Here is a 56,391-nt window from a genome sequence, read left to right as displayed (position 1 = left end):
TAGGCCAGCTTCTCGGCCGGTACGCCAACCTGACGGCCTCGGCGGTCGGTCAGCCATAGCGTGGAGCCATCGGCGAGGGCCTGCTCGACCTGCTTCTTGAGAGCGCCGGCATCGGCGTCGTCGTCCAACTGCACCTCAAGCTCTTTCGGGGTCTGGGTCAGGCCGATGCGGACGTCCACATAATCTCCTCGGTAGGGGCGGGGGTCAATCTACCGGTCATTGGCTCGACTCCGTGCCGCCTTGTCCCTCGGCCCCAACTTCGGCCGCCCACCGGGGGTGATGCCGCACCACCACGGCCCGAGGAACAGTGCCGCGGCGCATGGCCCGCAGAGCCACCGGATCGGACAGCGCCTTGAGGATGTGCACGGTGATGACCGCGACAAGGGCAATGGCCAACCAGTCGTGCACAAAGGTCGCCCCGGTTCGCCACGCCAGTGGGAAGGGGTTGAACCACTTCATGATGGAACCGGTGACGAACAGCAGCGGGATACACCCCGCCACAAAAATGGCGTTGAGCTTTTGACCCGCGTTGAACTTGCCCATGGTGGCGTGGCCGCGTCGCCCCCCGCTGGTGAGCCAGCGGCGATCTTCCACCGACCAGCGGGAGAGTCGCCGCACATCCCGGCGCAGACCACCCCGCCACGAACCCGCATAGGCCGCCAGCAGAGGTAGCGGCAACAGGAGACCACTAATCACGTGAATGTCTTTCAGAAGCACCCGCCGTCCCACCAGGCTCGACAGCGCCGGGATGTAGAGCGTCATGCCCGTGGCCAACAAAACGAGAAAGAGACTCGCGTTACTCCAGTGCAACCAACGCTCGACCCGGTCGAAGCGCACCACCTCGTTGGCGTCCTGCGCCGCAGTTTTCATGCGGTGGGGGCGTCGCTCAGCCCGTTGGACTCCCCCACCCAGGCATCCGTGTCGTACCCAAGATTTTCCCAGTACCCCGGATCCGTAGGGGCATCGAGCGCCCGAACCACCTCGATGCGATCCAGCCATTTCAGCGACTTGTAGCCATACATCGGAGCCACATAGAGACGCACCGGACCACCGTGGGGCTGCGTCACGGGTCCGCCGAGCATCTCGTGGGCGACGAGCACATCATCACGCTGGGCCTGCTCGAGGGTGAGCGTCTCGGTGTAGACCCCGTCGAACGAATAGAACCTCACGTGGGTGGCATCCGGCGCCACCCCGACGGCGGCCAGCAGATCGGCCAACTTCACCCCCCGCCAGGGCACGTCGGCCACCCGCCAACCCGTGACACATTGAAAATCGCGGGTGAGGTTGGTCTGGGGGAGGCGATCGCGTAAGTCGGCTAGGTCGAGTTCCAATGGCTGATCCACCGCCCCATCAACCACGAGACGGTACTGCGCATCCGTGCGGGAGGGCATCGAGTCGGTGACCGAGTAGATGCGGAAGCGATCGCTAGAGGGCAGCAACGACGTCAGGCCCGTTCGGTCATTCCGTGTGAGTGGACTCAGAAAGGCACCCATACCGGACTGCACCTTGGCTCCAAACAAGACTCCGAGACCCCCCAGACCGAGCATCCCCAGCACTACCCGTCGCCCCACCGGACGATCCTCCACGGGGAACACAGGTGGGTCGGGCACGATCGGCTCCATAGCCCCAAGGTTACGCCCCACCCGCGGGAATCAAACGCTCGCGCCCGTTCGGGGCCTTGGGTTCGCCCTAGAGCAGTTTCAACTCCCGGTGGTAGCGCCGGGTAGGAGCGAGATCGAGCTCCACGCGCTCCGCAACGAGGGTAAACGCCTGGGCCGCATCGCTGGCCGGATCGGTCAGCACGATCGGGTGCCCAGAGTCGCCGCCGGCCCGCAGCTCGGTGACCAAGGGAATCTGCCCGAGCAGCGGCACGGCGAGCCGGTCGGCCAACTCGTCGCCTCCCCCCGCTCCAAACAGTTCATAACGCTTGCCATCATCGCCGGTGAACCAACTCATGTTCTCGATCACACCCTTGATTTCGAGGTTCACCTTCTGGGCCATAAAACCGGCCCGCTGGGCCACCCGCTGGGCGGCCGGCTGCGGTGTGGTCACGACATAGACCTCGGCGCGCGGCAGGAACTGGGCCAGCGAAAGTGAGATATCGCCGGTGCCGGGGGGCAGATCCACCAGGAGATAGTCGGGTTCATCCCAGAACACATCGGTGAGAAACTGCTCCAGGGCCTTGTGGAGCATCGGGCCCCGCCAGATGACCGGCTGGTCTTCCTTGGCGAAGAACCCCATCGAGATACAGCGCACTCCACCCGCCCCGGTGGGCGGTACGAGCATCGAATCGATGACCGCGGGAGGATGCTCTACCCCCAACATGCGCGGGATGGAGAAGCCCCACACGTCGGCATCGATCACCGCCACGCTCTTGCCTCGCTGCGCCAGGGCCACCGACAGGTTGGTGGTAACGGTGGACTTGCCCACCCCGCCCTTTCCCGATGCGATGAGCATCACGCGGGTGGTGCTCGAGGGATCGGCGAAGGGGATGGCGCGGCCTTCGGCGTGGCCATGGGAAGGCTGGCTGCCCGCCGACGCCGCGGGGTCACCCTGCAACTTCTCGCGCACCGCCGCGCGCTGCTCGTCGGTCATCACACCGAACTCGAGCGTCACGGTGACCACCCCGATGCCCTCGAGGGCCGCGGTGACGCGGCTCTGAATCTCGTTACGCAGCGGACACCCGGCGATCGTGAGAGTGACCTCCAAGGCCACCGAATCGCCATCCACTTCCACATTGCGGACCATGTCGAGATCAACGATCGAACGATGTAGTTCGGGGTCCTCGACGGGACGAAGGGCGGCGATAACAGCATCGACGGTGATGGACATAAGGCAATCGCTCCAAGTTCAGGGGAAATCCACTTCAGCCTTCGGTACAATACTGGGCGATGTCCGTAGTCCCCCAACCGCTCACTCCGAGAGAGTTCTCCTCGGCCGTTACGGCCATCACCTCAGCCTTTGGCGACCCCACTCGCCGAGAAATTTACCTGTTCGTGCATGAGCGCAGCGAAGTCGCCGAGGGCCACACCGACCCGGTCGGCGTCACCACCGCCGCCGTGGCCGAACGGTTCGAACTCCACCCCAACGTCGCCCGCCATCACCTCGACAAACTGGCCGGCGGCGGCTACATCGACGTTTCCATCGGGCGCAGCGGCGCCGGTGCCGGTCGTCCCTCAAAGCACTACCGGGTGTCGTCTCCCGAGATGACCCTCGAACTCCCCGTGCGCCACGACGACCTCCTCGTCACCCTGCTCGGCAACGCCCTCTCCCTGCTGCCCGACGGCACCGCCGAGGCGATGGCTGAGGAGGTAGGGGTGAAATACGGACAGGCGATGGCCGAGGCCATGGGCGGGCCGGGTGCGGCGGCTCTGGCTGATGCGGCCTCCACCGGAGCAGCCCAGAAATCGTTCCGCACCGCCCTTCACGCGGTAGCCGACGCCCTCACCGCCCACGGGTTCGCCGCCCATGCCGAACGTCACGGCGACGGGCTACGCATCGTGTCGGACCACTGTCCCTTCGGGGATGCTGCCATTGAGCACCCGGTGATCTGCGCGGTAGACCGGGGCCTGGTGCGCGGCATGCTCGGCGCCCTCTACGGCCAAGCCGACACCGCCACGACCCAAAGCCGTCCCATGGGCGACGATCGCTGCATCACGTCCATCATCGGCTGAGCGACCCGTAATGCGGCACTACCTCGACCACGCGTCGACCTCGCCCTTGCGCCCCGAGGCGCTCGCCTTGATGACCAAGTGGTTGGGCCAGGCGGGCGACCCCGGACGCATCTATGCCGAAGGCCTTGAAGCCCGGGTGACGGTAGAAACCGCCCGTGAGCAGGTAGCCGACCTCCTCGGCACCCGCCCCCGTTCGATTGTGTTCACCAGTGGGGCTACCGAGGCAATCGCGGCGGCCTGCTGGGGGGCAGCCGAGCGGGGTAGTCACCAGGTGCTGGCGGCCGTGGAGCACTCCGCAGTACGACTCGGGGCGGCGGCCAACGGCGAGGTGACACTGGTGGGCACCGATCACCACGGTCGCATCGATCCCGACGAAGTGCTCAACGCCCTTCGCCCGGACACCGCCGTGGTGCATGTCCAGTGGGGAAACCACGAGGTTGGCACCACGCAGCCAGTGGCTGAAGTCGTGGCCCGATGCCAATCTCGGGGTGTCCTCGTGCACGTTGATGCGGCCCAAGCCATCGGCCACGACACCATCACCTTCGACGACCTCGGCGCCGATCTGCTGTCCGTGTCGGCCCACAAGTTCGGTGGGCCCGCCGGGGTGGGCGCCCTGCTGGTGCGCCGCGGCCTGCGAGTGCGACCCCTCCTCCTCGGTGGCGAGCAGGAACGGGCCCGGCGCGCCGGACTCGAGTCGGTGTCGTCCATCGCCGGGTTCGGGGCCGCCGCCGCCGCCGTGAACACCGACACCGAGAGCGCCGAGCAACGCCGCCTCACCGAGCGCATCGCGGCGGCCGCCGACACCATGATCGGCGTGCATCGCTATGGAGATCCCATCAATCGGCTCCCCCACCTCGTGTGTCTTGGCATCGACGGCATCGAGCCACAGGCGGTCATTCTTGGCCTCGATCGCGCCGGGGTGGCCGCCCACTCCGGCAGCGCCTGCTCTTCGGAGGCTCTCGAGCCCTCCCCGGTACTGGAAGCCATGGGGCTAGACGCGCACCGCAGCCTCCGGCTATCGGTGGGATGGAACACCACCGAGGCCGACGTCACCGCCGCCATCGATGCCCTCCCGCCCATCCTGGAGGCCCTGCGCAGCTTGCGTTGAGCTTGCCGAGTCGATCAGGCACGCGACTATCCTCCCGGCGGAATGGGCAAGCTCTACCTGATACGCCATGCCGACGCTGGTCATCGCCGCGATCACGACGGAGCCGACGAGCAGCGACCGCTGTCCCCCCGAGGACAGCGCCAGGCCACTGCTCTGGCCAGGCAGTTCGCCCACAGTGGCATCACCGTTTTGCTCGCCAGTCCCTTTCTCCGCTGCGAGCGAACCCTCGAGCCCCTAGCCCAACGCCTCGATCTGCCGGTGCGGAGCGAGGCTTGCCTCACCGAAGGGGCGGGAGCGGCGGGAGCCTTAGCGGCGGCGAACGGCCTGCGAAATACGAACGCGGCCTTCTGCAGCCACGGTGACGTGATCCCCGATGTCCTCGATGCCCTCCTGGTGCAGGGTCTGAAACTCAAAGACGACCTCCGGTGGCAAAAAGCGTCCACCTGGGTCCTGGCCTGGGATGCCAACCGAATCACCAAGGGTCACTACCTACCCCCGCCCGCCTAAGGGTGATTCAGCCGCCACCGGCGACAGTGGTGGTACTCGACGCGGCGGCTTCGAGCCGGTCGCGCAAGGGGGCAACGATGTCGCGAATGTACGCCGGAGCGTCGAGTCCGTCGAGCAAACGGAGTTCCTGCAGTGCCTCCGCACTCAGCCCATTCCGGTCGAACACCACCGCCAGGAAGGCGTGCACGTCGGGGTAGTCGCCCTGCGCGGTAGCCACTTCCAACAGTTGGGTCAGACCCTCGGCGCGCTCCCCCGACAAGAAGAGGAACCAGCCCCGGTAGGTAAGAGCTTCGCGATTATCGGGGTCGGCCACGAGTACCTCGTCGTAGAGGGCGATCCCGCCCGGGTAGTCCCCCTCGCTGCCCCGCCGACCCGCCTCGTTGAGTTTCTCCGTACTGGACTGGCGGATACCCCCGGTCAGCGTGTCGCCGGCATCGCGACGACCCGAACCCTGCGCCACCAAGACCGCCGCCAGCAGAGCGAAAAGCACCACTCCCCCCACCGCCACCCACGACCGGCGGCGCCGCGCTGATACCGGTGCCCGCACCCCACCCTGCTCGATCGCCCGCAAGACCGCTGCCGCCCGGGCGGTGTAGTCGTCCTTGAGCACGCCGTAGTCCTGCTCTTCGATGTCGCCGGCGTCATGTTCGCGTTCGAGATCCTCCAACGAGCGCAACAGGAACTCCCGCTGGTCCTCCAAGTCGCTCATCGCTTGTCCAAGGCTTTGTGCACCAGAGCCCGATCGGCTTCGGTCGCGTGCCGCGTGGTGGCGCTCTGCCAGCGCGCCACCCCGGTGGCGACACCGGCGAGAGCTAGCACGAGGACGAACACTGGGAGGATCCACACCAACCCCTCGAACCCACTCGCCGGGGGGATCAGTTGCACATCGTCGTAGGTGGCTGAGATGGCCCGGCGGATTTCATCGCCCGACTCCCCCGCCTCCACCCGTTGGGTGATCTCGTTGCGGATCGCTTTGGCTGCGGCAGCATCCGAGCCCGCCACCGACTGGCTGCGACAGGTGGGGCACTTAAGGGTGGCGCCGATGACCCGGACCTGTTCCGCCGTGGTGCGGGGCGGACCAGCCTCCAGCGTGGCGCGCCCCAACGAAACGAGCATCAGGGCGGCAATGACGATCCACCCCCACCGTCGAAAGCGTGGATGCCGAACCAGTGCAGTCACTCCGGAGCCCCCTCGTACTGGGCGATGAGGTCGTCGACTTCGGCGGCGGTAACCCCGCCTACGAGGCGCTGAGCCACGATGCCGTTGGGCGCCACCAGGAACGATTCGGGTACGCGGGCCACGCCGTAGTCCACCCCTACCGCGCCCGCCTCATCGACCACCACCGGCCAGTCACCGCCGTTCTCGGTAAAAAACACCTGCGCCTCATCGGCGGTGTTGTCGAACAAGACACTCACCAAGGCGGCGTCGCCGGTGCTGGCATGACGGGCCTGGAACTTGGCCAGTTCCGGGTGCTCCTGCACGCAGGGAATGCACCAGGTGGCGAAGAAGTTCACCACCACCCAGCGGCCCCGGTACGCAGCCAGATCGAAGCCGTCCCCGGCCAGGGTGGTGCCCACAATGGCTGGGGCGGGCCGACCCAGGAGCGGACTCTGCCGACTGCGTTCCCCACTGGGGGAACGAGTGGCCAGCACGGCAATCAACAACGCCACCACCACGGCCAACACCACCGCCACGATCACCATCGGCCGCCCGTCCCGAACCGAGCCAGGGAGATCATCGGAACGATCAGGCTCAGCGCCCGCGACGCTCACTCCGTCCCTCGCCCCGGGGCCACCGAAACCGGACCGTCGAGAGGAATCAGCGCCGACACCGGATCGGTTGGTCGCCGACGACGGCCTGGCCACGCCGCCAAGATCGTGCCCAACAGCATTACCCCGCCGCCAATCCAAAGCCAGAGGGCCATCGGTTGAATAATCACCCGGAGCACCACGGGACCGTCGGCACCCTCAGGAAGTCGGGTCACGGTGATGTACACGTCTTCGCGCAGGCCCGTCTTCACCGACGGCGTGCCGATCAGGGAACCAAACCCGGGGTAACGCGAAAGGGCCGGCTCGTAGATCTGGTCGCCATCGATCTGCACGCTCACCTTGGTGGCCGTTCGGTTGCGTTCCTCCACCACGACGGTGCGTAGGTAGGTGATCTCATGACCCCCCACCGTCAGCGTCTGCCCCGGCTCGAAAGAAGTCTCGACCTCGCGCAGGAAGTGACCGTTGGTGGCGATCGCCACGGCGATAATCACCACCCCAAGGTGCACGATCATCCCCCCGTTGGCGCGACCTACGAAGCCCCGCCAACCTTGCCGGCGAGTAGCGAGAACCACCTGCCGGAGCGCGGCCCCACCGGCAAACGCACCCAACGCGAAAGTGGCCACCGTGCCAAAACCTCGGGTGCCCAGGGCCACGGCTACCACCGCGGTGATGGCCGCCGCCCAGGCCGGGAAGAACAATCGCTTGGAGAGCAACTCGGTGGAGGCCTTCCGCCACGGCAGCACCGGGGCGACGGCCATCATGAATAGCAAGGCCAGACCGATCGGTACGGTCATCCTATTGAAGTACGGCGGTCCGACCGCCACCCCGCGCCCGTTGACCGCCTCGGCAATCAACGGGAACACCGTGCCCAGCAGTACTACAAAGGCGAAGGCGGCAAACAACACGTTGTTGACGAGAAAGGCACTCTCGCGCGAGAGGGGAGAATCGATCTGCCCGGGCGAGCGCAACTGGTCGCCCCGCCAGCCGATGAGGCCGAGGGTGACCGCCACGGTGAGGGCGAAGAACGACAGGAGCCAGACCCCAATGTCGCTGTCGCTAAAGGCATGCACCGACTCGAGTACCCCGGAACGGGTGAGGAACGTGCCAAGGATCGTGAGGCTGAAGGTGGCGCAGAGCAGGGAAAGGTTCCAGACCCGCAGCATGCCGCGACGTTCCTGCACCAGCACCGAATGCAGATAGGCGGTACCGGTGAGCCACGGCAGCAACGAGGCGTTCTCCACCGGGTCCCAGCCCCAATAGCCACCCCAACCAAGGACTTCGTAACTCCACCACGCACCGAGAATGATCCCGATGGTGAGAAACCCCCAGGCGGTGAGAGTGGCCCGCCTGGTTTCCAACAGCCAACCTTCACCGAGACGACCCGTGGCCAGTGCCGCGATGGCAAAGGCAAACGGCACCGTGAACCCCACGTATCCCAGGTAGAGCATCGGCGGATGAATCGCCATCAGGATGTGCTCCTGCAGCAGCGGATTCGGACCCGGACCATCGAAACCGGGTAAGGCCGACACCGTGGTGAAGGGGTTGGCGGGCCCGAGGATTAGAAGAAAAAAGAAAGCACAGACCACCAGCATCACCAGCAGGGCCATCCCCACCAGTGGGTCGGTCAGACGGGCCCGAAACTTCCGCGCCACATGCACGGTGTACCCGGTGAGGATCGCCACCCACAGGAGAATCGAACCCTCGAGCGCCGACCACATCGTGGCCACGTTGAACAGGGCCGGCGTGCGAGACGAACCGTGGTCGTGGACGAACCCCATGGAGAAATCGCGGGTGATGAGAGCCCGTTGCATCGCTACGACGGCGACAATGGCGCCCAGTAACGCCAAGAGGCTGTAAGTCCAGCCGGTTTCGAGAAGCCGCGGTCGCTTCTGCCGCAGGCCAACGGCCAGCGTCACCACGCCGAGGCAGGATGCCGCGAACCCCAACACGATGCCGGCAGTGCCGAGCGCCGCGTTCACGGAATGCGGGGGCTAGGGCGGACGTCGCCGCTCTGGCCGTCATCGGCGTCGGCGAGGCGCTCACCGTTATCGGCCACGTATTGCTCCGAGTGCTTCACCCTGATCACATCGCTATCGAACTCTCCGCCCGCCGCCGCCCAGCGGCCTTCGAGCACCACGGGGATGCCGGGTTGAAAAAGTTCGGGGGGAGCGCCCTGGTGCCGGACACGAACATCAACCCCGTTGTAGGCCACCGTGAACGTGACGCCATCGCCAGTGGTGGCGACGGTTCCCTCCTGCACAGTGCCCTGTAACCGGAATCGCCGACCACTGAGGTCCTGGCGCTGTTCCACCGCTTCATCAGCGTTGTAAAAGTAGAGCGAGGCGCTGTTCAGACCCTGGTACACGACCACGCCCAAACCCACGGCCACCAGCATCAGCACGCCGTACACCCAGGGCTTGCGGCGGCGCGTCCCCCCGGGTGCCCCCGGCGTTGTCGACGGGCGTGGACTCAGCTCCACCGACGCTCCTCGGCTGGCACCAGGGCCGCCCGAGCCCGCCCGCGGCGCACCGTGATCCAGGCGTACCCGCCCAACACGGCCAGCGAGATGCCCCAACCCGCCGCCAGGTACCCAGCGTAGGTGAAGGCCAGCATTAGCTCTTCCCTTCGGGAGTGGGCGGGTGCGCTTCGGCTCGACGGGCCCGGATGGCATCGTCGAGGCCCAACGCCCCGACGCGCTCGTCCAACCAAGCCAAGCGGAAGCGGTGCATCAAGAGCCAGACAAAGAACATCGAAAACACCACGATACCGAGCATCAAGGTAAAGAGCATCGCGCCCTCGATGGTGGGGTCGAGCCGGGTGATGGTGGCGGTCTGGTGCAACGAACGCCACCAATCAACCGAGAAGTGCACGATCAACACGTTCGGAAACAACAACAGCCCCACCACCGCGCTGCGCCCGCCGCGCTGTGCCGCATCTCCGGACTCACCATCGATGCGGCGCAATGCCAAATAGCCCACCAAAAGGATGAACAGCATGGTGGTGGAGGTGATGCGAGGGTCCCAATCCCAGTACGTGCCCCAGGTAATGCGCCCCCAGATCGCGCCGGTGAGAAGGCAGACGGCGGTGAACACCAAGGCCACCTCCGCGGACGCCAGCCCGAGCAGCCACCATCCCTCGCTCTTGCGACGCAACCACATGGCCGATGCCACCGTCGTGATCAAACACCCCGTGAAGGCCACGATGGCGGTGGGCACGTGCACATACAACAGCCGGACAGCATCCTTCTGGGCCACATCGGGTGGGCTCCACCAAAAGGCACACCACACCAACAGGCCCATGCCGGCCAGCGTGAGGATTCCTAACAGGCGGGTGGCGCGTGAGCCGGTGGTGGCGCGCAGGGCAGAAGCATCCGACGGGGTGGTCATGACTCCTCCAACAGGGTGCCGAAGGCAAGGGTGCCGAAGATCAAATAGAGCAGCGCGAACATGGCCAGCAATCCACACCACGGCCAGCCCTCGACCGCCACGCCCCCCAGCGCCGCCTCAAAGGCCCGAGTGGCGGCGATAAGCACCGGTGCCAAGACCGGGAGGAGCAGAATCGGGAGCAACGTTTCGCGGACGCGAAGACCAGCAGCCAGCACGCCGTACAGCGTGCCAGCCGCCGCCAGTCCCGCGGTGGCGGCCAGACACGTGGCCAACAGGAGCGGGAACCCCGTGATCCGGGCACCATAAATGATCACGACCCCAATGGCGAGAACGATTTCCAGCGCAATGAGTTGCACGGCGATCGCCGCTGCCTTGCCCAAGAACACGCCGGCCGGATCGAGACCCGATAACCGCAGCGCGTCCCGGCCCCCGTCGGCGGCCTCAATGGTGAAGGCGCGCTGGATGGCTAGCAGCGAGCAGAACAACACGGCGATCCAGAACAGGCCCGAACTGGCCCGGGCCAAGATCCCCCGGTCGGGGTCGAGGGCCATCCCGAACAACAAGATGACCAGCACGGCGAACGGCAGGATCTGCTGGGTGGTGACACGGGAGCGCCACTCGATTCGGAGATCTTTTCCCGCCATCAGCGCGGCGTCACGGAACAAGGAAGGACTCCTCTCCTGCGACTACCGAGACGTCGGTGGTGCCGGCAACAATCGTCACTACCCGGTCGGCCAACGCCTCCGCCCGCTCCAATTCGTGGGACGACAAGACCACAGTGGCCCCTGAGGCCGCGGCGGTGCCGACCAGACCATCAAAGAGGTCGCGACCGTCCTGATCCAGCCCGGCGTGGGGTTCATCGAGCAACCACAGTTCCGGGCGCCGACTCACCAGACAGGCCAGCGCGGTGCGCCGCCGTTGCCCAGCCGACAAACGGGCCACCGGTCGATCAGCGAGAGCCCCGACGAGCCCACACGCCACTAGTGCGGCATCGATGTCCCCCGCCGCCGCGCCCGCCGCCCGGCCCCAGAAACGCACGTTGTCCGCCACGGTCAGCTCGTCGTAGAGGCCGGTGGCATGACCGAGTAGACCCACCCGGCGGTGCAGGTCCCGGCCCCCCCGGCGGTCCGCTAGATCGTGACCGAGCACGATGGCCTCACCTCGAGTGACCGGCAACAACCCGGCGCAGAGACGCAGCACGGTAGTCTTGCCGGCCCCATTCGAGCCGCGCAGCAACACGATTTCTCCAGCCGCAACCTCCAGGTCGATCCCGGCCAGAGCGGGGAAGCGGCCCAGGACCGTCACGGCGCCACGCAGGTGGATGACGGATTCCATCGGGATCCCTCAACCCTACGGACGGCTCAAGGGCGCCACCAATACAGCCAGGGTTACCACTAGATTCCGGTCCATGCGATTGGCCAAGTTTCTCGGTGCCTTCGGGCGGATTTGCATCAGCGCCGGGGTCCTCATCCTGCTGTTCGTGACCTACCAACTCTGGGGCACGGGTATCCAAACGGCGCAGGCGCAGGACGAACTGCAACAAGACTTCAACACCATCCTCGAGACCGCCGCCAGCACCACCACTGTCCCTTCCGACCCGGCTTCCCCCACGACGGTTCCACCGACCAAACGAGCTGCTTCCGGCGAACCGACCGCCCAGATCGAGATCCCAAAGATTGGGGTGGATAACATCGTGGTTGAGGGGGTGTCGCTCTCCGACCTCAAAAAGGGCCCGGGCCTCTATCCCGCGTCACCCCTGCCGGGCCAGACGGGCAACTCTGCCATTGCGGGACACCGCACCACCTACGGGGCGCCCTTCAATCGCATCGACGAACTCGCCCCCGGCGACGAGATCCTGATCACGACGCCGCAGGGGAAATTCCGCTACCTCGTGAGCGACGAAGAGGGCGATGGGAACGGCAACCAGATCGTCTCGCCCTCACAGGTAGAGGTGCTCCGAGACTTCGGCGACAACCGCCTCACCCTCACCGCGTGCCATCCAAAATACAGCGCCCGCCAACGCATCGTGGTGGTGGCCAAACTCGCCCCCGAGGTCACCGCTCTTCCTCCCCGCTTCGATCTTGACGCCACCGCAATGCCAGCCGACCTGGACAGCATCGACGGCGAAGGCGGGCCGGTCCTACCCGCGGTCCTGCTCGGCCTGATGGCCTTGGACATCTGGTTGGTGGCCTGGATCCTGGCCCGTCACTGGCGGCCCTGGATCGCCTACGGGATCGGACTGCCGTTCTTCTTGATCGCACTCTTCTTCTTCTTCGAGGAGTTCAGCCGGCTGTTGCCGTCGAACTTCTAACCCTCAGCGACCGCGGAACACCGGCGGGCGTTTCTCTCGGAAGGCGGCGATCCCCTCCTGTAGATCGCGACTACCCCACGCCGCGGACCAGGCTGCCTCAGTGGCCGGATCCTCGAGGTGGCCAACCGGCATCTCAAGGCGATTCAGACCCAACTTCATCGCCGCCAATGTGAGGGGGGCCAGCGTCGCCAATTCGTGGGCCCACCGCAGAGCGTCGTCTAGTGATCCCATGCGCTGCACCAGTCCCAGTTGCAACGCTTCTTGCCCACCGTAGGTGTCGGCCCCAAGAAGCATGGCGCGAGCCGGACCGGCGCCCGCCAACAACGCCAGCCGCTGAATCGTCCACTGGTCGACCATCAGCCCGAGTTTGGCGGCGGGGACACCAAAGTGAGCCGCTGTCGTAGCCACCCGAAGATCGCAGGCAATGGCTAACTGGGCACCGGCCCCGAGGGCGGCGCCGTCTACCGCCGCCACCACCGGACGCGGATCATCCCGGAACGCCGCGAGCACCTCCCGCAACAACGCCCTGAAGGTGTCATCCTCCACCGCCTGCAGATCCGCCCCGGCGCAGAAGTGGCCTCCGGCCCCGGTGAGCACGAGCACCCGGGCGTTGCCACTGCGGCGTTGAGCATCGCGGAGTTGCTCCAAGGCCGCATGATCGAGGGCGTTACGGCGCTCGACGCGGTCGATGGTGAGCAACGCAACCAAGCCGCCATCATCAAGGTGGATCACCCCGAGAATCTATCTCCTCGCGCCGCCGGGTCGGGCTGAGTCCCCACTAGCCGCCCACATTCGGGGCTACAGTCTGACATTGTCAACACCTAACCCAAGGCGGTCTTCCATGTCCCGGTTCTCCCTGATAAATACTGCCGTAGCAGGCTCCCTCCTCTTCACTCTGGCGGCCTGTGGAGGAGGTAGCGACGAACCGAGCGAGGCGGCGGTGCAAGAGGAACTGTCGGCTGGCATTCAAGAAACTGGGGCTACCAAGGAGCAAGGCGATTGTTTCGCCAAGATCCTGATCGACGAGGTAGGACTCGAGGAGATGCAAGACGTCGACCTGACTGCCGATGAGCCCCCGCCCGGGATGGAAGAAGATCTGAAGGCCGCCACCGACCGCGCTATCGAAGAATGCCTCGATGCTGAAACGTCTCCCTCATCAAGCACCGACAGCGGCAGCGACATGGACAGCGACGACGACACCAACTAGCCGTCAGGAAGCCGATCCCCCGATCAACGGAGGCAGCATGAGCGAACAAACCCCAGCAGGCTGGCAGCCCGACCCCACCGGTCGTCACGAGCACCGATATTGGGACGGCATCGCTTGGAGCGACAATGTTTCCGATGCCGGGTTGGTGGCCACCGATCCCTTCACCGAGGCAGCCCCCTCGACGCCGGAACCAACGGCCGATCAACCGAGCGGAGGGAAAAAGAACAAGGGCATCCTCATCGGCAGCATCCTCGCCCTCATTGTGGTGGCGGTCGTCGTGGCCCTAGTGGCGACCAACGTAAACGGGGGCGACGACGAAGCCATCACCACCACCACCATGGCGCCAGATGAATCGGTCAGGGACCGACTCGGTGGAGTTATCGATGAGTCCATCGATGAGTCGATCGATGAGTTGATCGATGAGGCAGTCCCCGAAGATTTTCGCCGTCAATTCGCGGAGACCCTCGCGCAGAACTTCGACATCTCGCCCCGGGAGGCGAATTGCCTCAGCGACAAGCTCTTCGAGGCGTTCGACCCTAGAGGTGACAGCTCGACCTCACCCTTCAACATCCAACAGGCCACCGAGTACTTCGAGAGTTGCGGAATCTCCATCGAGAATCTCATTCCCAACCCCTAGTGCGGATCATGAAGGCCGCCGCCGTAGCGGCAGCCGCGCTGGTGCTGCTTGCCGCAACCGGCGGCGGGGCCTTCTTGCTGATCCATGACGCCGCTCCAGGCACCACCACAACCACCACAACCACCACAACCATCACTGTCGACGATGTAGCGATTGCCATTGCGAAGCGGCTAGCTACCGGGCTCAAGACGCCGCTCAGCGAGCTTCAGGCCGAATGTGTGGCCCGGAGCTTTCTGGCCGTGGTGGGACGCCCCGCCCTGGCCGGCCTCGCAGCAAGCCCCAGCCCTCTTGGCCAGATCGATCTCCGCCAGAGGGACGCCATCACCCGCGGCATCGTGGTCTGCGTCCCCCCCGAGACAGCCGCGCTCCTCCTCGCTCCCAAACCGCTGACCCCGCCTCCCTGAAGGACTGCCCGCCCCATCGCTCGGTGATGGTCCGCCACCCCCCACCAGGGCGTAGGTACCTTGAACGTGTGCTGGTTCTGATCGCCGCCGTCGCGTTAGGGGGTGTCATCGGTGTGTGCCGCGCCCCGGCCGGGGTGCACACTGCCCGACCCAGGTTGCACCACATCTGGGTATTCGGCATCGGCGGCATCTTCTATGCCCTCTCGCTCCTACTAAACAGCGACCTGGCCCCCCTGGCGCTGGCCGCCTCCTTCGCGGCGTTCATTGCTGCGGCAATGGCCAACCGGCACCTCACCGGCGCGGTACTCGTGGGGCTCGGTCTGCTGCTCAACCTGACCGCTCTGGTTCTGAACAACGGCGTAGCCGTGCGCCAAAGCGCTCTGGAACAGGCCACCGGAACCACGGCGGGCCAAGAGGCCGACCTCGCCGGTGCCCAGCACCTCGAGTCGCGACGCGACACCTTCGGCGCCCTCGGCGCCGTTGTTCCCATCCGCCCCACGCAGAACGTTTTGTCCTTCGGCGACCTCATCGTCATCCTCGGCGCCGCCGAAGCTACCCGCGAGTTGACCCGGCGCCGTCGCCGCCGCTGGTCCCAGGCTGAACGGGATACCTACCGTGATTGCATCAACATGATCAGAACCGTCCAGGACTGGGGCACGGCCCCCAAGGCCTTGCCGCTGTCGGGCTCCCAGTACTCCGCAAAACCCGATGCAACCGCTCCTGTTGTCATCGATCTCACCAACGATCGAGACACGTCAGACCGCCCCCCGCTCGTGGCGGCCAGCCACAGCAGATAACCCAGGTGTGGCCACGCCGGGCCACGCCAATAACAATCCGCCGCGAAGCTCGACTCACTTCGGTGCACTCCCGTGGGACCGCAAGCGGCTCCGAATGCCCGCGGATCGACCAGCTGATCGAAGGCACTGGGGCGCGGGCACACCAGCAGCGGCAGTAGCGCATCCAGGGTGCGCACTCGACCCGAGCCGGTGGCCGTCGGACCGTCGTCAACCCAAGTGCTCTGCGTCGGATCCCAACGGCCATCCACCGCCGCCACCAGACGCTCAGCCTCGGCCCGTAACGACGCATCTCCCGTCAAGGACGCCAACTCCAGCGCATTCCAAGCCACCAAGGCCGAGAACCCCACCGACCCCACCGCAAACTCCGGGTTATACACCGGCGCCCCCCCGGCGAGGCGCTCAATCGTGCCCACCAGTTCGCCCTTACGGTCGAACCAGCGCTCGGAGGTCCACTCCCCCTCCAAGGCATCGTCCCAGCGGGGACTGTCGTCGCATCCCGACTCCCAGGGATGACACAGTTCCACCAAGCCAGCCGGGCTGCGCCGCCGCCGATGAAGCAAGAACTCCAACCCGAGGCCCGCCCGACGAAGCACGTCGCTCGGTACCGCGAAGCCGCGAGCACTCAGCAGCCGTGCCGCATGGCCGTACATCGGGGGCTGGGTGATCGACGACACGTTTCGCCCCCCCCAGATCTCGGCATGAGGGTTGGCCTCCGTTCCGTACTGCAGGTGCGGAACGAAGCCGTCGTCATCCTGACACGCCAGCACGCTGCTCAACTCGGCCACGGCCCGTGGATCGCCAAGATGCGCCCAGGCCACGGCATGAAAACAACTGTCCCAGAGCCATTGCCACGGGTAGGTCTGCGGGTTGGGAACGCAATACCCGCCTCCGGCGCCGTCGTCACGCCAGGCGGCGTCGAGAATGCTCCGGGCGGTGGCGGTCAGCGCCACCGCGCTCGGTAGCGTGCCCTCGTGCCTCTTGTCGCCGTGGTGAGTTTCCGACTCGGTCGTCATGATGGTGTCTCCGTGGTGGCCGAGACCTGGATGGCGGCACTGGGCCAACTCGGTTGGACCGTGACCACCGTGGCCGGCGACGGCCCGGTGGACCACCTTGTACCCGGCCTGGAGTTGGGAGCAACAGCCCAGCCCGATGCGAGACGACTCGCCGCCGCCCTGGCCGACGCCGACCTCGTGGTGGTGGAAAACCTCTGCACCATTCCGCTCAACTTACCGGCCGCCCGCCTCGTGGCCACCCAGCGACGAGGAAAAGCCACCCTCTTGCACCACCATGATCCGCCCTGGCAGCGCAACGAGTTCCGACACATCACGGAACTACCCCCCACCGACCCCGCATGGCGTCACGTCACCATCAACCATCGCACCCAGGAGGAGATGGCTCAGCGAGGCATCGCCGCTACCACCATCTATAACGGCTTCGATGTAGACGAAACCCCCGGCGATCGAGCGGCTACCCGCGCGGCCCTCGGGGTAGGGAAACACGAGCGCCTGGTATTGCATCCGGTGCGAGCCATCGAGCGCAAAAACGTGCCCGCCGCCCTGCGGCTCACCGAGGCCCTCGACGCCACCTACTGGTTGCTAGGCCCCGCCGAGGACGGCTACGACAACGCCCTGCGCCACGCCTTACAATCGGCGCGGTGTCGCGTGATCCATCAGCCCTCGCCCGGGTCGATGGCCGACGCCTACGCCGCCAGCGATGTGGTGGCCTTCCCATCCACCTGGGAAGGATTCGGCAACCCTCCCATCGAGGCCGCCATCCATCATCGCCTCGTGGCGGTGGGCTCGTATCCGGTGGCCGAGGAACTCCGGGCCTTGGGATTCCGCTGGTTCTCCGTCGATGATCCAGCCCGCCTCGACCACCTTCTGCGCCATTCCGACGAGGCCCTCCACACCCACAACCACGACCTTGCTCGGGCCCACTTCGGTCTCGACCGTCTCCGCGAGGCCATCGGTGCCGTGCTTGATGAGGCAGGCTGGTCGGCATGACCGATGCCCCCGGGGACCCCACGCTGATCAAACGGGCCCAGATCGCTCACCTCGTGTCGGTAGGCCGGCGGCTGGGCTATTCCCTCTTCGGCATCGCCATCGTGGCGTTCGGGATGGGCTTCGTAGTGGGCTTCGACGGTGCCGTGCGCACCATCGTGGTGGCCACCATCGTGGTGGGCTCGATCGTGCTCGCCCCCGCCATCGTATTTGGCTACGGCATCAAAGCTGCCGAGCGGGACGACCGCGCCCGCGGCCTGTAACCGCCGAGGCCGGTTTGCCCGCCTCCGAGCGGAGTGGCACGCTCGGACCCTGAACTACTCATACCCAGGGGGACTGATCATGATTACCGCAGCCGTGCTGAAAGCGGTCGACGACGACCTCGTAGTCCACCATGACATTGAAATCGCCGCCCCCGGACCGGGCGAGGCCAAGGTGAAAATCGTGGCCTCCGGGGTCTGCCACTCGGACATGTCGGTCCAGAACGGCACGATGCCCCTCCCCACGCCGATCGTGCTGGGCCACGAGGGCGCTGGCATCATCGAGGAAGTAGGGGAAGGCGTCACGAGTCTGAAGCCCGGCGACCACGTCGTGCTGTCCTTCATCCCCTCCTGCGGTGCCTGCTACTGCTGCGAACGCGGACAGTCCTACCTGTGCGAGAAGAGCGCCATGATCGCGGCGGGCGGAATGCTCGACGGCACCACCCGGCTGAGCCTCGCCGGTGAGCCCCTGCGCCAGATGACCATGTGCGGAACGTTCGGCAACTACGCCATCGTCCCGGAGATCTCCCTCGTGAAAATCGATGACGACATCGACCTGCGCTTCGCTGCCCTTATCGGCTGCGGGGTACTCACCGGGGTGGGAGCTGCCCTCAATACGGCCTCCATTCGCCCGGGCGACAGCGTCGCGATAGTGGGCTGCGGCGGCGTCGGCCTCAACGTGATCCAGGGTGCCAAAATCGCCGGGGCCACCCGAATCATTGCCATCGACATGTTCGAGTCGAAACTCAAAATGGCCGAGCAGTTCGGCGCCACTGATCTCATCCACGCCGGCGAGGGCGATCCCGTTGGCGCGGTGATGGCCCTCACCGAAGGCCGCGGCGCCGATGTGTCCTTCGAGGTCATCGGACTCGGCCCCACCATCGAACAAGCCATCAACATGACACGCTCCGGCGGCGAGGCCATTCTCGTGGGCGTGCCCCGCATGGACGTGATGCTCAACCTGAACGCTGCCTTCACGTTCCTGTACCTCTCCAAGACCGTAAAGGGCTGCTGGTACGGCTCCTCCAACGTGCGAGAAGACGTGCCCAAGCTCATTGGGCTCTACCGAGAGGGCAAACTCATGCTGGAGGAGTTGATCTCCAAGGAGATCGGCGTCGACGGCGTGAACCAGGCCTTCCTCGACATGCAAGGCGGCGAGGTTGCCCGCAGCCTCATCACCCACACCCACTGAGGCCAGCACCCCCTGACCCGAAGCAGTGACGGGCAAGGCCTACGCTTCCTGGCGTGACACCCCCCACCCGCGAGCGCCCTGTGACCGAGCGTCTCCCGGCCGCCCGCCGGCGCCAGCAACTCCTCGATGTGGCCCTCACCGTGTTCGGGGAGCAGGGCTTGCACCCCGCGTCCATGAACGACGTGGCCGAAGCGGCCGGCGTCACCAAACCCGTGCTCTATCAGCACTTTCGGTCCAAGCGCGACCTCTACCGCGAGGTACTGACCGACGTCGGAGCCCACTTGCTCGAGGCCATCACCACCGCCACCACCACCGCCCAGTCGCCACATGAACAGGTGGAACTCGGCTTCATCGCCTACTTCGAATGGGTGGAAGGGAACCAGGCCGCCTTCCAAGTGCTCTTTGGTGGCGGTACCCGCCGAGACGACGAGTTCGCCGACCAGGTAGCCAAGGTGGAAGGAGCCATCGCCGAGGCCATCGCCACCCTCATCGATGTACCGGGTCTCACGCCGCCCCAACGACGACAACTCGCCCACGGCCTCGTCGGGCTCGCCGAGGGGACTAGCCGACTCTGGATACGCGAGGGCTCCGAAGAAGCCGCCGACGACCTCGCCCGATTGGTGGCGGACATGGCCTGGCGCGGCCTGCGGGGCGTCCGAGGTGCCTGATGCCCATCGCCGATAGTGCCCGGTGGTCCCCCCGGCACTATCGGCGCCCATCGCTAGGCTGACGAAATGGCCGTGATTGAGCTATCCGGTCGAGAATGCGGTGCCTTCCTCGCCGCCCGGAGTGAAGGCGGCCTCGGCGACGTCATCGTGGTGAAGGGGATACCCCCGCACGGAACTCCCGCTCTCGATGTCCAGCCCTGCATCGTGGTGGGTCAGGAACCCGGCGCCTGGGCCGATGTCGTCGCCTATCGCGACGAGGACATCCTCGCCATCATCGCCACCGCGGAACGAGCCCCGCTAGCCAGCACGGCCCTCGCCATTCTCTTGCGGGGGGCCGAAGGGAGATCCACCCACGAGGGCCTTCTCGCCGAATCAGCCACCTACTCGGCGTTGCAGGGCGGGCCGGAGTTCTTGCACTGGCGGGCCACCACCCCGAGGCGAAACCGTGCACCCGTCGCCACTGCGGCCGTGCGAGTGGAACGCCAGGGAGATGTGTTGACCATCGAACTCCATCGCCCGGAGCGACACAATGCCCTCGGAGTTGAGATGCGCGACGGGTTACTCGACGCGCTGGCCATCGCCACCGCGGATCCTGCGGTGAGGGTGACACTGCGGGGGGCGGGAGCATCGTTCTGCTCCGGCGGTGACCTCGACGAGTTCGGCACCACCCCCGATCCCACCAGCGGCCACCTCATCCGCCTGGCCCTGAGCATCGGTGCGGTACTCGACCCCCTGGCCCATCGCACCACCGTGCACCTCCACGGCTCCTGCATCGGCAGCGGAATCGAACTGGCCGCCTTTGGCGGGCAAGTGGTGGCCCGCGCGTCCACCACCATCGCCCTGCCCGAGCTGGGCCTGGGCCTCATACCCGGAGCGGGTGGCACCGTGAGCCTGCCCCGTCGAATCGGACGTCACCGAACCGCCCTGCTCGCCCTCACGCGCCACCCCATCTCGGCCTTCACCGCCCTGGCGTGGGGACTGGTGGACCACGTCGTGGACTGAACACGCCGGTCCCCGCCCCGCCGGGTAGCCGCGTCTCCTAGTGTCGGACCCCTAGGTCACCTCGGGTGACGCCGCGTGTGGAACCGAGAGGGAGACCAATGACCGAGTACCAATACCTGCAGTACGAGACCCACGACGACGGTGCCATCGTGCGCATCCTCCTCGACCGCCCCGAAGCCCGCAACGCTCAGAATCGCGGCCTACTGGTGGAGCTTGACCACGCCTTCCTGCGCGCCGAAGCCGACGACACCTGTCGGGTGGTCATCCTCGGCGGCACTGGTCCCCTGTTCTCCTCGGGACACGACATGGGATCCAAGGCCGCCCGGGAGGAGTACGCCACCCACCCCACCAGTTTCATCAACGGAGCCACCCGCTCGGGAGCGGAGAAGCGGATGCTGCAGGAGTGGCACTACTACTTCGAAAACACCCGCCGCTGGCGGAACCTCCGCAAGATAACCATCGCTCAGGTGCAGGGCACGGTGTTCGCCGCCGGTCTGATGCTCACGTGGGCGTGTGATCTCATCGTGGGCTCCGACGACGTGGTCTTCGCCGATGTGGTGGGCACCCGCCTGGGCATGTGTGGACTGGAGTACTTCGCCCACCCCTGGGAGTTTGGCGCCCGCAAGACCAAAGAGCTGATGCTCACCGGTGACAGCATCGACATCCACGAAGCGCACCGCCTCGGCATGGTGTCGAAGGTATTCCCCCGCGACGAACTCGAGGACTCCACCTTGGCCTTCGCCCGTCGCATCGCCGCGCTCCCCACCATGACGGCGCTGCTGATCAAAGAGTCGGTGAACGAAACGCAGGACAACCAAGGCTTCTACAACAGCCTCAACGCCTGCTTCACCCTTCACCAACTCAACCACTCGCACTGGGCCGAGGTACATGAGGACCAGTGGCCGGCCGCCAAGCCGGAAGACGGTATCCCGCTGTGGAAGGAAGCGCCCGCCATCGTTCCCGCCGAAAAGCACACCGTGCGGGCCGCCGATCCAACCTAGGTGTCGTTTGTGACACCAACGTTAGATTTCTACTAAACCAGGGGATGAGCGCCACTAGCGGTTGATGAGGGGAACCCGATGTCCGACCTAAGCATGATGGGGGGCGAGGCTGATCCGGTGGCGCTCGCCCACCCCCAACCGATGTTCAAGCTGTTGCGCGATGCCGGAGCGGCCATCGACATGGGCGAAGAGATCGGCATGGTGATCGTGGGGGGCGATGCCGATGTGCGCTACGTACTCCAGCATCCGGAAACCTTCAGTTCCGGCATCGATGCGGTAGCCATCGGACAGGTACGCCCCCTGATCCCCCTCCAGATCGACCCACCCCACCATCGCAACTACCGCAAACTGCTCGACCCGATCTTCGCCCCCAAGCAAATCGCCCTACTCGAAGACCAGACGCGCACCCTCGTGCGCAACCTCGTGCGCTCGGTAGCCGACCAGGGCGGGTGCAACTTCCACACCGCGGTGGCGGAACCGCTGCCCACTACCGTGTTCCTCCAACTGCTCGGCCTCCCCGTGGACCGGGCCGACGAATTTATCAAACTAAAAGACGGAATCATCCGACCCCCGGTGACCACTAGCGAAGAACGAGTGGCCTACACCGACAAGGTGGGCCAGCAGATCTATGCGGTGCTCCAAGAGGCCATCGACGCGCGCCAAGAAGAGCGCTCCGACGACTTCATCTCCCGGTTCCTCGACGCCGAGGTAGACGGACAGCGCCTCACCACCAACGAGGTGCTCGACATCGGGTACCTCTTCTTTCTCGCCGGCCTGGACACGGTGACCGCCTCCTTGGACTGCATGCTCGCTTTCCTGGCACAACACGATGACCATCGGCGAGCGCTGGTAGAGGATCCATCCCTGATCCCCCACGCCATCGAGGAGATGTTGCGCTGGGAATCACCGGTGCAGGGCGTGGTGCGGGTTACCACCGAAGCCACCGAACTCGCCGGCTGCCCCATTGCCAAGGGCAAGGTCGTCACCCTGATGCTCGGCTCAGCCAACACCGACGAGCGCGTTTGGCCGGAGGTCGACACGATCGACTTCGACCGACTGGAGAACCGGCATATCGCGTTCGGGGGTGGCGCCCATCGCTGCTTGGGCTCACACCTGGCCCGCATGGAGTTGCGGGTGACACTGGAGGAATGGCATCACGCCATCCCCGAGTATCACGTGAAGAAGGGCGTACAACTGGAGTACTCACAAGGCCTGCGAGCCGTCGAAAACCTCGAACTGGAGTGGTGATGGGTGACGTAAGAATGTTGATCGACGGGCGGTTGGTGGAAGCCAGCGATGGCGGTCGGTTCGACAACGTCAATCCCGCCACCGAAGCGGTCATGGGCACTGTGGCCAATGGGACCCGCGCCGACATGGAAGCCGCCATTGCGGCGGCGCGGCGGGCGTTCGACTCCACCTCCTGGGCCACCGATCACGCCTTCCGTCGGCAGTGTCTGTTCCAGTTGCGAGATGCCATCGAGCAGGAGAAAGAGGAACTGCGAGCCGAACTGGTCGCCGAGGTCGGTTGTCCGGTTCTCATCACCTACGGCCCGCAACTCGACACCCCCCTGCGCGATGCCCTCACCTGGCCCGCCGAGCAGATCGATACCTTTCCCTGGCGGCGCTCACTGGGCCCCAATGATCCCTTCGGTATGGGGATGACCGAGCGCGAAGTGTGGAAGGAGGCGATTGGGGTGGTGGGGGTGATCGTGCCCTGGAACTTCCCGATCGAGATCATCCTCAACAAACTCGGTCCCGTGCTCGCCATGGGGAACACCTGCGTGCTCAAGCCCGCCCCCGACACCCCCTGGAACGCCACCCGCATCGGTCGGCTGATCGCCGAGCACACCGACATCCCGCCGGGAGTGGTGAACATCGTCACCTCAGCGGACCACCTCGTGGGGGAGGTCCTCACCACCTCTCCCCTGGTGGACATGGTGGCCTTCACCGGCTCGACGGCCACCGGCAAGCGAGTGATGCAGGCCGCCTCGGCGCACCTCAAACCCGTCTTCCTCGAACTCGGCGGCAAGAGCGTGAACCTCATGCTCGACGACGCCGACTTCACCAACGCCGGGGCCCTGGCGGCGTCGATGTGCTTCCACGGCGGGCAAGGATGCGCCATGCCCACTCGCTTCATGGTGCCCCGCCGTCACTACGACGAAGCCGTCGAGAGCGCGGCGGTGGGGTTCGCCAACGTGGCCTACGGCGACCCCACTGATGCCTCCAACCTCATGGGTCCCCTCGTGTCGGCCCAACAACGGGAGCGGGTGCTTGGCTACATCGAGGTGGGCCAACAAGAAGGGGCCCGGCTCGTGGTGGGGGGCGGTACGCCGGCCCATCTACCCACCGGCTGGTACGTGGAGCCCACCCTGTTCGCCGACGTCGACAACACCATGACCATCGCCCAAGAGGAAATCTTCGGCCCGGTGCTGGTGATGATTCCCTTTGACGACGACGACGACGCTGTGCGTATCGCCAACGAAAGTGCCTACGGCCTCAGCGGAATGATCACCTCCGGCTCGCTCGATCGCGCCAAGGCCGTGGCTCGCCGCATCCGCACCGGAACCCTCGGCCTCAACGGCGGCATCTGGTACGGCGCCGATGCCCCCTTTGGCGGCTACAAGCAGTCGGGCATCGGCCGGCAGTGTGGCCTGGAGGGCCTGGAAATCTTTACCGAAACCAAGACCGTTGGCTGGCCGGCCTGACCGGTCGCCCCACACAAGGAGACACCAGTGCCTGGACCGCTCGACGGGATCCGCGTCATCGAGGTTGCTAGTTGGATGTTCATCCCCTCGGGGGGTTCGGTCCTCGTGGACTGGGGTGCTGAGGTCATCAAGGTTGAACCCGTCACCGGCGGCGATCCCCAGCGCGGCCTCATCACCTCCGGCCTACTTCCCGGCGGCGCCGGGGCCGTGAACTTCATGATCGAGCAGCCCAACCGCGGCAAGCGTTCGGTGGCCCTCGACCTCACCCACCCCGACGGGCGGGAAGCCCTCCTGAAGCTTGTCGAGACCGCCGACGTCTTCCTCACCAACTACCTGCCTCCTATTCGTCGCAAGCTCCGCATCGACACCGACGACATCCGCGCCCGTAACCCCAACATTGTGATCGCTCGTGGTTCGGGGGCAGGCCCGAAAGGACCGGACGCGGAGAAGGGCGGGTACGACGGCGCCTCGTTCTGGGCCCGAGGCGGCGTAGGGGTGACCATGCCCGAACGACCCGGCGGGTGGCCGCCGGGCCAACCCACCCCGGCCTTCGGCGATGTGATGGGCGGACTCACCACTGCCGGGGCCATTGCCGCCGCGTTGTTGAAACGGGAACGAACCGGTGAGACGAGCATCGTGGATGTGTCCCTGTTGGCCACCGCAATGTGGCAGATCTCCCCGATGATCATCGCCTCGAAACTGTTTGGGTTCTCCAAGATTCCCCAGGGGGACCGCACCAAGTCGCCCAACCCGGGAGTGGGTACCTACCGGACGAGCGACGACCGCTTCATCAGCCTCATCCTTCTCCAGAGCGACAAACACTGGGACGACTTCGTGGTTCGGCTCGGGGTCCCCGACATGGCCACCGATCCCAAGTTCTGTGATTCCGGGGTGCGGGCCCAGAACGCCGAGGAGTGCATCGGGCGGCTCGACGCGGCCTTCGAGAGCCAGCCGCTGTCGTACTGGAAGGAAACTCTGGCCACCTTCGACGGCGTGTGGAGTCCATTCCAGACCCTCGACGAGCTCTACGACGATGTGCAGGTGCAAGCGAATGGCTACCTACCCACCATGACCGCGGGCAACGGCGACGACGTGGCGCTGGTGGCCAGTCCGGCTCAGTTCGACGAGGTGCCGATCCAGGTAGAGCGAGCCCCTGAACACGGCGAACAGACCGAACTCGTCTTGATGGAACTCGGCTACGACTGGGACCAAATCAGCGCCCTCAAAGAATCCGGCGCCATCCTCTAGGCCCCGCCCGCCACTACCCCCGGGCTAGGCGGGGGGCATCAGGCTGGCGAAATCGATACTGCCGGTGAACAGACCACCGGTGAAACCCCCGTCGGTGAACAGGTTGGTGGCGGCGGTGTAACTAGACCGGGGACTGTTCAGCATGACAATGGCCCACGCCTGCTCGTCAGCGCGTGAATTCCGACCCACGGGCTTGGGAAACTTCGCAAAGAAATCCTCGCCCATGCTCTCCACAAAACTCGGCATCATGGGGGTGTCGGTGGGACCGGGTTGAATGCTGTTGATCCGCACCTGGGCCGCCAACTGGTAGCCCCGCCACGAAACGTAGGCGTTGATCGCCTCCTTCGAGAACCCGTAGCCGTTCAGCGCGATGGCATCGTCGTGGGCCTCACACCAGGCCTGGCCCGCCGCGAAGTCCTTCGTGGCGGCCAGTTCCAACAGGAGTTCGGCGTTGCCCTGCCAACCCATGCCAGCCACGGAGGAAATGAAACCGATGGACGAGCCGGTTGGCATGCTCGGCAACAAGGCCTCGGTGAGATGGCGATGACCGAGGTAGTTCACCACCATGATCTTCTGGCCGGGGGCGGTAGTAGGCAAGCCGGCACAGTTGAACAGCGAATCCACGCGGCCGCCGATGGCCGCCACGGTGGCATCGATCTGGGCTGGATCACTCAGGTCGCACTGGTAAAAACTCGCCACCGGGACTGACCCGGTGGCGATGTCGACCCCGTGCACCTCCGCCCCGAGGTCGGTGAGCAACGCCGCAGTGGCCGCCCCCATCCCCGACGCCGCGCCGGTAACCACTACCCGCTTCCCCTCGAACTGCAGTGGATCTTGCACCCCACGCCCCCTTCGATCGGCTGGCCCCCGGCAAGAGTAGTCCGAGCACTACCGCCCCCGGTTCAGCGGCGAGCACTGCCTCGCCGCACGTCGCGATAGGGCACGTCACGATCGGCGGCGAACTCACGCGGCATCCCCAAAAGGCGCTCACTGATGATGTTGCGCTGGATCTCGTTGCTCCCCCCGCCGAGCGACAGACCCTGGCGCCACAGCGTGGCCTCACTCAACCGCTGGGCCACCTCGACGGTGCCCTCGGGCCAGGCGGCGGCCCCCTCCCCGGCCAACTCCAGGCCGATCTCGTAGCGGCGCATCACATTGGTGGCACTGAAGAGCTTCAGCAGCGAACCGGCCGAGGGCAACATCTGCCCCCTGGACACGCCACTGGTCACCCGCTTGATGAGCGACCCGCCCACGAGACCCCGCACGTGAGCCTCGGCCACCAGTTGGCGAAGATGAGCGTCCCCCGCTCCGCCCTGGCGCCGGGCCATCTCGGCGAGGCTGTCGTCCTGACCCGACGACTCGTGGCCCCCCGAGCGGCCGCTGGTGTACGGCGACCCACCGCCCACCGCGTTGCGTTCGTGTACCAGCAAACGAGTGGCCACCGTCCAGCCATCGTCCACCTCGCCCACAACGTTGGCGACCGGGATCGGTACGTCATCAAAAAACTCCTGGCAAAACTCCATCGAACCGTCGACCTGGCGGATCTGCTCCACCTGGATGCCGGGCTGATGGATCTTCACGATGAACATCGTGAGACCGCGGTGCTTGGGCACATCCCAGTTCGTGCGGGCCAGGCACAGGGCGTAATCGCTGACGAACGCCGCCGAACTCCAGATCTTGGATCCGTTCATGATGAACAGATCACCGTCTCGGTCCGCTCGTGTGAGGCAGCCAGCCAGATCCGAGCCGCCGCTGGGCTCGGAAAGAAACTGCACCCACAACTCCTCCCCCCGCAAGATGGCGGGGAGGTGCCGGGCCTTCTGCTCGTGGGTGCCGAAATCGACGAGGGTGGCCGCCAGAATCCCCAGCGTGGGCACGTTCAGCGACACCGGCATGTCGTAGGGCAGCGACTCCTCACTGAAGGCACGTTGATACTCCGGGGCTAGCCCGCCGCCGCCGTATTCGGTGGGGAACCCGATACCGGCGAAACCTCCGTCCCAGAGCGTGCGTTGCAACTCGCGCTCCACCTGCCGGCGGTTGTCGTCGAAGCGATCCGGCATCGTCCCCGACAATCTCGGCATTGCCCCGGCCAGCCACACCCGCGCCCGTTGCCGAAACTCCTCCACCGACTCGGTGGTCATGACGCCGTTCCCAGCAGTTGCGTGGCAATCCGCTCCGCGTGGTACTCGGGCGTGCCGTGAGTAACCCGGTTCACCGTGGTTCGGCGGAGATAGAGGTGGAGATCGTGCTCCCAGGTCACCCCGATACCCCCGTGCAACTGCACACAATCCTGGATCAATTCGGTGGCGTGAGGGCCGATCCATGTTTTGGCGGCACTCACCATCTCGCCCGCCGCCGGCGACCCACTCGCCACGGCCCCGGCGGCGGCGGTCATCACGGCATGACTGGCTTCCAACCACATCATGTTATCGGCCATCCGATGCTTGAGAGCCTGGTACGAAGCGAGCGGCCGACCGAAGGAGTACCGGTCGCTGAGGTACTCGAGGGTCATCTCGAACGCGCGGCTCATGGCGCCGACGGTTTCCGCACACTGCAACACGCAGGCGATCTGCAGTTGATGCTCAACGGCCGTGGCGGCATCCCCATCGGCCCCGACCCTCTCGGCCGGAGTGGCCACCACCTCATCGAAGTGCACCTCGGCGAAGCGTCGCACGAGGTCGAGGCCCCCGAGGGGGGTGACGGTAACCCCGGAAGCGTCCCCGGGAACGAGCACCTGCCGCAGACCATCCTCCGTGCGCACCGCCACCAGGAGATGCTGAGCCTGGGCCCCCGCCTCCACCGGCGAGGCCTGGCCCGACAAAAGAAGGTTCTCGCCGTCGATCACTCCCTCGACGGGGTGCTCGCCACACCACGCCGCCACCGTTTCGCCGCTGAGCAATCCCGGCAGCACCGCCGCCTGCTGAGCGGCCGAGCCCCCCGCCGCTACGGCGCTGGCCACCACGTTCACGGGACCAAGCGGACCGGGCGACACCATCCGCCCCATCTCCTCGGCCACCAGCACGAGGTCCATCAGACCCTCGCCGCTCAGGCTGCCCCCGCCCGCCTCCGCCGGCACCAACAGCGATGTCCAACCCAGTTCAGCCCCCTGCCGCCAATACGACGCGTCATACCCTGCCGGGGCCGACTCCAGCGAGCGCACCACGGGAATCGGACACTGAGCCGAAAGGAACTTGCGGGTGGTCTCCTGAAAGAAGACCTGCTCGTCGCTTGGCGCAAACTCCACTCCCACTCCCCCTGCTGGCGTGCCGTTGGCCGTCAAGAAACCGGAGTGTATGGTCATCTAACAGCAATGTCACTTCTGTGTAGGGAGATTCACGATGCCATCTCGTACGTTCGATTTCCCCGTCTTCGACGCCGACAACCATCTCTACGAGACCACCGATGCCCTCACCAAGTTCCTCCCTCCCGCCTACGCCGGGGTCATTCGCTACGTCGATGTAAACGGACGAACGAAGATCACGGTGAAGGGGCGGATCAGCGAGTACATCCCCAATCCCACCTTCGAACGCGTAGCGGCCCCGGGCGCACAGGAGGAGTACTTCAAGACTGGGAACCCCGAGGGCAAAACCCGGCGCGAGATCATGGGTCGTGCCATCGACGCGCCGGCCGCCTTTCGCGAACCGGGCGCCCGTCTCGAATTGATGGACGAACTCGGCCTCGACCGCGCCCTCATGTGGCCCACCCTGGCCAGTCTGGTGGAAGAACGCCTGCGCGACGACCCCGACGCCACCCACGCCGTGGTGCACGCCCTCAACGAGTGGATGCACGAGACGTGGACGTTCAACTACGAAAACCGCATCTTCCCCACCCCGGTCATCACCCTGCCGATCCTGGCGGAGGCCATCCAGGAACTGGAGTGGGTAATCGAGCGCGGCGCCAAGATCATCCTCGTCCGCCCGGCCCCCGTGCCGGGGTTTCGCGGCCCCCGCTCGTTCGCCCTCCCTGAGTTCGACCCCTTCTGGGAATTGGTCCAGGAAAGTGGCGTGGTGGTGGGCATGCACGCCTCCGATAGTGGCTACCAGCGCTACCTCAACGAGTGGGAGGGCGTGCGCGACGACGAGTTCACGCCCTTCCAGGGGGGCTCGGGCTTTGCCGCCATCACCGGGGCCGGTCACCGCTCCATCATCGATACCGTCGCCTCGGCCATCGGACACGGCCTCTGCACTCGATTCCCCGGCCTCAAGATCGCGCCGGTGGAGAACGGCAGCGGGTGGGTGCGCCCCCTCCTGGCCGACATGGCCCAGGCCTATGCCTTCAGCCCCCACCTGTTCTCAGAAGACCCCGTGGCGGTATTCAAACGGAACATTTTTGTGCACCCGTTCCACGAGGATGACCCCCAGGGGTTGGTGGAACTCCTCGGCGCCGACAACATCCTCTTCGGCTCCGATTACCCACACCCCGAAGGAATGGCCGACCCCCTCAGTTTCGCCGACGACCTCGACGGCCTACCCCACGACGTGATCGCCAAGATCATGGGCGGCAACCTGTCCCGCTTGATGCAGATGACCTAAACCCATCCCGCACGATGGGCCCCTCGCCGGCAAGCGGTCCCCGGGGGGTGGACCGAGACATGATCACCACGCCCCGAGCATTGTCAGTTCCGAGGAGGGGAGCCAACCATGACATTCCCAGGCACCCACGCCGTCACCCAACCCGACCATCCCGCGGTCATCATGGCCCACAGCGGAGAAGTGGTGACCTACCGCCAACTCGACGAACGCTCGAACCAGTTGGCCCATCTTTGGTACGAACGAGGCCTGCGCCCCGGCGACCACATCGCCATCCTCCTGGAGAACCACCCCCGCTATTTCGATGTGGTGTGGGCGGCGCTTCGTTCGGGCCTTTACTTCACACCGGTGAACTGGCATCTCACCGGACCCGAGGTGAACTACATCATCAAAGACTGCGGCGCCCGGGCCATGGTTACGGCGGCGACGATGGCGGAGCGCGTAGCGGGCGTGCGGGTGGAGATCCCCCTCGTGATAGACGGCGACATCCCGGGCTGGGAACGCTACGACGACGCGGTGGCCTCCCAGCCCGCCACGCCATTGGCCCACCAGCCCGACGGCACCGGGATGTACTACTCCTCCGGCACCACCGGGCAGCCCAAGGGCATCGTGTTCCCACCCTCGGACCGCATGGTCTACGACGAGCACCCGGTGCTGGCCCACAAGAGCGCGTTGGCCAACGGGCCCGAGGACATCTACCTCTCCCCCGCCCCGCTCTACCACACGGCCCCGTTGGCCACCTGCACGTTTGTCCACCGCGCCGGCGGCACCGCGGTGGTCATGGAACGCTGGGATCCCCTGGCCTGCCTAGAGGCCATCGAGCACTACGGCGTCACCAGCGTGCAGTTCGTGCCCACGATGTTCGTACGCCTGTTGAAACTCCCCCCGAGCCAGCGCGTGGGATACGACCTGTCCACCTTGCGCCTCGTGACCCATGCGGCGGCCCCCTGCCCGGTGGAGATCAAAGAACAGATGATGGAGTGGTTCGGCCCGATCATCTGGGAGTACTACGCCGGCTCCGAGAACGTGGGCTCCACGCTGATCAGCCCGCAGGAGTGGCTCACCCATCCCGGATCAGTAGGACAACCCCGCTTCACCACGGTGCACATCTGCGACGACAACCACCGCGAGGTGCCAGCGGGCGAGGTGGGCAACATCTGGTTCGACACCCCCGGCGCCCAGTTCGAGTACCACGGGGATCCCGCCAAGACCGCCGCCGCCCGCAGTCCGGAGGGATGGTTCAACCTCGGCGACGTGGGCTACCTCGACGACGAGGGGTACCTCTACCTCACCGACCGCCAGTCGTTCATGATCATCTCCGGTGGAGTGAACATCTATCCGCAAGAGGCGGAGAACACCCTGATCCTGCACCCTGCGGTGGCCGACGCCGCCGTAATCGGAGTGCCCAACGACGAGTTCGGCGAGGAGGTCAAGGGCATCGTGCAACTCCTCGACCCCTCCGGTGCCTCCCCGGCCATGGAAGCCGACCTGCTGGCGTTTTGTCGCCAGCATCTCGCCGCCTTCAAGTGCCCGCGTACTATCGACTTCGAGGCCGAACTTCCCCGGCAAGACACCGGGAAGCTGTACAAGCGATTGCTGAAAGACCGCTACTGGGGCGACCGCCCCTCCCGCATCGTCTAGGACACAGGCATCCCCATGACCCCACGCACGACCTCCTTCCCCGCTTTCATCCCCACCAGCGGTGCCCTCATCCGGAACAGCGCGCTGCAGTGGGGGCCCAAGACCCTGGCGGTGCTCGGCCACCAGCGACTGTCCTATGCCGAAGTTGACGAGCGCTCGGCCCGCCTCGCCCGCGGGCTCCTGGCGGCCGGGGCCGGCAAAGGCACCCGGGTGGCACTGCTGGCGGGCAACAGTCCCGAGTGGATCATCGGGTGGCTGGGGATCACCCGCATCGGCGCGGTGGCGATCCTGCTGAACACCTACAACAAGGCCGCCGAGTTGGGCTGGGTGCTGCGCCACGCGGATGCCCAGATGTTGCTCACCGTGGAAAGTCACCTCGGCCACGACTACCTCGACCGCCTCGAAACGGCGATCCCCGGGTTAGCCGAACAGCCGGCCGAGCGCATCTTTCTCGAGTCGCACCCCTACCTCCGCAGCGTGTGGACCTGGGGCGAGGCTCGACCGGCGTGGTCGCTGCCCATCACCGTCCTGGAGGATCGAGCCAACGCCGTCAGCGAAGGTCTGCTGCGCCAGTGCGAGTCCGAGGTCACCCCCGCCGACCCGATGGTGGTGGTTTATTCCTCGGGCAGCACGGCCGATCCGAAAGGGGCCATCCATTCCCACGGAGCCACCGTGCGCCATGCCCACAACCTGTGGCAGATGCGTGATCTCATCGATCGCGACGTGCTCTACACTCCCATGCCGCTGTTCTGGGTAGGTGGCTTCAGTTTTACCCTCGTCGCCGCGCTGCATGCCGGAGCCACCCTGGTGTTCGAAGAACAGTTCGATCCGGAGACCACCCTGGCGCTCATCGAGCAGGAGCGGATCACCCAAGTGCTCGGCTGGCCCCACATGGCCAAAGCCCTCGTCGACCACCCCAGTTTCGCCGAGCGCGACCTCTCCAGCCTGCGGTCGGGCTCCTACACCGCCTTGCTCCCCCAGGCCGCTCAAGCCGCCGCCGAGGTGCCCAAGGCCAACTCCCTGGGCATGACCGAAACGCTCGGACCGCATACCTTCGACGCCAAAGACCATCCGCTCCCCCCCGACAAGGAAGGGTCCTTCGGCTTTCCGGTGCCAGGTATGGAACACAAGATCGTGGACGTCGTCACCCTCGAGGACGTTCCCGTAGGCCAAAGTGGCGAGTTGTGGCTACGCGGCTATTCCCTCATGTTGGGGCTCCACAAGACGGAGCGAGACCACACCTTCACCCCCGACGGCTGGTACCGCACCGGCGACGGAGGCCACTTCGATGCCGATGGCCACTTCTATTTCACCGGGCGGCTGGGCGATCTCATCAAGTCGTCGGGTATGAACATCACGCCGCGCGATGTAGAACTGGTGCTCGAAGCCATGCCCGAGGTCACCATGGCCTTCGTCACGGGCGTACCGCACGCGGTGCGCGGCCAGGATGTGGTGGCGGCCATTGCCCTGCGACCTGACGCCACCCTGCCCCCCGACGAGGCCCGACGCCGGGTGAAAGAGGCGATCGCCTCCTACAAGGTGCCTCGCCACATCGAGGTATTCGCCGACCAGACCGACTTGCCCTGGCTCGACTCCGGCAAGATCGACCGTCGTCGCCTCACCGCCCTTCTCGAAGAGCGCCACGCCGAGGCCAACGAACCCTGATGGAGTTCGATCCCCTCAGCACCGAGTTCTTCGAGAACCCGTGGGAGATGTACCGGTGGTTGCGCAACGAAGCCCCCGTGTACCACAACGAGAAGATCGGCTTCTGGGCCGTCTCTCGCTACGACGACTGTGTGGAGGTGCACCGGGATGTCGCCACCTACACCTCTACCCGCGGACTCAACCTGGCGCAGTTGTGCAGCGCCGAGTTCGGGGCGGTCGCCCACACCACCGGCATGATGATCATGACCGACCCGCCGATGCACGAGAGGCTCCGCAAATTGGTGAACCGGGCCTTCACCCCCCGCCGCATCGCCGAGTGGGAACCCGTCGTGCGCGAGGTGATCGATACCCTCCTCGACACCCTGGCCGACCATCAGAGTTTTGACGCCGTGCACGACTTCGCCGGGCCATTCCCGGTGGAGGTCATCTGCACGATCCTGGGGGTGCCCGCGGGCGACCGCCAGCAGATCCGCCACTGGACCGATCGTATGCTCGAACTCGAACTGGGCAGCCCCTTCCCCACCCCCGCGGGCATCGAAGCGGTGATGGCCCTCACTCAATACACGCAGGATCTGGTGGCCGATAAACGCGCCCATCCCTCCGACGACATGATCGGACACCTCATCGGGGCCCAGGTGGAGCGACCCGACGGAACGGTGGAGCACCTCACCGACGTAGAGATCAGCCACTTCATCTCCCTGCTCACGGCGGCGGGTAGCGAGACCGTGACCAAACTGGTGGGCAGCGGCATCATGACCTTCGCCGAGCACCCCGACGAGTTGGCTCGACTGCAGGCCGATCCGACCTTGGCCGCGCCGGCGGTGGAGGAAGTGCTGCGCTGGCGGGCACCCTCGCAGTACCAGGGGCGCTACTCCCTCCACGACCGCTCCTTCCACGGGGTCACCATTCCCGCCCAGCAGCCCGTGCTGATTGTGACCGGCGCCGCCAACCGTGACGAGCGGGCCTACCCCGACCCCGACCGCTTCGACATCACCCGCACAGGGCCGCTGGGGATTTCCTTCGGGCACGGCATCCACTACTGCATCGGGGCGCACCTCGCCCGTCTCGAAGGCACCTACGCCTTCACCGAGTTCTACCGGCGCTGGCCCCACCTGCAGGTAGACCTCGAGGCGGTGCAGTACGTCCACATGGCCAATGTGGCTGGGCCATCATCGGTCCCGGTCACCATCCGTTAGGAGATCAGCCCATGGAACTTCGCCCCGGTCTGCGCCTCGAGAGCACCACCTGCGACACCCAGGTGGTGGTGGTCAAGAGCCCGAAGGAGGCCGTCGAGATTGACCTACGCTGCGGCGGTGCCTCCATGGCTCCCTTCGGCAGCGGAGGTGACCACCAACCCCGCACCGTCGCAGGCGACGCCGCTTTGCTGGGGAAGCGTTACGCCGACGACGACCTAGGCCTCGAACTCCTCTGCACCCAGGGAGGCGAGGGCCCCCTGTCGATCGGCGACGAACCACTGTTCATCAAAGGCACCAAGCCTCTGCCGTCCTCGGACTAGCCCACCACCACCCGTCGCCATCAGGCCGGCCGGGGAGTGACCACGGTAAAGGCCAGTTGGCACGCCGCCGCCAGTGGACCGTCGCGCTCGTCGTACACCTCTACCCGCACCACCACCGCCCGCGTTCCGCGGCGCAACACGTGACCGACCACGTGCGCCGTGGTCGTTACCGGACCGAGGTAGTGCAGGGTCATATCGCTGGTCACCACGATGCTCTGCTGATCCAGACCCATCATGGCGATACGGCCACCGACGAGGTCGGCCAACGTGGCGACGAGCCCTCCATGCAGTGCCCGACGCGGGCCGGTGAGGTATTCCGTGATCGGCAACTCCACCGCCAGGTCCGCCCCGGCCACCTCCACATCGGTGGTCGCAAACCCGCTCAGGAGATGGTGACCCGAGGCCAACACCGCCTTGTGTCGCGCAATATCAGCGGCCACGTCGCTCATGGATACTCCTTGCCAGAGTGGGGGTGGGATACAGGCGCACTCACCACGGGGCCTCGGTCATCCGGAGAGAGCCGCCGCCAGGGGCACGACGCCGGCCAATGAGCGAAAGACATCGTTCAGATGGGTGCAGGTGGTGAGGCCAGAAAACTCGGTGCGTACCTTCCGCGGCAGATCGGCCACCGACTCCCCCACAATCCGCCCGGCGCTCGCCAACGCCCGGGGGCACTCGGGCCAGGGGAGGGTGTGAGCCACCGCCTCTGAGGACAGCACCACCAGATGCTGGGGGTCGAAGGTAGCGGCCAGGGTGTACTCGTGCAGCACCTCCTCGGCGGCATCGAGCCCCATGTGACTGTCGCGGAAATGAACGTCGAGCAACAGCACCTCGCCGGTGGTGAGATCGAGACGGCGACGGCGGCGAACCGAACGCGGATCCATCGGCTCCATGTCGTGCCAGGCCAACGGATCATCCGACGACGACAAATCCGGGGCCGGTGGGCCCACCGGGATCGGAAAAATACCGGTGGATTCGAGGGTCCCGAGCATGGTGGCACCCCGCTCCCAGCCGGCGCACAAATCGGCCAGTCCCTCGGCACTGGATGGGGGTATCTGCCAGTCGTCGTCCATCTCGCGGGCGGATCCGTAACTGGAGATCAACGCCGCCATGGGTAGGTCGTCGAGGAGTTGATGCAGCACCGTGGCACCGGTCCGCTGACTGTCCAGCGCCTCGTCCAGACGCCGTCGAAACCCCTGGCTGGCGTGGGCTCCGATGAGCAACGCCACCGCCGGGACGGGGGGATCCGTCTCGATCGCACCGATGTGGCCGGTGGCGTCGATGGCCACCCGCACCTTTATCTCATCCACCACCACCACCGTGCCGTCGGCCTTGGTCAATAGATCACGGCCCGCCGCCACCACCACCGTCGGCTCACCTGGTTCCCCTCGGCGCTGGTCGACCGTGGTGGTGCGCCGCACCGAGGGACGTTGGCGCGCTGGCGTGCCCGAGAGCGGATGGCGCGGCCCGGTAGGCAGCGATGCCACCAAGATCGAACGCGCCGTCATGACGGCCCCGCTATCGGACGCACCATCGCCTCCTGGGCGAAGGAGGCCACCAACTCGCCGGTGGCGCCGAACACATCACCACGGCCGAAGGCGCGCCCGTGGGCCACCAGCGGACTGTGTTGGGCGATCAGCACCCATTCATCCAGCCGGAAGGGCTGATGGAACCACAACGAGTGCGACGTGACCGCCGTGTGCAAACTGACCGTGGAGGAGGCCTGCGACAGACCCTCGAAGGGGCGCAGGGCCGTACCGATGAGGGTGAGATCGCTGGCATGGGCCAGCAGCGCCTGATGCACCGCCGCCTCGGCGGGCACGTCCGCCACCCGCATCCACAACTCCAGTGAAGCCGGGCCCATCGCGTCACTGGCCAAATCCACCCCCCCGACGCTACGCACCTCCCAGGGAATCATCGGGTACGTGTGCGCCACCGCGTCGTGGGGACCACCAACCTCAGGCGGCCCGTGGCTGTGGTACGGGCCGGCCTCGGCGATATGCATCGAGACCAGCGCCACCGCGATCACCTTGTCGCCCTGCTGTGCCGTGATTTCCGTGCTGCCGAAGGTGCGGCCATCGTGGGTTTTGACCACTCGGTACTGCATGGGCTGACCCGTATCCCCCTCCCGGGGGAACAGCACCGTGATCGATTTCACCGACTTGTCCGGCGACGCCGTCGCGGCGGCCATGAGCGCCTGCGCCAAGATCTGCCCTCCGAACACCCGGTGGTACCCGATGTCGAGGTTGGATCCCTCCATCACCCCATCACGAACCGCCCGGAGTTCCAGACAGGCCAGCAGATCGTGGAGACCAAAGGCCATCAGCGGTCGCTCTCCAGTAGATCCGCCAGCACCACACGACGCAGCACCTTGCCGGTGTCGGTGAGGGGAAGGTCGTGACAAAAGACCACCACATCGGGCGTCTTGGACGAGCGTAGCGAAGCCCGGGCCCATTCCTGAAGTTCCTCCGCCGCCGCGATGGCCCCGGGCCGCAAGACCACCGCCGCACCGATGCGCTGACCCCACTCGTCATCAGGAATCCCCACCACCGCGCACGACCCTACGGCCGGATGCGCCAGCAGCACATCTTCGATCTCGGCGGGGGCAATGTTCTCGCCGCCGCGGATGATGGTGTCGTCGGCGCGTCCATCGATAAAAAGGTAGCCCTCAGCATCAACCCAGCCGCGGTCCCGGGTGGCGAACCACCCGTTGGCATCAAGGGCCACGGCATGGCCGAGGTATTCCCCCGAGACCTGATCACCCCGAACCCAGATCTCGCCATCGCGAACCTCCACCTCGACACCGGGCACCACTCGCCCCACCGAGCCGAGTCGCTCACCACTCCGGTGGTCCTCGGGGCCGAGTACCGCAATGGTGGAACTTGTTTCGGTGAGGCCATAGGCATTCACGAAGTCGGTGGTGGGGAAGGCCGCCAGCGCCCGGGTGAGCACGGTGATGGGCATCCGAGCACCGCCATAGGCGATCGACCGCAAGGTAGGGGTGGTGGCGATCTGGTGGTCACCCAACTGCTCAAGTACCCGGGCGAGCATGGTGGGAACCACCATGGCGTGGGTGATGCCTTCCGAACCCACCGTGGCGAGCCAGGCCTCCGGTGAGAAGGCGGGCAGGTAGACGATCCGTCGGGCGCCGTACACACTCGACACCACGTTGGCCACGCCGGCCACGTGATACGGCGGCACGCTCACCAAGCTGGCATCCTCCACCGGGGCGGCGGCGAAATCGACCGACCCGATCACGTAGGCGCTGAGATGGCGGTGGCGCAGCACAACCGCCTTGGGATCAGCGGTCGTGCCACTGGTGTAGAGCAACACCGCCACGTCGTCTCCGTCGGTCTCGCTCGGGGCAGCCTCCACCACCGACGCGGTAGCGGTATTCCATTCCTCCACCGAGAGCACCGTAAACCCCGCCCGCTCCAGCCCCTCGCCCGCCGGAGCATCGGCGATCACCAAGACGTCGTCGTGCTGCGCCAACAGCGCGCGCTGCGACTCGGCGCTCTGGCGATAGTTGAGGGGAAGAAACGGCACACCCGCCCAGGCCGCCGAAAACAGGGCCACCGGAAAGGCCAGATCGCTTGCCGCCACATAGGCGAGATGCTGGGCCCCGTGCCGCCGAATGACCTCGGCTCCGGCCCCGGCCCGGTCGTACAACTGCTGGTAGGTGAGCCCGCGCTCGGCGGTACCGATGCCCCGACGGTCGGCCATCGCTGCCACAATCATCTCCAGCAGCATCAACAGCGTCATGCGCTCATGCCTCTCGAGTGAGGAGCATGGCGCCCGCAATCGGGCCGCCACCGTTGGCCACCACCGCCACCTCCACGGTCTTGCCGGGTACCTGCCGGGCCCCGGCCTCGCCCCGTAATTGCAGCACCGCCTCATGGATGAAGCCGAATCCATGGAGGCGCCCGGCAGAAAGTTGGCCTCCGTGGGTGTTCAGCGGCAGTTCGCCCGCTAGGGCAATCCGCTCTCCCCCCTCGATGAACGGCCCGGATTCGCCCTTGCCGCAGAATCCGAGTGCCTCCAGCCAGGTCATGGCCAGGAAACTGAAGCCGTCGTACAACTCGGCCACATCCACATCAGCAGGCGTGAGGTCGGTGCGCGTCCAGAGATGGGCGCCGGCGTCACGGGCCGCCATGGTGGTGAGATCGTCGTACTGATCCCACGATGGCCGACCCCGCAGGGCCGAGCCGATGGCATCAACGCGGGCCACGGGATGATCCACGTTGGGGGCATGGCCCACCGCCGACACCACCAAGGCGGTAGACCCGTCGACCGGGGCGTCGCAATCGAAGAGATGGAACGGCGTGGTGATCATTCGGGAGGCGAAGTAGTCGTCCAAGGTCATCGGGTCGCGGTACACGGCCTGGGGGTTCAGCCCGGCGTTGCGCCGCGCGTTGATGGCGATCATGGCCATCTGCTCCGGCGTGGTGCCGAACTCATGGAAATGACGTTGGGCGTTGAGCGCCAACCAGTTGGCCGCCGAATAGGCCCGGAAGGGAATGTTCCACTGGAACGACCCCCCCATCTTCGGGGCCTTGCCGCCGCCCCCCATCCCCAGACCACCCATGCCGATGCCCTGCCGCCCCCCCGTACCCTGTTCACTCGACTCGGTGACCGTGCGGTACACGAGCACGTGGCGAGCTAAGCCGGCCCCGACAGCCAACACGGCGTTGTGGACCGCCGCCATCTGCGCCGCCCCCTCGATGCCCCCGGAGTGCCAGTTCAGCTTGAGCCGCAGGGCCTCTTGCACCTCGGGCGAACCGGGTCCGGCGAACCCGGCCCCGCCCATCCCACCGCCAGGATAGGTAGCCAAACCGTCCACCTCGGCCAGCGTGATCCCCGCATCGGCCACCGCCGCCAGCGAGGCGTCGATGGTGAGATCCAGGCCTCCTCGTCCCAGCCGACGCCCCACGGCCGACTGCCCGATGCCCGAGATCACCGCCCGGCGCTCGAACTCGGTCAACCGCTCGCCGCCACGGGGGTAAAGAGCGGAAACCACACATCATCGTGCGCCTCGAAGGTGACCTGCACCGCCATGCCGATGCAGACCTGCTCGGGCGGGCAACCGATCACGTTGCTGGTCATCCGCAGGTCGGCCTGCTCCGGAAAGCCGACGATGGCGATGGCGTAGGGCTCGCGGCCGCCATCCCAGGAGTGATGATTCACCGTCACCGAGTAGACCTCGCCGAGCCCGCTCACCGCCTCGGGGGCCACCTCCCGGCTCCCACATTCCGGGCAACGCGGCAGCGGTGGGTGCAGGTAGTAACCGCAGGCCTGACAACGCAGAAAGCGAAGTTCGCCGCGTTCCCCAGCCGTCCAGAAGAAACGATTCTCGTCATCGAGCCGCGGCAGGACCCGAAACGGGAGATCCGCCAACTACCTCCCGCCCAAGCGTTCAGCGAGGGTGATCGCCGTGACGATGCCCTCGTCCTGGAACTTGCCCGTGCCGTGACTAATGGCGGTGGTATCCACATCGATGGCCTGCGCCCGCAACGCCCCCACGGTGCATTCCTCACGGGGTCGGTGAGCGAAGGGGTCAAAGGTGAAGTTGGCCATGGCGTTGAGGTGCGTGATGCGGTTGATGTCCTCGTCGGGCAGAGCCCCGAGGAACTTCATGGCCATCTCGGGTGAGTTGGGCCAGGTGGAGTCGGAGTGGGGGTAGTCGCACTCCCAGTGAATCTGGTTCGGGTTCAGGTGATTCCGCACCTCGATGCCCACGGCGTCGTCGATGAAACAGGTGAGGACGTTTTCGTTGAACACCTGGCTCGGAAGCTTGTCGCCGAAGTCCTGGTTCGTCCATGCGTGATGGTGCTGGTACACGTAATCAATCCGCTCGAGGAAATACGGCACCCACCCGATACCGCCCTCGCTCAGCGCCACCTTGAGCCGGGGGAACTTGCGGAACACCGGCGACCAGACAAGGTCGGCGGCGCACTTCACGATGTTCATCGGCTGCAGCGTGATCATGGTGTCGATGGGCGCATCCATCGACGTGATCACCATTTCCGATGACGACCCGATATGCAGACAGATCACCGTATTGACTTCCTCACACGCCCGGAGGAACGGATCCCAGAAATCGCTGTGCCAACTAGGGCGGCCGAGCTTCTCCGGGTTCTCGGAGAACGTGACGGCGTGGCAGCCCTTCTCGGCCATCCGCCGCACCTCGGCCGCCATGATCTCGGCGTCCCAGATCGGTGGGATCGACAACGGGATCATGCGACCGGGATACGTGCCGCACCACTCCTCTACGTGCCAGTCGTTGTAGGCCTGAAGGAGTTCCAGGCCGATCTCCCGGTCGGGGCAGGTGTAAAACAACTGCCCGGTGAAACCGGTAAGGCTCGGGAAGTTGAGCGACCCCAGCAGCCCGTTGGCGTTCATGTCGTCAATGCGCGCGTGGATGTCCCAGCACCCCTTGCGCATCTCCGAAAAAGCCAGCGGATCCACGCCGTACTCCTCCGGCACCCGACCCGCCACGGCGTTGAGCCCCACGTTCGGGAGCGCGGCACCCTCAAACATCCACACCTCGCGGCCGTTGTCCATGACCTTGATGAACGGAGCCCGGGCAGCCGCCGCCTTGGACAAGCGCCCCTCGAAGAGATCCGGCGGTTCCACCACGTGGTCATCGACGCTCACCAGAATCAGATCATCAACGTGCATGCGGCTTCCCCTCGGAGATTCCAATATGACAGCGCTGTTAGATTAGCCTTTCCTATCGGCCCCGCAACACGCACTACAGACGGGAGGGGACGTGCCGGCGAAACCCATCCCCGCGCTGCGAACAACGCCGAATCACGACCACCAACCATGGCCCCGCCAAGAGATCTGAGCAGCGTTCCGCCCCTAGCCGAGGAAGTCCGGCGGCGGCCACCGTTCGGAAGCAACCCCGTGGTCGGCGAGCGCGGGAGCGACACCCAACGCCGCATCTTCGCCGCCGCCATCGAGGTATTCGGAGAGTTGGGTTTCAGCGGGGCTCGGGTTGAACTCATCACGGCGCGGGCCGGTTGCTCCCGCCCCGCCTTCTACCAGTATTTTTCCAGCAAGGACGACGTGTTCTGGGCCCTCGCCGGCCAACTCGGCCAGGAGATCGTGCACCTCGCTACCGCTCTCCCGAGGATCACACCCGACGCCGCCGGACTGGCCCGCCTCACCGAATGGATCGGCGAGTTCATGGACCTGCACGAAGCGTGGGCCCCGGTCTTCGCCTCGTTCCAGGCCGCCAGCCGAGGGCATGCCCCCCAAGCCCAGCGCTCGAGCGCCGTGAGTGATCAAACCGGCCTGGCGCTGTTGCGGGCCTTCGGAGCGCCCGCTGATCCTCGCCAAGGCACCCTCGTGACCGGCTTGGTCGCCGTGCTCATCCGCTGCAGTTTTTTCGCCGAGCAGACCCCCAGCGGCATGAGCCGCCAACCCCTCGTGGCCGGGGTGGCCACCTTGCTGCACCGAATCTTCGCCGGGCCCATCGCCGGGGTGAACCTGCTGCCCGCCCCACCCAGGCGGCCGGGCCGAACCACCTCGGCCCCCGCAACGTCCCCCGCCACCCCGCCGGTGGAGCGCCCCTTGGCGCGCCGGGGCGCCCGCACCCGCCAACGCCTGCTGGAGGCCGGGACGCAGGTGCTTCCCGCCCGGGGCTACCACGATGCCCGCGTCGACGATGTGGTGGCGGCCGCGGGCGTGAGCCACGGCACCTTCTACCGCTACTTCACCAACAAGGACGACTTCTTCCAGGTTCTCGCCGAAGCCACCTCCGGTCACATGATCGATCACCTCGACCGGCTGCACCTCGACCCGCAGGGGAACATAGAGGACCTCCGGGGATGGCTAGTGGAGTGGTTCGCCATCTACGAGCGCGACGGCGGGATCATCAGCACCTGGCAAGAAATGCAGACCAACGAGCGCTTGGCCGTCTTCTCGCGGGAGGTAGCCACCTCCGTGTACACCCGCCTCGTGCGCCTCCTGTCGCAACGCCCCTTCGGTGATCCCGCCGTGGATGCGGTGATGTTGCTGGCCCTGATCGAACGAGTGCCCTACAGCGTGTACACGCTGCACTTCACCACCCCCGCACCGGCTATCGAGGCGATGATCACCGCTATCCGTCGCGGCTTGTTAGTCCAACCCGAGTAAGCAAACCCCTATGGACTTCGAATTCACCACCGACCAACTCGAACTGCGAGCCAATGCCCGGGCCGTGCTGGAAGCGGCGTGCCCGGCGACGGTGGTACGGGCGGTGTACGAGGGCACCGGGGACGGCACCGCCCTGTGGGGCCAATTGGTGCAGCTCGACTGGCCTGGCCTGACCATCCCGGAGGAACACGGCGGGATGGGCTTAGGCATGGTGGAACTGGCCATCGTGGTGGAGGAACTCGGCCGGGCGGTGGCCCCCACACCGTTGCTCGCCACGCTCACCCAGTTCGTCCCGCTCCTGCGGGAGGCGGGATCTACCCGACTCCTCCACGAGATCGCCGCCGGCACCGGCACCGGCACGCTGGCGTTGGCCGAAGATGGGGTGTGGCACCGCCCCCGCATGCGCACCACGGCCCGACGCGATGGCCGCGACTGGGTGCTCAACGGCGTGAAATCGCACGTGCTCGACGGCACCACCGCCGATTGGCTGGCCGTGGTGGCGCAAGGAAACGACGGAGTCGGGGCCTTTGTGGTGCCCGCCGCCGCCGTGGTGGCCACCCCCATCGAGGTCATGGACCCCACCTTGCCTATCGCCACGGTGCTGCTCAACGACCTGACGGTGGGGGGCGAGGACGTCCTGCTCGAGCCCGGCGACCCGGCGGCGGCGTTAGCCATCGAGCGAGCCCTGCAAACATCGGTCACCGCCCTGGCCTGCTCCACCGTTGCCTCCTGTCGCCGCCTCTTCGAGATCACCCTTGACTACGCCAAGCAACGGGAACAGTTCGGTCGGCCCATCGGATCGTTCCAAGCCCTGAAACACCGCCTGGCCGACCTCTACCTGGCCGTGGAGCGAGCCGCCTCGCTGGCCTGGTTCGCCGCCCTCACCATCGCCGAGGACGACGACCGTCGAGCCGTCGCAGTGGCCATGGCCAAAGCCGCCGCCGGGGAGTGTCAACGGCTGGTAGTGCGCGACGCGCTCCAGTTGCACGGAGGTATCGGCTTCACCTGGGAGCACGACCTGCACTTCCTGCTCAAGCGGGCCAAAGCCGGCGACGCCCTCCTCGGAACCGCCGCCTATCACCGCGCCCACCTGGCGGAGCTCCTCGGCTTGGCGGCACCCGCATGAAGTTGCGCTTCGACGATGACGTAGAGGCATTCCGGGCTGAACTGTTGGCGTGGCTGGCCATCAACCGGCCCAGCGCCGCCGAGATGGCCGCCGAGCCGTCGGTATCCACCGGCCATGCCCCGCCGTGGGCCCGCCGCTGGACCCGCACCATGTTCGATGCGGGCTGGCTGGTGCCGGGCTGGCCCCCCGAGCGCGGCGGGCGCAACGCCGGGCCGATCGAGTCGCTCGTGTACATCGAAGAACTCGCCAAAGCGCGCGTGCCACGCACCACCAACGTGCAGGGCCTCGGCATCGTGGCTCCCTCCATCATCGACTACGGAACCGACGCGCAGATTCGCCACTACGCCATGCCGATCCTGCGGGGCGAAGCCACCGCCTGTTTGGGCATGAGTGAACCCAACGCCGGGAGCGACCTAGCCGCGCTCACCACCCGTGCGGTGCTCGAGGGGGACCAGTGGGTGATCAACGGGCAGAAGGTGTGGACCTCGGGCGCCAACTACGCCGACTTCTGCTTTCTGTTCTGCCGCACCGATCCCCACGCCCCGAAGCACCAGGGCATCTCGATCATCATCGTGCCCATGGATACGCCCGGGGTCACCGTCCGGCCCCTCCCCGAGATCATCCACCCCGACCAGCCCGATCTGAACGAGGTGTTCCTCACCGATGTGACCGTGCCCGCTCACCACCTGGTGGGCGAGCTCAACAACGGCTGGGCCATGGCCAACGGTTCCCTGGCTCATGAACGGGCCATGGTGTGGGTGAATGCGGTGATGGGCCTGGAGGAGTCACTGGCCACCCTCCTGGTGGAAGCACCGGCCCTGTTGGATCGACTCACCCCCATCGAACGCACCCTGGCGGTGGACCAGATCGTGCAGGTAGCCATCGACACCCAAGCGGCTCGTTGCCTGGGCTACCGCGGCTTCGCCAAGTTTGCCCGCGGGGCTGGCGCCCCCGAGCAGGCCCTCATGAAGCTCTACGCCAGCGAGGCCCGCCAGCGGGTCTCCCTGGTCGCCGCCGAAATCCAGGGTGCCGATGCCCTCGCCGCCGGGGGCGTGGCCAACGATGGGCACCACGCCGTGGATGAACCCCAGGGCACCTGGATGGAGCAGTACTTCCATTCCTTTGCCAACACCATTTCGGCCGGCGCATCGGAGATTCAGCGCAACATCATCGCCGAGCGCATCCTCGGCCTCCCCCGGAAGTAGGCGACGATGTCGCTCGAGTCGATAGGGGCGTTGCTAGCGGCCCGAGCCCACGACGACAGCCGGGGCCTGCAGAGCGAAGATGCCACCTGGACCTGGGCCGAAGTGGTGGCCGAGGGCGCGGCGCGGGCGGCCTGGTTCGTTGAGCACGAACTCGCCGGTCGGCACGTCGGGGTCCTGCTGGAGAACGTACCGGAGTACGTGTTCCTGCTCGGCGGGGCCGCCCTCAGCGGCACCGTGGTGGTGGGCATCAACCCCACTCGTCGCGGCCAGGAACTCGCCGGTGACATCCGCCACAGCGACTGCGCCGTCGTGCTCACCGACACCACCCAAGCGCCCCTACTGGACAGGCTCGACCTCGGCATCGAGGTGGTCGTTGTCGACGATCCGGCGTGGGCGGAGAGCATCAACCGCCACCGCGTCGCCACCGTACCCGCCGTGTTGCCGGCGCCGGAGGCGCTCTATCTCCTCATCTTCACCTCCGGCTCGACCGGCGCCCCCAAGGCCGTGCAAATGAGCCAGGGTCGGGCCGCCCGCACGGCCACCAAAGCGGCGGTGGCCTTTACTAGCAACGATGTTCTCTACTGCGCGATGCCGTTGTTCCACGGCAACGCCCTGCTGGCCAATCTGTTCCCCGCCGTGGTGTCGGGGGCATCGGTGGTGCTCAAGCGGCGCTTTTCCGCCTCGGCGTTCCTGGCCGACATCCAACGATTCGGGTGCACCTATTTCAACTACGTCGGACGGGCCTTGTCGTATCTCCTTGCCGTGCCCGAGACCGATGAGGACGCCCACAATCAACTTGTCTTCTGCCTCGGATCGGAGGCTTCCCCGCGCGACCGGCGCGAGTTCCGCCGTCGCTTCGGGTGCTACGTGGTGGAGGGCTACAGCTCGAGCGAGGGCGGCGTGGTGATCCAACCCGTGCGCGGCATGCCCCCCGAGGCCCTCGGACGCCCCGCCGAGGGGGTAGACGTGGTCGTCATCAATCCCGAAACCGGGGTGGAATGTCCGCCGGTCCGGTTCGGACCACAGCGACAACTGCTCAACGCAGCAGAGGCCACCGGCGAGATCGTGGGACGCGACGGGCTGGCGAGTTTCGAGGGCTACTACGCCAACCCAGCCGCCACCGCCGAGCGAAGTCGACACGGCTGGTACTGGTCCGGCGACCTGGCCTACCGGGACGAAGACGGCATCTTCTATTTCGCCGGCCGCACCGCCGATTGGCTGCGGGTGGACGGTGAGAACTTCGCCACCGCGCCGGTGGAAGCGATCCTCGAACGGTTCCCGGGGGTACGCGCCGTGGTGGTGTTTGCCGTACCCGACCCACACACTGGCGATCAGGTGATGGCAGCCATCGAAGCAGAAGCCGGGGTGGACATCGACCCGGCGGCGTTGTCCACCTTCCTCACCACCCAACCCGACCTCGGCACGAAATGGGCCCCCCGGTTCGTGCGGGTGGTGGAGGCCATTCCCCTCACCGCCACCGGCAAAATGGACCGCCAACCCTTGCGGACCCAGGGCTGGGACGCCACGGACCCCATCTGGTGGCGCCCCTCCCCCACCTCGGCCTACGAGGTGTTCACCCCCCACCACCGCGCCCGCCTGCGCCAAGCCTTCATCGACGCCGGCCGCGGCGGCCTGCTCACCCCTCCGGAGTAACGCCGCCGGCTAGGCCCGCTCGATACGGGCGAGAGCAGCCGCCAGGGTTGGGTCTTCACCCACCCGAAACGGACTGGCTTGGCCCGCGGCCTGGAACAGTTGCGCGATCCGGGTGGAGATGGCACTGGCGCGCACGAGGGCGAACACCTCGTACCAGGCGAGGTCCACCAGGGGCCGTGCGATCCCCTGCTCCAGCAAGGCCACCGCGTCTAGGTGGTTGCCAAACCCGGGCATGGCGAGACCGGTGAGGGTGGTCTGCAACGTCTCCAGCGCCAGAAACCAGCCGAAGTCCATCTCGGCAGGACCCACACTGGCCATGTCCCAGTCGATCACGGCGAGCGGTGTGTGGGTGTCGGCAGCGAAGATCACGTTGCCGAGGCGCACGTCGCCCCAGAGGAGCGACGGGGCCGGTTCCACCTTCGGTCGGTTGGCCCGACACCACCGCAGAGCCTCGGCCAGGGCGGGGGGTGGGGCGGCCTCGGTGGCCCAGAGGAGGTAGTGGTCCCAGTAATCCAACTCGGCGGCGAGCCCGGCCCGCAGACCCAGACCCTGGTGGTCGGCCCCGTGAATCGCCATGACCGCCGTCAGGAAGGCATTCCACAGCGAGCGCCGAGCGTCGTCGCTGGGCAAGCTCAGCAGCCAGCCATCAGCGGGGGTGAACTCGCCGGGGATCGGCCCGGCCACACAGGGCATGGCCACGAAGGGATCGCCGAGGAACGACGGGTCGGGCTCGTAGCGGGCGGGCCCCGCCACGGGAACCCCCGCCGCCCCCACCGCGTTCTGCACCGCCGCCTGCTGCGCTAGGTCATAGGCGGGAAAGATGCCCGCCGACAGCGGGGGGAGACGGATCACCAGGTCGTGTTCCACGATGAGCGTCTCGCAGGACCAGCCCGGCGTGGGGCGCTCGATCGACCCCACCGAACGCCCCAACCATCGCTCGAGCCCGGCGCGCAGATCGTCGAGATCGCGGCAGACACTCAGGCTCACATGAAGCTCGCTTCCTCGGTGAGCCCCATCTCGGGGTGCGGACCCACGAAGAGGCTCTGCAGATTGCCGATGCCCACCCCCCCGCCGACGGGATCCTCCACGCGCACGAGGTTGTCGCGCATTTGGTGGATGCGATGGGCGGTGGCGGGCTCGGTGCAATCGGCGATGTGCTCCCCGTCCACATGCAGATCCCCGCGCCACTCGCCATGCCAATGGCCGTCGAAGCCGAAGTACAGCCCGGTCCCGAGATGGAACCCCGTATCGCCCAAGGCCCTCACCGTGAGCGGGCGCGCCGTTCCATCGGCCATCGTGCAGTGCAACAAGGCGGCGGTGAGTCGCCGATTTTCGTTCTGCACCTGGGCCTCGGGAACCACCGCCACAAAGGCTTCCCGGCGGCCGTCGGGGTGTTCGATCCCCCCCTGCAGTTCGATCCGTTGCCAATCACCGATGCCGTGGCGTTGGTAGTAGAGGTGGATCCCGTAGCGGCTGCCGTCGGGACGCTCACACAAGATGGGCGACCACATCACCGTGGTGGAAACCCCCGGGGGTCGGGAGGCGTCGGCCACATCCACCACCGGCTCCCCCACCATGTAACGCACACCCCAGGAATGATCACGGGTAGACACCGCGTTGCTGTCGTCGAATTCGTGCCGGGTACCGTCGATATCCACCCACCCCTGGGCGGTACCGATCTGGTGGTAGCGCACGATGTCGGCGTCGAGGCGCAACCCGTCTCGACTGCGATGCTGCTCGGGCTGTTCGAGCGCGGCGGGCACGGCGGCGTGAAAGGTCCACTCGAAACTGATGGGCACCACGTCGTTGGGGGCGAGGCTGAAGCGCACCTGCTGGAGTGGCTCGAGCACCTCGTAGCGGATGGGTCCAGTCTCGAGGTGGTCGATGGCCGGCATAAGCGCCCGGCTCGATCGCACCGTCCACTGCTGGCGACCCTGACTCACCCCGGCGTAGGCATCGAGCACCCCGCGGTTGGGGTACTTGCCCATCCCGAAGGCCAGACTCACCGACCCATCCCGGCGGGCCGCCATGGCGCACACCTTTTCGGTCCAGGACCGGTCGCTCTGCCCCACCGTGGCGAAGGTGTCGACAATCTGGTGATGAAACGTCTCGTCGGCAGGCACCAACGGTCCGAGGGTGGTCATCAGGCAGGGCCTTTCGGGAATTCGGATACGGATTGTGTGTACGGTCGGTAGCGATGGTGCTGGAAAGGGAAGCGGCGAGTTTGGACGGCGTGGTGGCGGTGGTCACCGGCGGGGGTGCCGGCATCGGCCGCGGGATCGCCCAGGGTTTGGCGACCTTCGGCGCTCGCGTGGCCATCTGGGAGCAGGACGAAGCCAGCGCAGCCGCGGCGGCGCAGGAAATCGGCGGACTGGCCTGCACCACCGATGTGCGCGACGAGCGTCAGGTCGACGAGGCGTTGGCCCGCACCGTTCGCCAACTCGGCCCGCCCACGGTGCTCGTGAACAACGCCGGGGGCGTGTTCTCCTCCCCCCTGCTCGACACGGCCCCGAAGGGCTGGGATGCCCTGCTGCGCGCCAACCTCAGCCAGGTGCTGTTGTGCACCCAACGGGTGGCCCGGGCCATGGTGGAGGCAGGCCAGGGCGGCAGCATCATAAACATCACCTCGATCGAGGGCACCCGGGCCGCCCCCGGCTACGCCGCCTACGCCGCCGCCAAGGCCGGGGTGATCAGCCTCACCAAAACCGCCGCCTTGGAATTGGCTCCCCACGGCATTCGGGTGAACGCACTGGCCCCCGACATCACCCTCACCGAGGGCATGGCCTCGGTGGCACCCCCCGGGGCCGAAGCGTCCTTCGCGGCGGTGGTGCCGTTGGGAAGGGCGGGGCACGTCGACGAAATGGCGGGGGCGGCGGTGTTCCTCGCCTCGGACTTGTCGAGGTATGTCACCGGGCAGACCCTTCACGTGGACGGCGGCACCCAGGCCGCCGCCGGCTGGTACCACCACCCCGACCACGGCCATTACGTCCTCGGCCCATCGCGCTGAACCCGGACCGGCTCGCCCGACGCCTCGGCAAGCCCCCCGGCGGTCATTGGGGGATCACCAGAGCGGGCAAGGGGTGGCGGAACAGCGCGGCAGCGTTTTCGCAGCACAGTTTCCGCCGCTCGGCCGGGGGCAGATGACCCCAGGCCTGCTCGATCACCGCTTGGGTATTGGGCCAGGTGCTGTCGCCGTGGGGATAATCGACCTCCACCATGATGTGATCCAGCCCAATGGTGTGACGGGTGTCGATCGTGGAGGGATCGTCGATGGTGCAAAACCAGAAACTGCGGCGCAACACGGCGGCGGGATCCTCGTCCCAACCCATGCCATAACCGGAGCGTTCCACCAGATTTTCGAGCCGGTCGATCAGCATCGCCACCCATCCGATTCCCCCCTCGGCCATCGCCACTTTGAGGTTTGGAAAACGTACCGTCCACCCCGCCCATAGCCACTCCGTGCAGGCCTGCAGGGAGAGTTGGCTGAACAGCGTGGCAACGAGGGGGACGATGGCCTGGTCGCAACCGGGGGGAATATCACCCATGCCCGAGGACCCCACGTGGAGACACACCACCGTGTCGGTAGCGGCGCAGGCCTCCAGGATGGGCGCCCAGTACTCGTCGAAGATCGACGGCAGCCCAATCTGGTGCGGGCGCTCCGGCAGGGTCACCGCCCGGAAGCCCCGTTGCGCGTTGCGCCGGATCTCGGCTGCGCCGACCTCGGGATCGGTGAGCCAGGTGATCCCGAGCGGGATGATGCGGTCCTGGTGCGGCTGCCACCAGGCGTCATACACCCAGTCGTTGAACGCCCGGGTGGTGGCCAAACCCAGGGTCGGGTCTGAGCATTGCGAATACACCCGCCCGCAGAACCCGGTGATCATCGACGGAAAACTCATCGACGCCCACACGCCGTTCAGGTCCATGTCCTGCACCCGGGCATCCACGTTGAAACACCCCGGCCGCATCTGATCGAAGCGAAATGGCTCCAGCGCCACGGTCTCCGGCCGACGCCCCACCACCGCGTTCATCCCCACCTGGCTATGACGTTGCCCGTCGAACTCCCACACCTGCTGGCCCCGACCGTCGAGCACGACACGCGGCGCTCGCTCCTGCAGCGATGCCGGCAAGCGGCCCTCGAACATGTCCGGCGGCTCCACCAGGTGATCGTCGACCGAGATGATGGTGGCGTAGCGGTGACGCGGTTCCGGTTCGGGGAGGAACAACTCGGGGTTCAGCGCCGGCATGTCACTGCAGGATCGACGGGTCGGCTCGTAGCTCGCGTCGGGCCATGGCCTCAAAGAGCCCCGGGAAACTGACCTGCGCGAAGGGCGCCGCAAAGCGCTCGAACACCTCCGGTCGTACCGGCACCCCACCGCCCATCGCCTCCACGTGCCAGGCCTGTCGGCAACGCCATTCCAGCACCACGGCGCGGTGATGGGCCTGCGCCATGTCCTCGCCCACCACCAACACGCCGTGGTTGGCCAGTAACGCGGTGCTGGCATCGCCCAGCGCCGCTACGCAGGCCCGAGCGTTATCCAGCGCGTCTACCGACCCACCGAAGTCGTCGTAGAGGGCTGGGTCGCCCGGCATCATGGCGGAGGTTTGGTCGTACACCGGGGGCACCCGATGGGCATCAGCCCACAGCGTGCCCCAGCGCGGATGATTGTGCAGAGCCACCCCGATGTCGGGGCGTTGGCGGTGCAGCTCGATGTGCAAGGTGATCGCCGGGGTCACGGTCCAGCGGCCCTCGAGTACGTGGCCATCGCCGTCGATACGCATGATGTCGCTGGCGGTCACTTCGTCCCAGGTGAGACCCCACGGATTCACCAGTAGCGTGCCGTCGGGTTGGCGGGCGGTGATGTGCCCGGCGAGGTGGTCGTCGTACCCCTCCCGGAACAGCATGCGGGCCAGCAGGGCCACGGAGGCTTGGGGCGTCATGGACGGCAGTGGGGGTGCCATCAGGCGACGCGGTTTCTCAACACCACTCATCGGACCCCCTCCCGGTCTGCGGTCGGCGAGAGGCTACCGCAGCGTCCAACGGCGGGAGCCAGAGCCAAGGAGCGGCCACCACGACGGCGGCGGGCGGCGGTGCCTACGATCGGTCCATGACCATCGTGAACCATGTGGGCCTGTGCGTGACCAACCTCGAACGGTCCCGCACGTTTTATGAGCAGGTTTTGGGGTTTGTGCATCACTACGACCTGTCGGTGCCCGACGCCCCCGCCAGCCAACTCCTCGAGATCAGTGCACCGGTTGGCCTGCGGGCCGTCTATCTCCTCCACGGTCACTTCACCCTCGAACTGCTCCACTTCGATCGCTCCCACAACGACCCGGCGCGGCCACGCTCCTTCACCGAACCTGGCCTCACCCACCTGTCGTTCTCCGTGCCCGACCTCACCGTCGCCGCCGAGAACGTCCTCGCCCACGGCGGCGAGGTCTTGACCCACACCGCGGTGGGCGGGGTGGCCATCATGGTGCGCGACCCCGATGGCCAACTCCTCGAACTACTCGCCCCCACCGACCACTAAGGGCGCGGGAGTTTCAGGGCCCGGTCGGCGATGATGTTTTTCTGCACCTCCGTGGTGCCGGCCCCGATCGAGGTGAATCGCTGCCACGGATAGTTGTGGGCGGCGTGGCCGCCGTTAATTGCCTCGGGCCCTCCCTTGGCCAAGATGCCGAGCGGACCGAGCAGATCGATGTTCAGTTCGGCAAGAGCCTGGGAAAGATGGCTCCACTGAAGTTTGGCGATCTGGGCTTCGGGGAAGGACCGCTCGCCCTTGAGCACCTTAGAAAGAGCCCGGGCGTTCAGCAGACGAGTCAGTTCCACCTGGGCGTACATCCGGGCGATCCGGTCGCGCAGGTCGGGGGCGAGGAGCGCATCGGGGTTGTGCTCTCGCGCCGCTGCGATCATCTCGTCGAGTTCGGCCCGCAGACCGATGGCGATGCCCCCCGTCCCCGCCCGCTCGTGGGTGAGGGTGCCCATGGCTACGTTCCATCCGTCACCTTCCTCGCCCAGGCGGTTGGCCACCGGCACCCGGGCGGCGGTGAAGGACACCTCACAGAACATGGCCTCGCCGGTGATCTCCCGGATGGGACGGCACTGCACCCCGGGCGTGTGCATGTCCACGATGAGCGCCGTGATGCCCTCATGCTTGGCCCCCCGGGCAATGGCACTGGGATCGGTACGCACGAGGAACAGGCCCCAGCGGGCCAGATGGGCGGTGGAGGTCCACACCTTCGTGCCGGTCACCACGTACTCGTCACCATCGGCGATGGCGAGAGTGCGCAGGTTGGCGAGGTCGCTGCCCGCCTCGGGCTCACTGAACCCCTGGCACCAATGGTCGGTGGCGGCAATGATCCCCGGGAGCCACTGTTGCTGCTGGGCCGGACTAGCCCACTGCATGATCATGGGGCCGATCTGCCAGATGCCGTTGGCGTTGTAGATGCCCGGCGTCTTCGCCCGGGCCATCACCTCGGAGTACACGACGTTCTGCATGGTGGTGGCCTCCCGGCCCCCCCAGGAGCGCGGCCAGTTGATCGCCGCCCATCCGCCCTCGTGCAGACGTTGTTGCCAGGCCTGCCGCCTCGCCATCGTGCGACTCGTCTCGTCGCCGTGATCGGCCCCGATCTCCCCCTGATCGATGAAGTCGGGAAGGTTGGCGTCGAGCCACGCCTGCAGTTCGGCCCCGAAGGCTTCATCCTCAGCCTGATACGCAAAGTCCACGTTGGCCAAACTAACAAGAGCGTCACCTAAGATCCGCTCCGTGGACTTCACGTTCAGCCCCGAGCAGGACGCCTTTCGGTCTGTTACCCGTTCATTCCTGGCCGAGGAAGCCACCGGCGGATACGTCCGGGCGATGCTCGACGACGAGCGCGGCTACACCGATGCCCTGTGGGGCCGGGCCGTGGCCCTCGGTTGGCCGGGCCTGGCGGTGCCGGTGGCCCACGGCGGGGCCGGGCAAGGAATGCTCGAACTGGTGATCCTGAGCGAGGAAATCGGTGCCCTCCCCCTCCCCGGCCCGTGGCTGTCGTCGGTGGTCGCCGCCACCCTCCTGGCCCGCCGCCTACCCGACCCCCTCCTGCTCCCCCATCTCGCCAACGGTTCGCAGCGCGCCACGGTGGCGGTGGAGGAGACCGGCACCCGCAACCCCCTCGAGAGCATCACCACCACGGCGCGACGGCGCGGTGATCAGTGGCTGCTCAATGGCCTGAAGCCACTGGTGATCGACGGCCATACCGCCGATCTGGTCTACGTGGTGGCGCGCGACGGCGACGGGTTGGCGACCTTCGCTCTCGATGACCCCCAGGGTGAGTTGGTGCCGAACCTGGATGTGACGCGCAAGGTCGCCCGCCTCGTCCTGGAGGACCGACCGTCGCGGCGCGTGGGGCCCGCCCATGACCAACGCTCGCTGCTGGCCCGGGTGATCGACGACATCGGTATCGCCGTGTGCGCAGAGAGCGTGGGGGCCAGCCAGCGAGCCCTGGAGATGGCCACCGAGTACGCCAAACATCGGGTGCAGTTCGGTCGCCCCATCGCCACCTTCCAGGTGATCAAGCACAAGATCGTCGACATGCTTCATCAACTCGAACTGGCCCGAGTGGCCACGCACTACGCCGGGTGGGCGAGCGCGGTGGAGGACCCCGGGCGAGAAGCCGCCGCCGCCATCGCCAAGGGATTCGTCGCCGAGGCCGCCACCATGATCACCGCCGAGAACATTCAGGTACACGGCGGGGTGGGGTTCACCTGGGACGTCGACTGCCACCTGTTGTTTCGACGGGTGAAGGCCAACGACATGCTCTTCGGACGCCAGGGATGGCAACGCCAGCGCCTCGCCGATCTGGTGATCGGCCCGGCCTGACCGTGCGGGCGGCGTTCGCCGACCACTAGCGCCCCGGCAGTTCGTGCTTCACCACCTTGCCGGTGGCGTTGCGCGGCAGTTCGGTGACGAAAGTGACGCGTCGCGGCACCTTGTAATCCGAGAGACGCTCCGCGCACACGGCGATGAGTTCCTCCGCCGATACCGTGGCTCCGGCCACCACCACCACCCAGGCGGCGACGTCCTCTCCGAGGACCGGGTGAGCGATTCCCGCCACCGCCGCCTCCCGCACGGCGGGATGCTCGTAGAGCACGGTCTCCACATCGGTGGCGTGCACGTTGTTGCCGCCCCGGATGATCACGTCTTTCTGACGACCCACGATGTAGAGGAAGCCGTCTTCATCGAGAAAGGCCAGATCACCCGAGTGCAGCCATCCCTCCCGCCAGGTAGTGGCCGTGGCCTCGGCATCGTTGAAGTATTCGCGCTCGCGGCCAGGGTTGCTCACCAAGAGTTCGCCCACCACCCGGGCGGGTTGCTCCTCGCCCTGATCGTCCACGATTTTGAACTCGGTGGGCGCCATGGGCCGACCCACCGAGCCCACCCGCTTGGCCTGCTCCGCCGGCGGCATGAAACAAAAGGCGGGGCCCGCTTCGGTCATCCCCCACGAGTTGGACACCATGGCGTTGGGGAGCTTCGCCTGCAGCCGCTCCAGGGTGGACGGCGACACCGGGGCGCTCCCCAGCGGACACATCGTGATACTCGAGAGGTCGGCGCCCTCGAAGCGGGCGCTACCGATCAGCAACTCGGCCATGGCGGGCACGAGGAAGGTGGCCGCGGGACGGTGCTGCTCCACCGCGTCGAACCACTGCTCGGGATCGAAGCGGGGTAGATAGAGCAGCCGCATCCCGAGTTTCATGGGGTTATAGGTGGAGGCGATGCCGGCAAAGGTGAACATGGGCGAGGCGTGCAGCCACCCCGCCCCCGACCAACGGGGGAGGCCGTTGGGCATCATGGCGGCGTTGCGATGACGCACCACTACTCCCTTGGGACGCCCCGTGGTACCCGAGGTGTACATGAGATCGGCCATGGCATCGCCGGTGATGGGCACCTGGATGGGTTCGTCGCCGCCCACCCCGACGTCGTCCCAGGAAACCAAACCGGCCTCGGGGGTACCGGTGGTCACGATCACTCGCAGTTCGGGCAGGTCCGGGCGCGCCGCCACCA

Annotated in this window: 59 protein-coding genes (1 of these 59 only partly in view); 28 read left to right on the top strand and 31 right to left on the bottom strand. The window is 66.5% G+C overall.

Annotated features, from left to right (window positions below; translation table 11 throughout):
* The 4 genes from EXQ71_07950 to EXQ71_07935 form a co-directional block, all read right to left on the bottom strand.
* Nucleotides 1-179, bottom strand: partial view of a DUF3107 domain-containing protein gene (locus tag EXQ71_07950; GenBank protein ID MSO87438.1) — the 5' portion only. 52 nt of this gene lie to the left of the window's left edge; the window shows 179 of its 231 coding nt (coding positions 1-179); its start codon is at nt 177-179; its stop codon lies off the left edge, out of view.
* Between the two features lie 37 nt (nt 180-216).
* Nucleotides 217-870, bottom strand: coding sequence for a formate dehydrogenase (locus EXQ71_07945; GenBank protein ID MSO87437.1), 654 nt, complete (start codon nt 868-870; stop codon nt 217-219).
* A complete protein-coding gene (locus tag EXQ71_07940; GenBank protein MSO87436.1) occupies nt 867-1,571 on the bottom strand; it encodes an oxidoreductase in 705 nt (234 codons plus the stop codon). The genes EXQ71_07945 and EXQ71_07940 overlap by 4 nt, the downstream gene beginning before the upstream one ends.
* A gap of 118 nt (nt 1,572-1,689) precedes the next feature.
* Nucleotides 1,690-2,832, bottom strand: coding sequence for an iron-sulfur cluster carrier protein ApbC (locus tag EXQ71_07935; GenBank protein ID MSO87435.1), 1,143 nt, complete (start codon nt 2,830-2,832; stop codon nt 1,690-1,692).
* 59 nt (nt 2,833-2,891) lie between these two features.
* On the opposite strand from EXQ71_07935, the gene EXQ71_07930 reads away from it, so the two are divergent.
* Genes EXQ71_07930 through EXQ71_07920 form a run of 3 tightly spaced genes read left to right on the top strand, consistent with a single transcriptional unit; the run spans nt 2,892 to nt 5,289 of the window.
* Nucleotides 2,892-3,674 carry a hypothetical protein gene (locus EXQ71_07930; protein MSO87434.1) on the top strand — a complete coding sequence of 261 codons (783 nt, stop codon included), beginning with the start codon at nt 2,892-2,894 and terminating at the stop codon, nt 3,672-3,674.
* A gap of 10 nt (nt 3,675-3,684) precedes the next feature.
* Nucleotides 3,685-4,782, top strand: a complete 1,098-nt coding sequence (locus tag EXQ71_07925) for a cysteine desulfurase (GenBank protein MSO87433.1) — start codon at nt 3,685-3,687, stop codon at nt 4,780-4,782.
* Between the two features lie 42 nt (nt 4,783-4,824).
* Nucleotides 4,825-5,289 (top strand): hypothetical protein, encoded by a 465-nt coding sequence (locus tag EXQ71_07920; GenBank protein ID MSO87432.1) that lies wholly within the window; start codon nt 4,825-4,827, stop codon nt 5,287-5,289.
* Between the two features lie 7 nt (nt 5,290-5,296).
* Here the strand turns inward: EXQ71_07920 and EXQ71_07915 are convergent, their stop codons facing one another.
* The 9 genes from EXQ71_07915 to ccmA all read right to left on the bottom strand — a co-directional run bounded on the left by EXQ71_07915 (nt 5,297) and on the right by ccmA (nt 11,779).
* Complete coding sequence (locus EXQ71_07915) at nt 5,297-5,998, bottom strand: hypothetical protein (protein MSO87431.1); 702 nt, start codon at nt 5,996-5,998, stop codon at nt 5,297-5,299.
* Nucleotides 5,995-6,405, bottom strand: a complete 411-nt coding sequence (locus EXQ71_07910; GenBank protein ID MSO87430.1) for a cytochrome c-type biogenesis protein CcmH — start codon at nt 6,403-6,405, stop codon at nt 5,995-5,997. Before EXQ71_07910 ends, EXQ71_07915 begins: the two co-directional genes overlap by 4 nt.
* A gap of 59 nt (nt 6,406-6,464) precedes the next feature.
* Entirely contained in the window at nt 6,465-7,061 is a 597-nt protein-coding gene (locus tag EXQ71_07905) for a TlpA family protein disulfide reductase (GenBank protein MSO87429.1), read from the bottom strand.
* The gene (locus EXQ71_07900; protein ID MSO87428.1) at nt 7,058-9,037 is read right to left on the bottom strand and encodes a heme lyase CcmF/NrfE family subunit; all 1,980 of its coding nucleotides are present in this window, start codon (nt 9,035-9,037) and stop codon (nt 7,058-7,060) included. The genes EXQ71_07905 and EXQ71_07900 overlap by 4 nt, the downstream gene beginning before the upstream one ends.
* The gene (locus EXQ71_07895; GenBank protein ID MSO87427.1) at nt 9,034-9,453 is read right to left on the bottom strand and encodes a cytochrome c maturation protein CcmE; all 420 of its coding nucleotides are present in this window, start codon (nt 9,451-9,453) and stop codon (nt 9,034-9,036) included. The genes EXQ71_07900 and EXQ71_07895 overlap by 4 nt, the downstream gene beginning before the upstream one ends.
* Nucleotides 9,454-9,527: 74 nt before the next feature.
* On the bottom strand, nt 9,528-9,671 hold the full coding sequence (locus EXQ71_07890; protein ID MSO87426.1) for a heme exporter protein CcmD: 144 nt from the start codon (nt 9,669-9,671) through the stop codon (nt 9,528-9,530).
* A complete protein-coding gene (locus EXQ71_07885) occupies nt 9,671-10,444 on the bottom strand; it encodes a cytochrome C biogenesis protein (GenBank protein MSO87425.1) in 774 nt (257 codons plus the stop codon). Before EXQ71_07885 ends, EXQ71_07890 begins: the two co-directional genes overlap by 1 nt.
* The gene (locus tag EXQ71_07880) at nt 10,441-11,109 is read right to left on the bottom strand and encodes a hypothetical protein (GenBank protein MSO87424.1); all 669 of its coding nucleotides are present in this window, start codon (nt 11,107-11,109) and stop codon (nt 10,441-10,443) included. Before EXQ71_07880 ends, EXQ71_07885 begins: the two co-directional genes overlap by 4 nt.
* Nucleotides 11,099-11,779, bottom strand: coding sequence for a heme ABC exporter ATP-binding protein CcmA (gene ccmA / locus EXQ71_07875; protein MSO87423.1), 681 nt, complete (start codon nt 11,777-11,779; stop codon nt 11,099-11,101). Before ccmA ends, EXQ71_07880 begins: the two co-directional genes overlap by 11 nt.
* Between ccmA and EXQ71_07870 the strand changes: the two genes are divergently transcribed.
* Entirely contained in the window at nt 11,766-12,755 is a 990-nt protein-coding gene (locus EXQ71_07870; GenBank protein MSO87422.1) for a class E sortase, read from the top strand. The genes ccmA and EXQ71_07870 overlap by 14 nt on opposite strands.
* Nucleotides 12,756-12,758: 3 nt before the next feature.
* Here the strand turns inward: EXQ71_07870 and EXQ71_07865 are convergent, their stop codons facing one another.
* The gene (locus EXQ71_07865) at nt 12,759-13,487 is read right to left on the bottom strand and encodes an enoyl-CoA hydratase (protein MSO87421.1); all 729 of its coding nucleotides are present in this window, start codon (nt 13,485-13,487) and stop codon (nt 12,759-12,761) included.
* A gap of 109 nt (nt 13,488-13,596) precedes the next feature.
* Between EXQ71_07865 and EXQ71_07860 the strand changes: the two genes are divergently transcribed.
* Genes EXQ71_07860 through EXQ71_07850 form a run of 3 tightly spaced genes read left to right on the top strand, consistent with a single transcriptional unit; the run spans nt 13,597 to nt 15,003 of the window.
* Nucleotides 13,597-13,962 (top strand): hypothetical protein, encoded by a 366-nt coding sequence (locus EXQ71_07860; protein MSO87420.1) that lies wholly within the window; start codon nt 13,597-13,599, stop codon nt 13,960-13,962.
* Nucleotides 13,963-13,999: 37 nt separating this feature from the next.
* Nucleotides 14,000-14,599 carry a DUF2510 domain-containing protein gene (locus tag EXQ71_07855; protein ID MSO87419.1) on the top strand — a complete coding sequence of 200 codons (600 nt, stop codon included), beginning with the start codon at nt 14,000-14,002 and terminating at the stop codon, nt 14,597-14,599.
* Nucleotides 14,600-14,607: 8 nt separating this feature from the next.
* Entirely contained in the window at nt 14,608-15,003 is a 396-nt protein-coding gene (locus tag EXQ71_07850) for a hypothetical protein (protein ID MSO87418.1), read from the top strand.
* Between the two features lie 610 nt (nt 15,004-15,613).
* Here the strand turns inward: EXQ71_07850 and EXQ71_07845 are convergent.
* Nucleotides 15,614-16,813: a hypothetical protein gene (locus EXQ71_07845; protein ID MSO87417.1), complete on the bottom strand. Its 1,200-nt coding sequence runs from the start codon at nt 16,811-16,813 to the stop codon at nt 15,614-15,616.
* On the opposite strand from EXQ71_07845, the gene EXQ71_07840 reads away from it, so the two are divergent.
* The 9 genes from EXQ71_07840 (at nt 16,772) to EXQ71_07800 (ending at nt 25,876) form a co-directional block, all read left to right on the top strand.
* A complete protein-coding gene (locus EXQ71_07840) occupies nt 16,772-17,803 on the top strand; it encodes a glycosyltransferase (GenBank protein MSO87416.1) in 1,032 nt (343 codons plus the stop codon). The two genes, EXQ71_07845 and EXQ71_07840, sit on opposite strands and share 42 nt — an antisense overlap.
* Nucleotides 17,800-18,063: a hypothetical protein gene (locus EXQ71_07835; protein MSO87415.1), complete on the top strand. Its 264-nt coding sequence runs from the start codon at nt 17,800-17,802 to the stop codon at nt 18,061-18,063. The genes EXQ71_07840 and EXQ71_07835 overlap by 4 nt, the downstream gene beginning before the upstream one ends.
* A gap of 79 nt (nt 18,064-18,142) precedes the next feature.
* Nucleotides 18,143-19,252 (top strand): Zn-dependent alcohol dehydrogenase, encoded by a 1,110-nt coding sequence (locus tag EXQ71_07830; protein MSO87414.1) that lies wholly within the window; start codon nt 18,143-18,145, stop codon nt 19,250-19,252.
* Between the two features lie 53 nt (nt 19,253-19,305).
* Complete coding sequence (locus EXQ71_07825) at nt 19,306-19,920, top strand: TetR/AcrR family transcriptional regulator (GenBank protein MSO87413.1); 615 nt, start codon at nt 19,306-19,308, stop codon at nt 19,918-19,920.
* Nucleotides 19,921-19,986: 66 nt separating this feature from the next.
* On the top strand, nt 19,987-20,922 hold the full coding sequence (locus EXQ71_07820; protein ID MSO87412.1) for an enoyl-CoA hydratase/isomerase family protein: 936 nt from the start codon (nt 19,987-19,989) through the stop codon (nt 20,920-20,922).
* A gap of 98 nt (nt 20,923-21,020) precedes the next feature.
* A complete protein-coding gene (locus EXQ71_07815) occupies nt 21,021-21,923 on the top strand; it encodes an enoyl-CoA hydratase (GenBank protein ID MSO87411.1) in 903 nt (300 codons plus the stop codon).
* 93 nt (nt 21,924-22,016) lie between these two features.
* Entirely contained in the window at nt 22,017-23,171 is a 1,155-nt protein-coding gene (locus EXQ71_07810; GenBank protein MSO87410.1) for a cytochrome P450, read from the top strand.
* Nucleotides 23,172-23,185: 14 nt separating this feature from the next.
* A complete protein-coding gene (locus EXQ71_07805) occupies nt 23,186-24,628 on the top strand; it encodes an aldehyde dehydrogenase family protein (protein ID MSO87409.1) in 1,443 nt (480 codons plus the stop codon).
* Nucleotides 24,629-24,655: 27 nt separating this feature from the next.
* Entirely contained in the window at nt 24,656-25,876 is a 1,221-nt protein-coding gene (locus EXQ71_07800; protein ID MSO87408.1) for a CoA transferase, read from the top strand.
* 24 nt (nt 25,877-25,900) lie between these two features.
* Here EXQ71_07800 and EXQ71_07795 read toward each other — a convergent pair whose 3' ends face one another.
* The 3 genes from EXQ71_07795 to EXQ71_07785 form a co-directional block, all read right to left on the bottom strand.
* A complete protein-coding gene (locus tag EXQ71_07795; protein MSO87407.1) occupies nt 25,901-26,716 on the bottom strand; it encodes an SDR family oxidoreductase in 816 nt (271 codons plus the stop codon).
* Nucleotides 26,717-26,778: 62 nt separating this feature from the next.
* Complete coding sequence (locus tag EXQ71_07790) at nt 26,779-28,017, bottom strand: acyl-CoA dehydrogenase (protein MSO87406.1); 1,239 nt, start codon at nt 28,015-28,017, stop codon at nt 26,779-26,781.
* Nucleotides 28,014-29,126 carry an acyl-CoA dehydrogenase gene (locus EXQ71_07785; GenBank protein MSO87405.1) on the bottom strand — a complete coding sequence of 371 codons (1,113 nt, stop codon included), beginning with the start codon at nt 29,124-29,126 and terminating at the stop codon, nt 28,014-28,016. The genes EXQ71_07790 and EXQ71_07785 overlap by 4 nt, the downstream gene beginning before the upstream one ends.
* Before the next feature lie 88 nt (nt 29,127-29,214).
* On the opposite strand from EXQ71_07785, the gene EXQ71_07780 reads away from it, so the two are divergent.
* The 5 genes from EXQ71_07780 to EXQ71_07760 all read left to right on the top strand — a co-directional run bounded on the left by EXQ71_07780 (nt 29,215) and on the right by EXQ71_07760 (nt 35,227).
* A complete protein-coding gene (locus EXQ71_07780) occupies nt 29,215-30,408 on the top strand; it encodes an amidohydrolase (GenBank protein ID MSO87404.1) in 1,194 nt (397 codons plus the stop codon).
* Nucleotides 30,409-30,516: 108 nt separating this feature from the next.
* On the top strand, nt 30,517-32,046 hold the full coding sequence (locus EXQ71_07775; protein MSO87403.1) for an acyl-CoA synthetase: 1,530 nt from the start codon (nt 30,517-30,519) through the stop codon (nt 32,044-32,046).
* 15 nt (nt 32,047-32,061) lie between these two features.
* Nucleotides 32,062-33,711 (top strand): long-chain fatty acid--CoA ligase, encoded by a 1,650-nt coding sequence (locus EXQ71_07770; protein ID MSO87402.1) that lies wholly within the window; start codon nt 32,062-32,064, stop codon nt 33,709-33,711.
* The gene (locus EXQ71_07765) at nt 33,711-34,907 is read left to right on the top strand and encodes a cytochrome P450 (GenBank protein MSO87401.1); all 1,197 of its coding nucleotides are present in this window, start codon (nt 33,711-33,713) and stop codon (nt 34,905-34,907) included. The genes EXQ71_07770 and EXQ71_07765 overlap by 1 nt, the downstream gene beginning before the upstream one ends.
* A gap of 11 nt (nt 34,908-34,918) precedes the next feature.
* Nucleotides 34,919-35,227, top strand: coding sequence for a hypothetical protein (locus tag EXQ71_07760; protein ID MSO87400.1), 309 nt, complete (start codon nt 34,919-34,921; stop codon nt 35,225-35,227).
* Between the two features lie 20 nt (nt 35,228-35,247).
* Here EXQ71_07760 and EXQ71_07755 read toward each other — a convergent pair whose 3' ends face one another.
* From EXQ71_07755 to EXQ71_07725, 7 genes are read right to left on the bottom strand one after another with little or no spacing between them, the layout of a single operon-like run.
* On the bottom strand, nt 35,248-35,676 hold the full coding sequence (locus EXQ71_07755) for a PaaI family thioesterase (GenBank protein ID MSO87399.1): 429 nt from the start codon (nt 35,674-35,676) through the stop codon (nt 35,248-35,250).
* Between the two features lie 57 nt (nt 35,677-35,733).
* Nucleotides 35,734-36,735, bottom strand: coding sequence for a DUF2889 domain-containing protein (locus EXQ71_07750; protein MSO87398.1), 1,002 nt, complete (start codon nt 36,733-36,735; stop codon nt 35,734-35,736).
* A complete protein-coding gene (locus tag EXQ71_07745) occupies nt 36,732-37,550 on the bottom strand; it encodes an acyl-CoA thioesterase II (protein MSO87397.1) in 819 nt (272 codons plus the stop codon). The genes EXQ71_07750 and EXQ71_07745 overlap by 4 nt, the downstream gene beginning before the upstream one ends.
* A complete protein-coding gene (locus EXQ71_07740; GenBank protein MSO87396.1) occupies nt 37,550-38,989 on the bottom strand; it encodes a long-chain fatty acid--CoA ligase in 1,440 nt (479 codons plus the stop codon). Before EXQ71_07740 ends, EXQ71_07745 begins: the two co-directional genes overlap by 1 nt.
* 4 nt (nt 38,990-38,993) lie before the next feature.
* Nucleotides 38,994-40,208: a thiolase family protein gene (locus EXQ71_07735; protein ID MSO87395.1), complete on the bottom strand. Its 1,215-nt coding sequence runs from the start codon at nt 40,206-40,208 to the stop codon at nt 38,994-38,996.
* Complete coding sequence (locus EXQ71_07730; protein MSO87394.1) at nt 40,205-40,621, bottom strand: DNA-binding protein; 417 nt, start codon at nt 40,619-40,621, stop codon at nt 40,205-40,207. Before EXQ71_07730 ends, EXQ71_07735 begins: the two co-directional genes overlap by 4 nt.
* Nucleotides 40,622-41,905: an amidohydrolase gene (locus EXQ71_07725; protein MSO87393.1), complete on the bottom strand. Its 1,284-nt coding sequence runs from the start codon at nt 41,903-41,905 to the stop codon at nt 40,622-40,624.
* A gap of 147 nt (nt 41,906-42,052) precedes the next feature.
* Here EXQ71_07725 and EXQ71_07720 point away from each other — a divergent pair, with 147 nt between their 5' ends.
* Genes EXQ71_07720 through EXQ71_07705 form a run of 4 tightly spaced genes read left to right on the top strand, consistent with a single transcriptional unit; the run spans nt 42,053 to nt 47,350 of the window.
* Nucleotides 42,053-43,366, top strand: coding sequence for a TetR/AcrR family transcriptional regulator (locus tag EXQ71_07720; GenBank protein ID MSO87392.1), 1,314 nt, complete (start codon nt 42,053-42,055; stop codon nt 43,364-43,366).
* A 10-nt stretch (nt 43,367-43,376) separates the two neighbouring features.
* Nucleotides 43,377-44,492 carry an acyl-CoA dehydrogenase gene (locus tag EXQ71_07715; protein MSO87391.1) on the top strand — a complete coding sequence of 372 codons (1,116 nt, stop codon included), beginning with the start codon at nt 43,377-43,379 and terminating at the stop codon, nt 44,490-44,492.
* A complete protein-coding gene (locus tag EXQ71_07710; GenBank protein MSO87390.1) occupies nt 44,489-45,697 on the top strand; it encodes an acyl-CoA dehydrogenase in 1,209 nt (402 codons plus the stop codon). Before EXQ71_07715 ends, EXQ71_07710 begins: the two co-directional genes overlap by 4 nt.
* A 6-nt stretch (nt 45,698-45,703) precedes the next feature.
* Nucleotides 45,704-47,350 carry an acyl-CoA synthetase gene (locus EXQ71_07705; protein MSO87389.1) on the top strand — a complete coding sequence of 549 codons (1,647 nt, stop codon included), beginning with the start codon at nt 45,704-45,706 and terminating at the stop codon, nt 47,348-47,350.
* Between the two features lie 9 nt (nt 47,351-47,359).
* On the opposite strand, the gene EXQ71_07700 is transcribed toward EXQ71_07705, so the two are convergent.
* Nucleotides 47,360-48,337, bottom strand: coding sequence for a phosphotransferase family protein (locus EXQ71_07700; protein ID MSO87388.1), 978 nt, complete (start codon nt 48,335-48,337; stop codon nt 47,360-47,362).
* Nucleotides 48,334-49,497, bottom strand: a complete 1,164-nt coding sequence (locus EXQ71_07695; protein ID MSO87387.1) for a hypothetical protein — start codon at nt 49,495-49,497, stop codon at nt 48,334-48,336. Before EXQ71_07695 ends, EXQ71_07700 begins: the two co-directional genes overlap by 4 nt.
* A 50-nt stretch (nt 49,498-49,547) precedes the next feature.
* On the opposite strand from EXQ71_07695, the gene EXQ71_07690 reads away from it, so the two are divergent.
* Complete coding sequence (locus EXQ71_07690) at nt 49,548-50,357, top strand: SDR family oxidoreductase (GenBank protein MSO87386.1); 810 nt, start codon at nt 49,548-49,550, stop codon at nt 50,355-50,357.
* 43 nt (nt 50,358-50,400) lie between these two features.
* On the opposite strand, the gene EXQ71_07685 is transcribed toward EXQ71_07690, so the two are convergent.
* Together EXQ71_07685 and EXQ71_07680 are read right to left on the bottom strand one after the other, a co-directional pair.
* Nucleotides 50,401-51,594: an amidohydrolase gene (locus EXQ71_07685; GenBank protein MSO87385.1), complete on the bottom strand. Its 1,194-nt coding sequence runs from the start codon at nt 51,592-51,594 to the stop codon at nt 50,401-50,403.
* A 1-nt stretch (nt 51,595) separates the two neighbouring features.
* Nucleotides 51,596-52,339: a class II aldolase/adducin family protein gene (locus EXQ71_07680; GenBank protein MSO87384.1), complete on the bottom strand. Its 744-nt coding sequence runs from the start codon at nt 52,337-52,339 to the stop codon at nt 51,596-51,598.
* Between the two features lie 116 nt (nt 52,340-52,455).
* Between EXQ71_07680 and EXQ71_07675 the strand changes: the two genes are divergently transcribed.
* Nucleotides 52,456-52,878 (top strand): VOC family protein, encoded by a 423-nt coding sequence (locus EXQ71_07675; protein ID MSO87383.1) that lies wholly within the window; start codon nt 52,456-52,458, stop codon nt 52,876-52,878.
* Here EXQ71_07675 and EXQ71_07670 read toward each other — a convergent pair.
* Nucleotides 52,875-54,074 carry an acyl-CoA dehydrogenase gene (locus tag EXQ71_07670; protein MSO87382.1) on the bottom strand — a complete coding sequence of 400 codons (1,200 nt, stop codon included), beginning with the start codon at nt 54,072-54,074 and terminating at the stop codon, nt 52,875-52,877. The two genes, EXQ71_07675 and EXQ71_07670, sit on opposite strands and share 4 nt — an antisense overlap.
* Nucleotide 54,075: 1 nt before the next feature.
* Here EXQ71_07670 and EXQ71_07665 point away from each other — a divergent pair, with 1 nt between their 5' ends.
* Nucleotides 54,076-55,209 carry an acyl-CoA dehydrogenase gene (locus tag EXQ71_07665; GenBank protein ID MSO87381.1) on the top strand — a complete coding sequence of 378 codons (1,134 nt, stop codon included), beginning with the start codon at nt 54,076-54,078 and terminating at the stop codon, nt 55,207-55,209.
* 25 nt (nt 55,210-55,234) lie between these two features.
* Here EXQ71_07665 and EXQ71_07660 read toward each other — a convergent pair.
* The coding region (locus tag EXQ71_07660; protein ID MSO87380.1) for an o-succinylbenzoate--CoA ligase at nt 55,235-56,391 on the bottom strand (1,157 nt) is incomplete at its 5' end.

It is taken from the genome of Acidimicrobiia bacterium (genome assembly GCA_009694375.1).
GTDB lineage: Bacteria > Actinomycetota > Acidimicrobiia > Acidimicrobiales > VFJN01 > VFJN01.
The sequence above is the reverse complement of the archived record's forward strand: the minus strand, read 5'-3'. Positions and strand labels throughout refer to the sequence as shown.

Excerpts from the sequence above, each read along its gene's own strand:
- EXQ71_07945 (MSO87437.1), bottom strand. The coding sequence starts at position 870 with ATGAAAACTGCGGCGCAGGACGCCAACGAGGTGGTGCGCTTCGACCGG.
- EXQ71_07935 (MSO87435.1), bottom strand. The coding sequence starts at position 2,832 with ATGTCCATCACCGTCGATGCTGTTATCGCCGCCCTTCGTCCCGTCGAG.
- EXQ71_07930 (MSO87434.1), top strand. The coding sequence starts at position 2,892 with ATGTCCGTAGTCCCCCAACCGCTCACTCCGAGAGAGTTCTCCTCGGCC.
- EXQ71_07925 (MSO87433.1), top strand. The coding sequence starts at position 3,685 with ATGCGGCACTACCTCGACCACGCGTCGACCTCGCCCTTGCGCCCCGAG.
- EXQ71_07920 (MSO87432.1), top strand. The coding sequence starts at position 4,825 with ATGGGCAAGCTCTACCTGATACGCCATGCCGACGCTGGTCATCGCCGC.
- EXQ71_07915 (MSO87431.1), bottom strand. The coding sequence starts at position 5,998 with ATGAGCGACTTGGAGGACCAGCGGGAGTTCCTGTTGCGCTCGTTGGAG.
- EXQ71_07910 (MSO87430.1), bottom strand. The coding sequence starts at position 6,405 with ATGCTCGTTTCGTTGGGGCGCGCCACGCTGGAGGCTGGTCCGCCCCGC.
- EXQ71_07895 (MSO87427.1), bottom strand. The coding sequence starts at position 9,453 with ATGCTGGTGGCCGTGGGTTTGGGCGTGGTCGTGTACCAGGGTCTGAAC.
- EXQ71_07890 (MSO87426.1), bottom strand. The coding sequence starts at position 9,671 with ATGCTGGCCTTCACCTACGCTGGGTACCTGGCGGCGGGTTGGGGCATC.
- EXQ71_07885 (MSO87425.1), bottom strand. The coding sequence starts at position 10,444 with ATGACCACCCCGTCGGATGCTTCTGCCCTGCGCGCCACCACCGGCTCA.
- EXQ71_07870 (MSO87422.1), top strand. The coding sequence starts at position 11,766 with ATGACGGATTCCATCGGGATCCCTCAACCCTACGGACGGCTCAAGGGC.
- ccmA (MSO87423.1), bottom strand. The coding sequence starts at position 11,779 with ATGGAATCCGTCATCCACCTGCGTGGCGCCGTGACGGTCCTGGGCCGC.
- EXQ71_07860 (MSO87420.1), top strand. The coding sequence starts at position 13,597 with ATGTCCCGGTTCTCCCTGATAAATACTGCCGTAGCAGGCTCCCTCCTC.
- EXQ71_07855 (MSO87419.1), top strand. The coding sequence starts at position 14,000 with ATGAGCGAACAAACCCCAGCAGGCTGGCAGCCCGACCCCACCGGTCGT.
- EXQ71_07850 (MSO87418.1), top strand. The coding sequence starts at position 14,608 with ATGAAGGCCGCCGCCGTAGCGGCAGCCGCGCTGGTGCTGCTTGCCGCA.
- EXQ71_07845 (MSO87417.1), bottom strand. The coding sequence starts at position 16,813 with ATGACGACCGAGTCGGAAACTCACCACGGCGACAAGAGGCACGAGGGC.
- EXQ71_07835 (MSO87415.1), top strand. The coding sequence starts at position 17,800 with ATGACCGATGCCCCCGGGGACCCCACGCTGATCAAACGGGCCCAGATC.
- EXQ71_07830 (MSO87414.1), top strand. The coding sequence starts at position 18,143 with ATGATTACCGCAGCCGTGCTGAAAGCGGTCGACGACGACCTCGTAGTC.
- EXQ71_07820 (MSO87412.1), top strand. The coding sequence starts at position 19,987 with ATGGCCGTGATTGAGCTATCCGGTCGAGAATGCGGTGCCTTCCTCGCC.
- EXQ71_07815 (MSO87411.1), top strand. The coding sequence starts at position 21,021 with ATGACCGAGTACCAATACCTGCAGTACGAGACCCACGACGACGGTGCC.
- EXQ71_07810 (MSO87410.1), top strand. The coding sequence starts at position 22,017 with ATGATGGGGGGCGAGGCTGATCCGGTGGCGCTCGCCCACCCCCAACCG.
- EXQ71_07805 (MSO87409.1), top strand. The coding sequence starts at position 23,186 with ATGTTGATCGACGGGCGGTTGGTGGAAGCCAGCGATGGCGGTCGGTTC.
- EXQ71_07790 (MSO87406.1), bottom strand. The coding sequence starts at position 28,017 with ATGACCACCGAGTCGGTGGAGGAGTTTCGGCAACGGGCGCGGGTGTGG.
- EXQ71_07780 (MSO87404.1), top strand. The coding sequence starts at position 29,215 with ATGCCATCTCGTACGTTCGATTTCCCCGTCTTCGACGCCGACAACCAT.
- EXQ71_07775 (MSO87403.1), top strand. The coding sequence starts at position 30,517 with ATGACATTCCCAGGCACCCACGCCGTCACCCAACCCGACCATCCCGCG.
- EXQ71_07770 (MSO87402.1), top strand. The coding sequence starts at position 32,062 with ATGACCCCACGCACGACCTCCTTCCCCGCTTTCATCCCCACCAGCGGT.
- EXQ71_07765 (MSO87401.1), top strand. The coding sequence starts at position 33,711 with ATGGAGTTCGATCCCCTCAGCACCGAGTTCTTCGAGAACCCGTGGGAG.
- EXQ71_07760 (MSO87400.1), top strand. The coding sequence starts at position 34,919 with ATGGAACTTCGCCCCGGTCTGCGCCTCGAGAGCACCACCTGCGACACC.
- EXQ71_07755 (MSO87399.1), bottom strand. The coding sequence starts at position 35,676 with ATGAGCGACGTGGCCGCTGATATTGCGCGACACAAGGCGGTGTTGGCC.
- EXQ71_07750 (MSO87398.1), bottom strand. The coding sequence starts at position 36,735 with ATGACGGCGCGTTCGATCTTGGTGGCATCGCTGCCTACCGGGCCGCGC.
- EXQ71_07745 (MSO87397.1), bottom strand. The coding sequence starts at position 37,550 with ATGGCCTTTGGTCTCCACGATCTGCTGGCCTGTCTGGAACTCCGGGCG.
- EXQ71_07740 (MSO87396.1), bottom strand. The coding sequence starts at position 38,989 with ATGACGCTGTTGATGCTGCTGGAGATGATTGTGGCAGCGATGGCCGAC.
- EXQ71_07725 (MSO87393.1), bottom strand. The coding sequence starts at position 41,905 with ATGCACGTTGATGATCTGATTCTGGTGAGCGTCGATGACCACGTGGTG.
- EXQ71_07720 (MSO87392.1), top strand. The coding sequence starts at position 42,053 with ATGGCCCCGCCAAGAGATCTGAGCAGCGTTCCGCCCCTAGCCGAGGAA.
- EXQ71_07715 (MSO87391.1), top strand. The coding sequence starts at position 43,377 with ATGGACTTCGAATTCACCACCGACCAACTCGAACTGCGAGCCAATGCC.
- EXQ71_07710 (MSO87390.1), top strand. The coding sequence starts at position 44,489 with ATGAAGTTGCGCTTCGACGATGACGTAGAGGCATTCCGGGCTGAACTG.
- EXQ71_07705 (MSO87389.1), top strand. The coding sequence starts at position 45,704 with ATGTCGCTCGAGTCGATAGGGGCGTTGCTAGCGGCCCGAGCCCACGAC.
- EXQ71_07690 (MSO87386.1), top strand. The coding sequence starts at position 49,548 with ATGGTGCTGGAAAGGGAAGCGGCGAGTTTGGACGGCGTGGTGGCGGTG.
- EXQ71_07685 (MSO87385.1), bottom strand. The coding sequence starts at position 51,594 with ATGCCGGCGCTGAACCCCGAGTTGTTCCTCCCCGAACCGGAACCGCGT.
- EXQ71_07680 (MSO87384.1), bottom strand. The coding sequence starts at position 52,339 with ATGAGTGGTGTTGAGAAACCGCGTCGCCTGATGGCACCCCCACTGCCG.
- EXQ71_07675 (MSO87383.1), top strand. The coding sequence starts at position 52,456 with ATGACCATCGTGAACCATGTGGGCCTGTGCGTGACCAACCTCGAACGG.